Source organism: Streptomyces sp. NPDC026538 (genome assembly GCF_055567535.1).
The window spans coordinates 329558-386117 of sequence record NZ_JBVHQG010000008.1 but is presented as its reverse complement, the minus strand read 5'-3'; the positions used below and the strand labels follow the sequence as shown (position 1 = coordinate 386117).

45 protein-coding genes and 2 pseudogenes are annotated in these 56560 nt (G+C 69.8%); 14 read left to right on the top strand and 33 right to left on the bottom strand.

Going from position 1 to position 56560, the window contains the following annotated elements; translation table 11 throughout:
• Positions 1–7: 7 nt before the first annotated feature.
• Positions 8–460: a MarR family winged helix-turn-helix transcriptional regulator gene (locus ACZ4N4_RS31325; RefSeq protein ID WP_467595083.1), complete on the bottom strand. Its 453-nt coding sequence runs from the start codon at positions 458–460 to the stop codon at positions 8–10.
• Positions 461–685: 225 nt separating this feature from the next.
• On the opposite strand from ACZ4N4_RS31325, the gene ACZ4N4_RS31320 reads away from it, so the two are divergent.
• From ACZ4N4_RS31320 to ACZ4N4_RS31310, 3 genes are all read left to right on the top strand, one after another.
• Positions 686–1420: an acetoacetate decarboxylase gene (locus tag ACZ4N4_RS31320; protein ID WP_467595080.1), complete on the top strand. Its 735-nt coding sequence runs from the start codon at positions 686–688 to the stop codon at positions 1418–1420.
• Positions 1421–1545: 125 nt separating this feature from the next.
• Entirely contained in the window at positions 1546–2499 is a 954-nt protein-coding gene (locus ACZ4N4_RS31315; protein ID WP_467595076.1) for a 3-hydroxyacyl-CoA dehydrogenase NAD-binding domain-containing protein, read from the top strand.
• A 51-nt stretch (positions 2500–2550) separates the two neighbouring features.
• On the top strand, positions 2551–4080 hold the full coding sequence (locus tag ACZ4N4_RS31310; RefSeq protein ID WP_467595072.1) for a CoA transferase: 1530 nt from the start codon (positions 2551–2553) through the stop codon (positions 4078–4080).
• A 76-nt stretch (positions 4081–4156) separates the two neighbouring features.
• Here the strand turns inward: ACZ4N4_RS31310 and ACZ4N4_RS31305 are convergent, their stop codons facing one another.
• The 3 genes and pseudogenes from ACZ4N4_RS31305 to ACZ4N4_RS31295 form a co-directional block, all read right to left on the bottom strand.
• Positions 4157–4729, bottom strand: a complete 573-nt coding sequence (locus tag ACZ4N4_RS31305; protein ID WP_467595070.1) for a dihydrofolate reductase family protein — start codon at positions 4727–4729, stop codon at positions 4157–4159.
• Between the two features lie 160 nt (positions 4730–4889).
• A pseudogene (locus ACZ4N4_RS31300) lies at positions 4890–5301 on the bottom strand (hypothetical protein); the annotation flags it as partial.
• 5 nt (positions 5302–5306) lie between these two features.
• Positions 5307–6071, bottom strand: coding sequence for an SDR family oxidoreductase (locus tag ACZ4N4_RS31295; protein WP_467595068.1), 765 nt, complete (start codon positions 6069–6071; stop codon positions 5307–5309).
• Positions 6072–6682: 611 nt separating this feature from the next.
• On the opposite strand from ACZ4N4_RS31295, the gene ACZ4N4_RS31290 reads away from it, so the two are divergent.
• Positions 6683–7357 (top strand): hypothetical protein, encoded by a 675-nt coding sequence (locus ACZ4N4_RS31290; protein ID WP_467595065.1) that lies wholly within the window; start codon positions 6683–6685, stop codon positions 7355–7357.
• Between the two features lie 16 nt (positions 7358–7373).
• On the opposite strand, the gene ACZ4N4_RS31285 is transcribed toward ACZ4N4_RS31290, so the two are convergent.
• The 10 genes from ACZ4N4_RS31285 to ACZ4N4_RS31240 all read right to left on the bottom strand — a co-directional run bounded on the left by ACZ4N4_RS31285 (position 7374) and on the right by ACZ4N4_RS31240 (position 18277).
• Complete coding sequence (locus ACZ4N4_RS31285; RefSeq protein WP_467595062.1) at positions 7374–8291, bottom strand: hypothetical protein; 918 nt, start codon at positions 8289–8291, stop codon at positions 7374–7376.
• Positions 8292–8311: 20 nt separating this feature from the next.
• A complete protein-coding gene (locus ACZ4N4_RS31280) occupies positions 8312–8992 on the bottom strand; it encodes a GTP cyclohydrolase II (protein ID WP_467595059.1) in 681 nt (226 codons plus the stop codon).
• 95 nt (positions 8993–9087) lie between these two features.
• The gene (locus tag ACZ4N4_RS31275; protein ID WP_453575562.1) at positions 9088–10134 is read right to left on the bottom strand and encodes a zinc-binding dehydrogenase; all 1047 of its coding nucleotides are present in this window, start codon (positions 10132–10134) and stop codon (positions 9088–9090) included.
• A 214-nt stretch (positions 10135–10348) separates the two neighbouring features.
• Positions 10349–11422 carry a tetratricopeptide repeat protein gene (locus ACZ4N4_RS31270; protein ID WP_467595055.1) on the bottom strand — a complete coding sequence of 358 codons (1074 nt, stop codon included), beginning with the start codon at positions 11420–11422 and terminating at the stop codon, positions 10349–10351.
• Entirely contained in the window at positions 11419–12591 is a 1173-nt protein-coding gene (locus ACZ4N4_RS31265; RefSeq protein ID WP_467595052.1) for a DUF4331 family protein, read from the bottom strand. The genes ACZ4N4_RS31270 and ACZ4N4_RS31265 overlap by 4 nt, the downstream gene beginning before the upstream one ends.
• 36 nt (positions 12592–12627) lie before the next feature.
• The gene (locus ACZ4N4_RS31260) at positions 12628–13956 is read right to left on the bottom strand and encodes a Dyp-type peroxidase (protein WP_467595050.1); all 1329 of its coding nucleotides are present in this window, start codon (positions 13954–13956) and stop codon (positions 12628–12630) included.
• Between the two features lie 90 nt (positions 13957–14046).
• A complete protein-coding gene (locus ACZ4N4_RS31255; protein ID WP_467595041.1) occupies positions 14047–14676 on the bottom strand; it encodes a hypothetical protein in 630 nt (209 codons plus the stop codon).
• A gap of 310 nt (positions 14677–14986) precedes the next feature.
• Positions 14987–15574 (bottom strand): TetR/AcrR family transcriptional regulator, encoded by a 588-nt coding sequence (locus tag ACZ4N4_RS31250; protein WP_467595047.1) that lies wholly within the window; start codon positions 15572–15574, stop codon positions 14987–14989.
• Between the two features lie 221 nt (positions 15575–15795).
• Entirely contained in the window at positions 15796–17307 is a 1512-nt protein-coding gene (locus tag ACZ4N4_RS31245) for an MFS transporter (RefSeq protein WP_467595044.1), read from the bottom strand.
• Positions 17308–17647: 340 nt separating this feature from the next.
• The gene (locus ACZ4N4_RS31240) at positions 17648–18277 is read right to left on the bottom strand and encodes a hypothetical protein (protein WP_467595041.1); all 630 of its coding nucleotides are present in this window, start codon (positions 18275–18277) and stop codon (positions 17648–17650) included.
• 440 nt (positions 18278–18717) lie between these two features.
• On the opposite strand from ACZ4N4_RS31240, the gene ACZ4N4_RS31235 reads away from it, so the two are divergent.
• Entirely contained in the window at positions 18718–19245 is a 528-nt protein-coding gene (locus ACZ4N4_RS31235) for a hypothetical protein (RefSeq protein WP_467595038.1), read from the top strand.
• Positions 19246–19553: 308 nt separating this feature from the next.
• On the opposite strand, the gene ACZ4N4_RS31230 is transcribed toward ACZ4N4_RS31235, so the two are convergent.
• From ACZ4N4_RS31230 to ACZ4N4_RS31210, 5 genes are all read right to left on the bottom strand, one after another.
• Positions 19554–20171 carry a malonic semialdehyde reductase gene (locus ACZ4N4_RS31230; protein ID WP_453580262.1) on the bottom strand — a complete coding sequence of 206 codons (618 nt, stop codon included), beginning with the start codon at positions 20169–20171 and terminating at the stop codon, positions 19554–19556.
• A gap of 147 nt (positions 20172–20318) precedes the next feature.
• Positions 20319–22334, bottom strand: a complete 2016-nt coding sequence (locus tag ACZ4N4_RS31225; RefSeq protein ID WP_467595035.1) for an acetoacetate--CoA ligase — start codon at positions 22332–22334, stop codon at positions 20319–20321.
• Positions 22335–22350: 16 nt separating this feature from the next.
• Complete coding sequence (mhpA, locus tag ACZ4N4_RS31220; RefSeq protein WP_453580264.1) at positions 22351–23973, bottom strand: bifunctional 3-(3-hydroxy-phenyl)propionate/3-hydroxycinnamic acid hydroxylase MhpA; 1623 nt, start codon at positions 23971–23973, stop codon at positions 22351–22353.
• Positions 23970–24908 carry a fumarylacetoacetate hydrolase family protein gene (locus ACZ4N4_RS31215; protein WP_453580266.1) on the bottom strand — a complete coding sequence of 313 codons (939 nt, stop codon included), beginning with the start codon at positions 24906–24908 and terminating at the stop codon, positions 23970–23972. The genes mhpA and ACZ4N4_RS31215 overlap by 4 nt, the downstream gene beginning before the upstream one ends.
• Entirely contained in the window at positions 24905–26050 is a 1146-nt protein-coding gene (locus tag ACZ4N4_RS31210) for a VOC family protein (RefSeq protein ID WP_453580269.1), read from the bottom strand. Before ACZ4N4_RS31210 ends, ACZ4N4_RS31215 begins: the two co-directional genes overlap by 4 nt.
• A gap of 137 nt (positions 26051–26187) precedes the next feature.
• Between ACZ4N4_RS31210 and ACZ4N4_RS31205 the strand changes: the two genes are divergently transcribed.
• Entirely contained in the window at positions 26188–26823 is a 636-nt protein-coding gene (locus tag ACZ4N4_RS31205; RefSeq protein WP_467595032.1) for a TetR/AcrR family transcriptional regulator, read from the top strand.
• 274 nt (positions 26824–27097) lie between these two features.
• Positions 27098–27454, top strand: a pseudogene (locus ACZ4N4_RS31200) (ATP-binding protein); the annotation flags it as partial.
• Positions 27455–27558: 104 nt separating this feature from the next.
• On the opposite strand, the gene ACZ4N4_RS31195 reads toward ACZ4N4_RS31200, so the two are convergent.
• Positions 27559–28605, bottom strand: coding sequence for a zinc-binding dehydrogenase (locus ACZ4N4_RS31195; protein WP_351704445.1), 1047 nt, complete (start codon positions 28603–28605; stop codon positions 27559–27561).
• Between the two features lie 133 nt (positions 28606–28738).
• Positions 28739–31960 carry a bifunctional cytochrome P450/NADPH--P450 reductase gene (locus ACZ4N4_RS31190; RefSeq protein WP_467595030.1) on the bottom strand — a complete coding sequence of 1074 codons (3222 nt, stop codon included), beginning with the start codon at positions 31958–31960 and terminating at the stop codon, positions 28739–28741.
• A 416-nt stretch (positions 31961–32376) separates the two neighbouring features.
• Here ACZ4N4_RS31190 and ACZ4N4_RS31185 point away from each other — a divergent pair, with 416 nt between their 5' ends.
• Positions 32377–33033, top strand: a complete 657-nt coding sequence (locus ACZ4N4_RS31185) for a TetR/AcrR family transcriptional regulator (RefSeq protein WP_467595026.1) — start codon at positions 32377–32379, stop codon at positions 33031–33033.
• Positions 33034–33145: 112 nt separating this feature from the next.
• Here the strand turns inward: ACZ4N4_RS31185 and ACZ4N4_RS31180 are convergent, their stop codons facing one another.
• The 5 genes from ACZ4N4_RS31180 to ACZ4N4_RS31160 all read right to left on the bottom strand — a co-directional run bounded on the left by ACZ4N4_RS31180 (position 33146) and on the right by ACZ4N4_RS31160 (position 36391).
• Entirely contained in the window at positions 33146–33868 is a 723-nt protein-coding gene (locus tag ACZ4N4_RS31180; RefSeq protein WP_467595024.1) for an alpha/beta fold hydrolase, read from the bottom strand.
• 51 nt (positions 33869–33919) lie between these two features.
• Positions 33920–34717, bottom strand: a complete 798-nt coding sequence (locus ACZ4N4_RS31175) for a TetR/AcrR family transcriptional regulator (protein WP_467595021.1) — start codon at positions 34715–34717, stop codon at positions 33920–33922.
• Positions 34718–35289: 572 nt separating this feature from the next.
• Positions 35290–35619, bottom strand: coding sequence for an NIPSNAP family protein (locus ACZ4N4_RS31170; RefSeq protein ID WP_453580286.1), 330 nt, complete (start codon positions 35617–35619; stop codon positions 35290–35292).
• Positions 35620–35689: 70 nt separating this feature from the next.
• Positions 35690–36109 (bottom strand): SsgA family sporulation/cell division regulator, encoded by a 420-nt coding sequence (locus ACZ4N4_RS31165; RefSeq protein ID WP_467595018.1) that lies wholly within the window; start codon positions 36107–36109, stop codon positions 35690–35692.
• Positions 36110–36136: 27 nt separating this feature from the next.
• A complete protein-coding gene (locus ACZ4N4_RS31160; RefSeq protein WP_467595015.1) occupies positions 36137–36391 on the bottom strand; it encodes a hypothetical protein in 255 nt (84 codons plus the stop codon).
• 483 nt (positions 36392–36874) lie between these two features.
• Between ACZ4N4_RS31160 and ACZ4N4_RS31155 the strand changes: the two genes are divergently transcribed.
• Both ACZ4N4_RS31155 and ACZ4N4_RS31150 read left to right on the top strand, forming a co-directional pair.
• A complete protein-coding gene (locus ACZ4N4_RS31155; protein WP_467595013.1) occupies positions 36875–39337 on the top strand; it encodes a SpoIIE family protein phosphatase in 2463 nt (820 codons plus the stop codon).
• An 80-nt stretch (positions 39338–39417) separates the two neighbouring features.
• Positions 39418–41862 (top strand): SpoIIE family protein phosphatase, encoded by a 2445-nt coding sequence (locus tag ACZ4N4_RS31150; RefSeq protein ID WP_467595010.1) that lies wholly within the window; start codon positions 39418–39420, stop codon positions 41860–41862.
• An 87-nt stretch (positions 41863–41949) separates the two neighbouring features.
• On the opposite strand, the gene ACZ4N4_RS31145 is transcribed toward ACZ4N4_RS31150, so the two are convergent.
• Entirely contained in the window at positions 41950–42603 is a 654-nt protein-coding gene (locus ACZ4N4_RS31145; RefSeq protein ID WP_467595007.1) for a TetR/AcrR family transcriptional regulator, read from the bottom strand.
• 281 nt (positions 42604–42884) lie between these two features.
• Positions 42885–44660 carry a glycoside hydrolase family 6 protein gene (locus ACZ4N4_RS31140; RefSeq protein ID WP_467595004.1) on the bottom strand — a complete coding sequence of 592 codons (1776 nt, stop codon included), beginning with the start codon at positions 44658–44660 and terminating at the stop codon, positions 42885–42887.
• Positions 44661–45688: 1028 nt separating this feature from the next.
• Here ACZ4N4_RS31140 and ACZ4N4_RS31135 point away from each other — a divergent pair.
• Positions 45689–46711, top strand: coding sequence for a LacI family DNA-binding transcriptional regulator (locus ACZ4N4_RS31135; protein ID WP_467595002.1), 1023 nt, complete (start codon positions 45689–45691; stop codon positions 46709–46711).
• A 230-nt stretch (positions 46712–46941) separates the two neighbouring features.
• Complete coding sequence (locus tag ACZ4N4_RS31130) at positions 46942–48075, top strand: glycoside hydrolase family 12 protein (protein ID WP_453580308.1); 1134 nt, start codon at positions 46942–46944, stop codon at positions 48073–48075.
• Between the two features lie 369 nt (positions 48076–48444).
• Here the strand turns inward: ACZ4N4_RS31130 and ACZ4N4_RS31125 are convergent, their stop codons facing one another.
• The 5 genes from ACZ4N4_RS31125 to ACZ4N4_RS31105 form a co-directional block, all read right to left on the bottom strand.
• Positions 48445–49269: a SigB/SigF/SigG family RNA polymerase sigma factor gene (locus ACZ4N4_RS31125; protein ID WP_467595000.1), complete on the bottom strand. Its 825-nt coding sequence runs from the start codon at positions 49267–49269 to the stop codon at positions 48445–48447.
• Between the two features lie 305 nt (positions 49270–49574).
• Entirely contained in the window at positions 49575–50582 is a 1008-nt protein-coding gene (locus tag ACZ4N4_RS31120) for an SDR family oxidoreductase (protein WP_467594997.1), read from the bottom strand.
• Positions 50583–50858: 276 nt separating this feature from the next.
• On the bottom strand, positions 50859–53912 hold the full coding sequence (locus ACZ4N4_RS31115; protein WP_467594994.1) for an FAD-binding and (Fe-S)-binding domain-containing protein: 3054 nt from the start codon (positions 53910–53912) through the stop codon (positions 50859–50861).
• Between the two features lie 41 nt (positions 53913–53953).
• Positions 53954–54520, bottom strand: coding sequence for a cysteine hydrolase family protein (locus ACZ4N4_RS31110; protein WP_467594991.1), 567 nt, complete (start codon positions 54518–54520; stop codon positions 53954–53956).
• A 22-nt stretch (positions 54521–54542) separates the two neighbouring features.
• The gene (locus tag ACZ4N4_RS31105) at positions 54543–55499 is read right to left on the bottom strand and encodes an LLM class F420-dependent oxidoreductase (protein WP_467594989.1); all 957 of its coding nucleotides are present in this window, start codon (positions 55497–55499) and stop codon (positions 54543–54545) included.
• A 156-nt stretch (positions 55500–55655) separates the two neighbouring features.
• Here ACZ4N4_RS31105 and ACZ4N4_RS31100 point away from each other — a divergent pair, with 156 nt between their 5' ends.
• Both ACZ4N4_RS31100 and ACZ4N4_RS31095 read left to right on the top strand, forming a co-directional pair.
• Positions 55656–56318 carry a diguanylate cyclase gene (locus ACZ4N4_RS31100; protein WP_467594986.1) on the top strand — a complete coding sequence of 221 codons (663 nt, stop codon included), beginning with the start codon at positions 55656–55658 and terminating at the stop codon, positions 56316–56318.
• Entirely contained in the window at positions 56315–56458 is a 144-nt protein-coding gene (locus tag ACZ4N4_RS31095; RefSeq protein ID WP_453564464.1) for a hypothetical protein, read from the top strand. The genes ACZ4N4_RS31100 and ACZ4N4_RS31095 overlap by 4 nt, the downstream gene beginning before the upstream one ends.
• Positions 56459–56560: the final 102 nt, after the last annotated feature.

Sequence of the window (56560 nt, the reverse complement as noted above, 5' to 3'; positions counted from 1 at the left end):
GATCGGGTCAGCCGTTCGGTGCGTCGGCGGCGAGGGCGGAGGCTGCGGCGTTGTAGCGGGCGAGGAGGCCGCGCAGGGCCTGGACCTCCTCCGCGGCCCAGCCCTCGGTGCGGGCGTCCACCTCCCGGTACATCAGGGCGTCGGCGCGGGCGAGGAGTTCCCGGCCGCGCTCGCTTGGGCGGAGCAGCTGGGCTCGGTGGTTGCGCGCGTCGACCTCCCGTACCACCAGGCCGGCGCGTTCCAGGGCGGCGACCTGGCGGCTGATCGTGGACTTGTTGAGGCCGTAGAGGCCGACCAGGTCTGTCGCGCGAGCCCCACCGCGTGCGGCCATCTCGGAGAGCAGGGAGTAGTCGACGAAGCTCAGGTCCGGATGGAGCCGTTCGGCGTTGCCCCGGAAGCGCCGGGAGAGAGTCACCAGCTCGCGGACGAGCCCCCGGAGCTCTGTGTCGTCATCGGCCACGTGCGTGTCCCTTCCATGCGGCCCGGGCTCCTGCCGCGGAGTTTCATTTTGCAACAGATGGCGGACGGATTTACAGTGGGCGTGTTGCATTATGCAACCGACCATGAAGACCGCGCAGGTCCCGCCGAGCGTCCTGGAGACACTCGACCGAGGACAGGTGCACAGCGTTTCGTCCCCTTAGTGTCGTTATGTCAATCATGGGGACGTGAGAGGCAGGCGAGAGCCATGCGAGTCGAGGACGTCGTCCACGCACCCAGCACACCGCTGGACGCCCCGGCCTTTCCGGCAGGCCCGTACCGGTTCACCGACCGCGAGTACCTGAACATCACGTACCGGACGGATCCCGGGGCCCTGGAGCGGGTCGTGCCGGAGCCGCTGCGGGTGGCGGAGCCGCTGGTCCGCTTCGAGGTCATGCGGATGCCGGACGTCACCGGGCTGGGCGACTACACGGAGTCGGGCCAGCTCGCCGTCGTCGAGTACGAGGGCGAGACGGGTGAGTACAGCTTGTCGATGTACGTGGACAACTTTCCCGCGATCGCCAGCGGGCGGGAGATCGGCGCCTTCCCGAAGAAGCTCGGCCGGCCCCGGCTCTACGTCGACCAGGACACCCTCGTCGGCACCCTGGACTACGGCTCGCTGCCCGTCGCCCGCGCGACGATGGGCTACAAGCACCGGCCGCTGGCCACCGAGAAGGCCCGGGAGGAGCTGACGCTGCCGACGTTCATGCTCAAGAAGCTTCCGCACTACGACGGCACGCCGCGCATCTGCGAACTCGTCCGGACCCAGATCGACGACCTCACGGTCAAGGGCGCCTGGAGCGGGCCCGCCCGGCTGCAACTGCTGGCCCACGCGCTGGCCCCGCTCGCCGACCTGCCGGTCCTGGAGGTCGTCTCCGCCTCGCACATCCTCACCGACCTCACTCTCGGCCGCGCCCGGGTCGTCCACGACTACCTGACCTGACCGCTCCCCGCATCCCCCAGCTCCCGCATCCCCCCACATCCCCGACGTCCGCCCTGTCCCCCGCATCCCCCACGCCCCACACCCACGCGCCCGCGCGCCGAGAAGAAGAAGAGCAGGTGTCCCGTATGTCCGAGTACGACAGCATCGCCGGAATCCGCAAGGTCACCGTGGTCGGGGGAGGCGTCATCGGTGCCTCCTGGGCAGCGCTGTTCCTGGCCCGCGGCCTGTCCGTCACCGTCAGCGACCCGCAGCCCGGAGTCGACGAGGCCGTGCGCACGTATGTCGCGCAGGCCGCGCCCGCGTTGCAGGCGCTCGGCCTGGACACCTCGTCGCTCACCGCACGGCTGTCCTTCGAACCGGACCTTGCCACCGCGGTCCGTGAGGCGGATCTGGTGCAGGAGAACGGCCCGGAACGGCTGGAGGTCAAGCACGAGATCTGGCAGACCATCGAGAGCAGCGCCCCGGCCGGTGCCCTGTTCGCCACCTCCACCTCGGGCATCCCCGCCACCGAGATCGCCACCGCCCTCAGGGACCCGGCCCGGCTCGTCGTCGGGCACCCCTTCAACCCGCCGCATCTGGTGCCGCTGGTGGAGGTCGTTCCGGGCGAGCGGACCTCGGAGGAGACGGTCGAACGCGCCCGCGCCTTCTACCACGACCTCGGCAAGCGGCCGCAGGTGCTGCGCAAGGAGGTACCCGGCTTCGTCGCCAACCGGCTGCAGTCGGCGATCTTCCGCGAGTGCGTGCATCTGGTGAGCGAGGGCGTCGTCACCATGCAGGAGCTGGACGACATCGTCACCTCGTCCATCGGCCAGCGCTGGGCCGTCGCCGGGCCCTTCCGCTCCTTCCACCTCGGCGGCGGCGAGGGCGGACTGGCCCACTTCATGAGCCACCTCGGCGTCGGCATGGAGCGACGCTGGGCCGACATGGCCCACGAGAAGGTGGCCTTCGACGAGCCCACCAGGCGGCTGCTGACCGACCAGATCAAGGACTTCGGGGGCACCGTCGACGAACTCGCCGCGGAACGCGACCGCAAGCAGCTCGCCCTGATGCGCGCGCTCGGCGAGACCTTCGACGCCTGACCCGCCCTCGCCGCCCGGCCATCACCCGCCAGCACGGAGATCGCAGAACCCATGAGCGCAGAAGAACTCACCGAACGCATCCAGAAGACCCTCGCCGATCCGTCCACCACGGACGACGGCTTCGACATCCACCAGGCCCTGCGCGAGGTCCTCTCCTCGGTCGGCCTGCACCCCGAGGACAGCGGCGGGGAGATCACCTTCATCGGTGCCGACCCCGTCGTCCCCAGCATCATGCGCCTGGGTGCCGTGCCCGCCCTGGGCATGACCGCCAAGTCCGTCGCCCTGGCCGCCCTCTGGCAGCGGCGCACCGGCGAGGGCCAGGACATCACCATGGACCTGCGCAAGGCCCCGCACCGGCTGTGCCCGTTCTACGACAAGAAGTGGGAACTGCTCAACGGCTACCCCGGCGGCACGCCCTCGGACCCGGCCAACCCGCTCGGCTTCGACTTCTACCAGACCCGCGACGGCCGCTGGGTCATGCCGCTCAACCCCTACCCGAAGATCAAGAACGCCGTCTACAAGCTGCTTCGCACCTGGCCCGAGAAGCAGGCCGTCGCGGACGCCGTCTCCAAGTGGAACGCCGCCGACCTGGAGCAGGCGGGCGACGAGATCGGCGTGGTGATGCCCATGCTGCGCACCACCGAGGAGTACCTCCGCGAGCCCGCCTACGGGTACATCGCACGACAACCGCTGATCAAGATCGAGAAGATCGGCGACAGCGAGCCCGAGCCCCTCTCCGCCGCGGCCGCCCAGCCGCTCTCCGGAGTGCGCGCCCTGGGCATGGGCCACATCATCGCCGGCGCCGGAGTCGGCCGGGACCTCGCCCAGCACGGCGCGGACGTGCTGAACATCTGGCGGCCGAACGAGCTGGAGCACGACTCCACCTACAACACCGCCAACGTCGGCGTCCGCTCGACCACCATCGACCCCTACGGTGCCGAGGGGCAGGCCAAAATCCGCGAACTCCTGCGGGAGGCCGACATCTTCTATGCCAACCGCCGCCCCGGCTACCTGGAGAAGATCGGCCTCAGCGCCGAGGAGGCGGCGGCCGTCCGGCCCGGCATCATCCACATCAGCATCTACCTCGCCGGCCAGACCGGCCCCTGGGCCCACCGCGTCGGCTTCGACCAGACCGCCGGCGCACTCACCGGCATCATGCTCATGGAGGGCGAGGACGGCGTCGCGGCCGGCCCGACCAGCACCCCGGCCCTGCCGTACATCAGCGTCGTCAACGACTACGTACTCTCCTGGCTGGCCACCACCGGCGCGCTCGCCGCGCTGATGCGCCGCGCCACCGACGGCGGCAGCTACCGCGTCACCCTCAACCTCACCCGCATCGCCACCTGGATCCTCAGCCTCGGCGTCTTCGACCGCGGCTACGCCCACTCGACCGCCCTCGACCCCGACCCCGGCTCTCCGCACGCCTACCTGGACCCCGACACCTTCACCGCCGACACCCCCTGCGGCCACTACCAGGGCGTCACCGACCAGATCATCATGTCCCGCACCCCCGGCCACTTCCGCGACATCCTCCTCCCCCGCGGCAGCAGCGCCCCCCTGTGGCTCCCCCAGCACAGCTGAACACTCAGCGCCCGCGCCCACGAGCAGGGAAAACCGTCGGAGGGCCGAAGGCACACGGACCCCGGCATCGTCAGGTTCAGCGGACGATGTCGAAGACCTGCTTCTGCAGGCCGTTGCCGTAGACCTCGTGCTCGATGAGCTTCAGCTTCTGGGTGTCCTTGTCGGTTGCGCTGAAGAGCCGCTTGCCGGCGCCGAGCAGCAGCGGGAAGACGAGCAGGTGGTAGCGGTCGATCAGGCCCGCGTCGGACAGGGCCTGGTTCAGCTTCGCGCTGCCGTGGACGATGATCGGGCCGCCGGAGGTCTCCTTGAGGGCTGCGACCTCTTCGAGCGTGCGCAGGATGGTTGTCTCGCCCCAGTCGGAGACGAGTTCGTCGTCGGTGAGGGTGGTGGAGACGACGTACTTCGGCAGCGTCTTGTAGTGGGCGAACTCCGCCATGTCGGGCCACACGGGGCTGAACGCCTCGTAGCTGACCCGGCCCATGAGGACCGCGGTCGACTCCTGCTGCTCCCGCCCCTTGATCTCGAACGCCTCGGCGACGAACTCGATGTCCTTGAAGGTCCAGCCGGAGTTCCGGTAGCCGGGCTCGCCGCCCGGGCCCTCCACGACGCCGTCTAGGGAGATGAAGGCGGTGCTGATCAGAGTACGCATGTCGGGTTCCTCGCGGTTGGAGACGTGTGGGGTGACTGCTCGGCGCCGGCTGCGGCCGTGAGCCACGTCTCCAGTGTTCGACCGACAAAGAAAATTGTCAAGGAAAGGAAAGTCGTCGGAAGACTTCGTCATAGGGGCACGGCTCCGTAGAGAGGGCCTAGCAGGCCGCCACCCTGGTGGCCGAGGTGGGCGCGTACACCCAGGTGGGACGGGCCAGTTGGGTTCCGTCGACAGTGACCGTCTCGGAGTCCATGGACGTCGTGGAGTCGGTCTGGCCGTCGTTCCTGCTGCCGGACACCTGCCAGGTGCTCGCCCCGGACGGCTTGGTGAAGACCGTCACCCCACCGTCGTCTCCAGCGAGCGTGAACGTGCCCGAGGTGGAGCCGGTCAGCGTGAGGTACTCGGCACCCGGCTCGGGCGTCCAGCCGCTGCGGGAGCCCCGCCGGCACCGCTCGCGGGGTGCGGGAGGACGCGGTGCGCTCCACCGCCAGCCCGAAGGCCGGCGCGTCGGTGGCTCCGAGCGTGTAGTCGCCGGTGAGCAGGTTGACCGTGCCGGGGCCCAGCTCCTCGGTGGTGGTCAGCGAGTGGTGTAGCCGCCGTTGAGGAAGATCGTCTGCCCGTTGGCCCACCAGCCGTCGGTCAGCAGGTGCCGCACCCACGGCACGATGTCCTCGATCTTGGTGAGCTCGCCGTTCATCGCGGACGACTTGTGGTAGGCGACGGAGTCGTCGTCCTCGGCGGGGTAGAAGAACGAGGTGTCCATCGGGCCAGGAGCGATGTTGTTGACCGAGATGTTCCGGCCGAACAGCTCCTTCGACAGGGCGCGGGTGAAGTGCTCGACCGGCGCCTTGCTGCCCGCGTACGTGGAGTACAGGCCGGTGTACGCGGCGAGCAGCGAGGTGACGACCGTGATGATCTTCCCGCCGTCCTCGATCCTGCGGGCGGCCTCGCGCATGACGAAGAACGCGGCCTTGGAGTTGACCGCGAACATCCGGTCGTACTCCTCTTCCGTGATCTCGCTGAGCGGCTTCTTCAGCACCATGCCGGCGGTGTTGATGCTGTAGTCGAGCCTGCCGAACCGGTTCACGACCTCGTCGAAGACCCGCTCCACCTCGTCGACCTTCGTCAGGTCGGCCTGGACCGCGAACGCCTCGCCCGGCCCCTTGCTGATCCGCTCGACGACGTCCTCGGCCTTGGCCCGGGAGGAGTCGCTGTTGTAGTGCACCCCGACCAGGGCGCCCTCCGCGCCGAGAGTGGTACTGATCAGACCGCCGAGGTTGCGGGATGCGCCGCCGACGAAGGCGACCTTGCCATTGAGTGCCCTGTCCGGGGTAGCGACCATGACAGCCCTCCTGCGATGTTGCGAACGGGTACGGCACGGCTCCGACGGACCGTGGAGGTCATGCCGTACCCCATTGAGTTCACCGCAGCAGGGACCGCGCATCTCGAACGATCCGGCCGGCGGTGGCACGAACCGCTCATGACGTCAGACGCGGCCGGTGGCCGGTCAGAGTCAAGCGAGCAGGGCGATGACCCGGCAGCACCTCGGATGCGTCAGCGATCCATCGAAGATCACTGACATGAGGATGGTGCACCAGTGAGCACGCTGCCCGCCTGGAGTCAGACGGACTGGCCGATCGGACGGATCGTCACCGTGTTGAGGTCGACGCCTGCCGGCTGGTCGAGCGCGAAGCCGATCGCCTCGGCCACCAGGGGAGACACCGCCGGTCGGCACTGCTGCGGCCTTGGCGCCCAAGGGCTCGCGGCGCGAGTGGGAACGGCTGTCACAGCCGGCCGATACGCTGCGAGCGATCTACGACCGTCCGACCGGAAACCATGATGACCCACAGCCCCAGACCTACGCTCGAAGCGATACTCACCGCGCTTCCCGAACTTGCTCCCCACGCGCGCGACGCAGTCATACTCCATCCCGAGCGCGCAGAACCGGACTGCATGAACAGTTCGATCGGCGGGCCGCTGCTGTGGCCGAGTGACGAACCGTGGCCCGAGTGCTCCCTGCCCGACGGGAACGACCCCGTCGGCGTGCCTGCCACGGCCATGGTGCCGGTCGCACAGGTCTTCCGGCGCGACGCGCCAGGACCCTGGTGGCCCGCCGGCGCCGACCTCTTGCAGATCCTCTGGTGTCCCAACGAACACTGGGATCCCCCGGTCCAGCAGGCCGACGTCAGCCCCGTGCTTGAGGTGCGATGGCGTCGGGCCGCTGAGGTGACCAGCCCGATGACGACTCCGCCGTCGCCCTCGCGGTACGACGAGGACGGCTACCTGCCCCGGGCGTGTGCCGTCACCGCCGAGCCCGTGACCGACTTCCCCTTCCGTGAGGAGCTACCCGCGGAACTCCGCCCGCGGCTTGAGGAACTGGTCCGCGAGACGGGCGACGGCGGTGATGTCATCACCCGCCTCGCCGGCTGGAAGCTCGGCGGCTGGCCGACCTGGCACCTGACGCAGCCCACAGTCTTTCCCTGCGGTGACTGCGGCACGGCCATGACGCTCCTGTTCACGGTGGCCAGCGACGACGAGACAGGGGTCGTCGTCGGCCGCCACGGAGACCTGCGCGTCTTCACCTGCCCCGCCGACCACCGTCACGCGTTCCAGGTGGACCTGCACTGACCTGGGGCTTCCCGCTCTAGAGGTTCGTGCCGGTGTCGCCCTCGTCATGCGAGGAGTCCCGTCGCTTCCTGTCTCCCGGAGCAGCGAGGTCCTCCCGCTCGTCCAGCAGCTCCAGGAGCGCGGCGTCCGCCTTCTGCCTGTCCTCTTTCGTCAGTTCAAGAGGTGCGTTGCTGTAGACCGTGTACCGGTCGGGATCAACGATGTTGGCGGCCCTCAAGGAGAACGTCAGAAGGGGGCGCCATCCCTTGCGGTGGCCGACCCTCACCTGAAGCTGGACCTTGTAATCACGGGGCTCCGCAACGAATCCGGAAAAGGGTGCCTCGAACTCGATGAAGAGCTGCTCCGCCTGTCTGCCGGCCACGGCGAATCCGGCCGGCAACTTCGGCTCGTCCTCCGGCCCGGGTTGAAGACGGGACGGTGAGGACATCCACAGGAGCGGCAGATGGGAGGCGGGCTCATCGGGAAAGGTCAACCTGAGATCCTGCACGATTATCGGCTTGGCACCGGTGTTGTGGAGGACGAGCGGAAGCCGCAGGCGAGCCATGGAGCAGTGGACAATCGCAGCAAAGGAATGAGGCTCCCAGGACTTCAGGTGCCCTTGCCGGGCGTTGATCCACCAGAAGGACGCGACGGTAAAGATCAATGCGCAAACCGACACCACGCCGGCACCGGGAATCGATGGAAACGCCTCCTGAACTGCAGCGGCCATCAGCGGAAACACAAATTCAGTCTGCCAGCCCCAGGGTGCGCACGCGAACAGAACGTGGTGGAGCGAGGCGAGGCCCTTGGGAGCGGCCAGCCTCTCGGTGCGGAGCAGCTGGTTGCCGTCACCCTTCGGCGATGAGGTGTGCCGACAGGGCGTCTCACTGGATGCGCCCGAACTCGGCTCCACCTGGTCAAGCCCCGCATCGCGGTGACGACAGGGTTGGGCCATGGCCCGATGGAGGTCGGCCGTCAGCCCGACGCCAGTTCCGTCAGCGGCAGCGTGTGCTGGGTGCGGACCACCTTGGTCCGGAGGTAACGGACGTTGTGGTCCGTGGTGAAGACGCCCGTGGGAATGTGGTGGGCCACCGTGAGGCCCAGGGTGCGCAGCTGGGCCGCCTTGTCCGGGTTGTTGGACAGCAGGTCCAGCTCAAAGATGCCGAGGGCGGCGAGCATCTGGGCGGCGGCGGTGTAGTCGCGGCTGTCCTCGGGGAGGCCGAGGGCGGCGTTCGCCTGGTACGTGTCGAGGCCCTGGTCCTGGAGGGCGTAGGCGTCGAGCTTGTTGTAGAGGCCGATGCCGCGTCCCTCCTGGCGCAGGTACAGCAGCACGCCGCCGCGCTCCGCGATGCGCTCGACGGCCTCGCGCAGCTGGGGTCCGCAGTCGCAGCGGGCCGAGCCGAAGACGTCGCCGGTCAGGCACTCGGAGTGCAGCCGGACCAGCGGGAGCGTGCCGGGCGCGGGATCGCCGAGCACGACGGCCACATGTTCCTGCCCGTCGGCGAGGTGGTGGAAGGTTGCGAGGTCGGCGCTCACCGTACAGCCGTCGCCGAAGCGGAGCGGGACCGTCACGCGGGTGCGCAGCGTGGCTGCCGACAGGCTCGTCGGATTGCTGCTGCTGTCGCTGGATGCGGTGGCGTTGCCTGAGTCGCGCATGTCGGTCTGCTTCTCCTGGGCGGCGGTGCGGAGGGTCGGTCGCTCGATGGGCCGGCTCCATCGCCGGGGGCGGCCCATCGCCGTCGGTCGACTCCTCAGGGAACGAGGATGAGGCGGATCGGATCGCCGATCTTGTTCTCCAGGCGGTGGATCGCCTCGGGGGCGTCGGCCAGGGAGATGTGGTCGGTGATGGACGGAGCCAGGTCGAGACGGCCGCTGCCGGCCAACCGGATCAGCTCGTAGACGTGATCGAACGAGGATCCGTAGTGTCCGAACACCTTCTTGTTCTTCAGGTTGAAGGTCATCTTCTCCGAGATCTTCAGCGGCTCGGTCGTGATACCCACCAGGACGAGCGCACCGTGGTTGCCGAGGAGAGGCGACGCCTGCTCCCGGACCCGGGGAACGCCCGCGAAGTCGAAGGCGTGGTCCAGGCCCAGGCCGTCGGTGGCCCGCAGCACGGATTCCTCGAAACCGGGGTCGGCCGGGTCGAGGGCGATATCGGCGCCGAACGCGAGGGCTCGCGCACGCGCGTTGGGCAGCGGGTCGACGGCGATGATCGGCGTGGCACCCATCATGCGGGCCAGCCGGACAGCATGGGCCCCCACCCCGCCCACTCCCCAGATGCCCACGGCCTGCGCGGAACGCACCTGCACGGTGTCGACCAGGGCCGCGTACGAGGTGGAAACGGCGTCGGGGATGATCGCCGCCTGGTCGAAGGGAAGGGTGTCGGGGATGGGGACGACGGTGTCCTCACGGGCGACCGTGTACTGGGACCAGCCACCGTCGTAGTCGACGCCGCGGCCGCGGAACGACACGCACGTGCCGCCGCTGACACAGCGGGCGCACTCGCCGCAGGGCTGACCCGCCTGCAGGGCGACCCGGGTGCCGACGGCCAGGTCGCGCTTGAGGCCGGGGCCCAGGGAATGGACGACGCCGGAGATCTCGTGCCCGAGGGTGAGCACGTCGGAGTTCAAGTGCAGCGGCGTGATGCTGCCGTCGATGAGGTGGAGGTCGGAGAGGCACACGCCCGCCGCCTTCACTTCGATCAGTACTTCGCCCGGTCCGGGCACGGGGACCGGGATCTCCTCCATGACGAACTTCTTCGTGTCCAGGTGGACGCGTCCTGCCAGCATGGTGTCCATCGTTGTGGGCCTTCCCGGGTAGTGGTTGCTGATGTGGAGTACTGCACGGTCCGTGGGACCAAAGAGGGGTGAGGGGCGCTGCCAGGGGGCCCAGTCGGTAAGAGGCCGGGTCGCATGTGCCCCGGCGGGCTGGTGCGGGGCCGGCCGAACGGCAGGCCGGTCCGTCCGGCCGACCCCGTCGGTGCTCCGTAGCGCCGGCATCGCCGCCCGGCGGCTACGGGGCAGCCTGTGACATTCGGTTCTGCGCCAGGACAGCGCGCTGGAACAGGGCGTGGGCTCGGGCTGTCTGGCGGAACGCGAGGTTCTGCAGCGCCAGTTCGAGCCCCCGCTCGACATCGGCCCCCACCGTGAGCCAGAAGTCGGCCGCGTGGTCGGCGTAGGCCTCCGGGTGACGCAGCACCAGTTCCTCGTAACCCGCCGCCGCGCGCTCGCGCCACTGGTTCGCCTCGTGGAACCTGTCGCACGCGTCCAACGCGGCTGCGAGGTGGCCGCTGTACTCGGGGTCGTCGCTGGCCCAGGTGAGGGGACGCAGGAGGGCGACGGCGGCCTGAGGGTCTCCACGCAGCAGCTCGATCTCGGCCAGGTGGCCCTGCGCCGGCGCGTAGTCGGGCACCCGGCGCCGGGCGGCCTCGTAGCACGAGCGCGCCGCATCGAGATCGCCCTCGCGGTGCCACATCACACCGCGCCGGAAGTCCAACTGGGCGAGCGGAAACGGCGAGGTCCCCCGATAGTGACGCCGTGCCTCGCCGAACAGCCGGTCCGCCTCGGTGACCTCCCTGCGCTCCGCCTGGAGCACGGCGAGCGCGCCGAGCGTCGTGAAGTCGCTCTGCCGATCCGCCGATTCGCGGATCAGAGCCATGGCATCCGCGTAGCAGCCGAGGGCCTGCAGGACGACCGCTCGTTCCGCGTCCAGCGTGGCCTCGTCCACGCCCCTCCGGCCGGCTTCGCCGAGGTCGGCAACGGCCTCGGCGAAGCGGTGCAGGGTCGCCCGCGTCCTGGCGCGGGCGAGCAGGGCGGTGCCGTCCTCGGGTGCGCCGCGTACGAGCCCCTCAGCGAGTTCCGCAGCCCGTTCGTAGTCGGCGACGCGGGCCAGGATGTGGCCTCGGAGGTTGAGCAGGTCGATCAGGGCCGCCCCTTGCGCCACCGCCGACGAAGCCCCCGGCTTCTCCCCGGCACCCGCACGGCTGAGCTGTACGGCCAGGCCGTCGATCTGTCCGTGCAGATTCGTTACGGCGATGGTGCCGTTCGTGGTGAGCGGCTCGCACTCCTGGGGAGACGCCCCGGTCATGCCGCTTCCCCGGGGGGCGGCGCCAGCGCGGCCAGACGGGCGCCCAGGTCCGGCGGGGTCCCGTTGGGAGCGTTGAGGTAGGGGAAGGTCTGCGTGGCCGGCTTGGTCGGCTGGTCGACGCCGTCACTGATGCGTTCGCCGCCGATGCCGCCCACCACCAGCGTGTAGAGAGTGTCCACGATGTCGTCGTTGAGCCACCGGCCGCCGCAGGTCGTGTGCGGGCGGCCGGCGAGCAGGGCGGTCTCGATCTCGAAACAGCCGTCCTCGGAGAAGGGTTTGGACAGGTCGACGACGAGGAAGTCCGCCAGCAGCAGTTCGGTCAACGGGTGAGCACCCTGCTCGTCCAGCGGCCAGGCGGTCTTGCCGTCCAGGCCGTCGTAGAAGGCCAGGTTGGCATTGAGCCGCGATCGGTAGGCGCCCGCGTAGTCGGGCCGCATGCTGAAGGCGTCCTCCTCGTTGAAGAGGTCGCGGATCTCCAGATCGCTGTTGACGGTGTCGAACTTCTTGGGCGACATGATCACGTTCTTGATCTCCGGCCGGCCCATGCGCTCCAGCCGGACCGGGCGTCCACCACCGGAAGTCAGTGTCTCGCCGACGACCGCCACCAGCGGGCCTGCGGCCGGGCCGAGCACCGCGGTGTCGATCTCGAGCACGATGCTCAGCGTGTTCAGGCCCTCCAGAACGTTGCCGGCGTCAGACGTGAAGGCGAGCTTCCCCGTCGCCTCGGTGGCGATCACACCCACGAAGTCGATGAAGAACGGGTCGAGCCGCGAACCGGCGAAGATCTTCAGTCCCTCCGCCTCGGTGGGCACCTCGTTGCCGACCTGGAAGGAGACCTTCCGGCCGCCGGGTGCCTGGCACGTGCCCGCCTGGACCAGGGTGTCCGTGCCGCCGACCTGCTGGGGGGCGTCGAAGGTGAAGTCGAAGACGTACTCGTCCTCGCCGACATGGAACGTCGCGGCGGCTCCCTCGCTCACGGACGCGACCGGCCGGACGCGGAAACGGTGCGTGATCACGTCGGAGAACAGGGCCGTAGGGGCCGAGGCCGGGAGCACGTTGAGGACGAGCACCAGGTTTCCCGGCCGCTCCGGGCTCGGGAAGGCGTACACGTCGCAGATGTCGGACGCGGGGTCCGCGATGGCACGCGGTCCGGAGAAGTGGTCAGCCATGAGAAACGCTCCTTGTCGTGTTGCTTGTGAGAGAGGTCATGTGTCGAGGTCGGCGATCCAGCGCAGCGCCGACAGTCCGGGCATGAAGCAGTACTCGCCACCCCGGTTGACGACGAACGGCGGTAGCCCTTTGAAGCGGCGGCGGATCGGTTTGCGTGGGACGGTGAACCCGCCGTCGTCGTTCGTGCCGATCAGCGGGTCCTTTTCCGCAGGCGCCCCGATGAACTTGCCGTCGTTCACCCACTGCCGCTGGACGAACTCGAACTGCCGGTCCAGGTGCGCTCCGACAAAGGCGAACATGATGCCGCGGTCGGCGCCGTCGTCCTCCAGCACGCCCTTGGGAAGCGGCGGACCATAGGTGGTACCGCGCCGGATCATGCGGTGCAGGCGCACCTCACCGGTGACGACGGCGTCCCGCGGGTTCATGCGCCGGGCGTGGGCGCCCACGGGGCACTTGAGCCCCTCCGGGTCGTCGCCGTACAGGTACGCGTTGTTGCGCTCGGGATCGGCACCGAGTTCCGGATCGTCCTTGTCCGGCGTCAGTGCGAGCGGGGCGCCACTGGGCCATCGGCCGATGAACTTGGCCGCCAGCAACTCCTCGTCGGCGGGGTCGGCGGCGCGCTCGTGGAGGTACGTACGGAAGTCGGCCACTCGCGTGTGCAGCTTGCGGAAGGCCACGTACGTTCCGTTGCGTCCGAGCACCTCGGGCTGCGGAACGGGTGTGATGCCGTGGGTCTCGTTCTTGTATCCGGTGATGAACTCGCCTGCCCTGAGCGGCTCTTCGTACGGATTGGTGCCGAGGATGCCCGTACCCTCGATCGCCGGCTGACCGATGCCGTCCCGGAACCCGAACGGTTCCTTCTCGTCCGGTCCGATGTGTACGTCCTGCTGCCAGACGGCGACGACGCCGGGCAGATCGCGCAGGGCGTCGCGGATCAGGAGGACCACCGTCTCCAGGCGGGCGGTGTCCGGGGCGAGTCCGGTCAGGACGATGTGCACGTCCTTCGAACCGAGCGGGCCTTCCCAGTTCTCCGGCGCGTTTTCGCCGACGTCCCCGATGTACTCCGCACGCGCGGCCATGCCCTCCCGGAACTCCTCCGGGAAGCCGGCCAGCGACTCCTCGGGCACCCCCAAGGACTTCAGGCCCTGGAAGCTGAGCGCCACCGCCAGTGAGACCTGACGCCTGGGGTCGAACGAAGCGACCGAGTCGAGGGCCGGGGTGAGCCGCCGCAGTAGTTCGCGCCCCTGCCGCCGGTCGTCGACGCGCAGCGCGAGATAGGCGCCCGCGTAGGGCGTCGGCCGCGGCTCCAGAGCGGCGGCCTGGATGTCGTCGAGCTCCAGGGCGTTGCCCTTCTCGATGCTCATGATGCCTTCCAACTGTCTTGCGCGGACGGAGTCGTCACGCGGGTCGCGGAGGGGGCGGGGGTGTTGCCCCCTCCGGGGGTGTGGGGTGGGTCAGCTGGCGGCTTGGGCGAGGAGGGGCTGCAGGGCCGGGTGCTGGAGGGCTTCCTCGGCGGCGGGGTCGTCCAGGACCTGCTGGAAGGCGGTGTTGATGCGGTGGGCCTTGGTGATCTCGGACATCGTCAGGGAGCTGACCGGGTTCCAGTAGGCGGCGGCCTTGTGCTGCCCGTCCTGCAGGATCTGCCTCATGCCGGCCATGTTCGCGATGATGTGCTCCTCGAAGCCCTCGCGGGTCTTGTCGCCGGTGAGCGACTCAAGTCCGCCGGACCTCTCGATCCACGGGGCGATCTTGGTGTCCCACTCGACGGTGTGCTGCATCCAGTCCACGAAGTGCTCGAAGCCGACGGTCAGGAACGCGTCGTCGATGTAGGGCTCCCACTCGGTCTCGAAGGTGGTGGCCCACAGCAGCTCCGTGCCGTTGTTGAAGAGCACGTGGCGGGTGTCACGCAGACCGGTCTTGATGGTGGCGGCCATGGGGCCCTGCGCCAGGGCGTCACACATCCGCCGGCAGGCCGCCGCCACCTCCGCCTCGTGCCCCGGCTTGACGTGGAAGTACGTGGCCATCTCGGAAACGACGCCGTCGGTGGCGCCCTTGCCCGCCTTCTTCGTGGTCGTAGCGGTCATGGTTTCCTCCATTGGGGACCTTGCGCGCGAATGCGAGGGCATCCGCGGCAGCTGCGGACAGTCAGGGGATCCGTGTTCTCACGACCCCTCATGTGAGACAGATTGACTCACAGAGCATCTATGAGTCAACTTGTCTCAAAGTGGCCTGCGTCACACCGGTTCAGTTCACAGGTGCACGGTGATCGGATCGGATCGGCGGCACCACAACGGTTACAGGGCCTCGCAACTGTTCACCGGAGCGAAGGACTGCCGCCTCGATCAGCCCCGGCCCAGCGGCGGACGTTCGGCCGCGCCGGGGACTCGACGAATGCTAGGACCAGCCCCGCATGGCGGCATCGACGACGACGTTCACGGTGTCACGCCCCAGGCGGTTCCCGGCGAGAAAGCGCTCGAAGAACAGGGGGCCCGCGGTGGCCATGGCGAAGGTTTCGGGGGTGACGTCGGGCCGGAGTTGGCCGCGTTCCACGGCCGCGGCGACAGCGGGACGCAGAGCGTCGGCGATCTGGTTCAGCAGCGACTCCCGGAGGCGGCGCATGCCTTCGTCGTGCCGCGAACCGCCGAGGATCGCAGCAAGGACGGCGCCGGCCTGCTCGTCGTCCCACCGCTCGGCAAGCACACTCAGACGGTGAACGAGCTCCGCTCGCGGATCATTGCCCGACGCGGCCCGAAGTTCCTCAGGCATCGGAGGCAGAGGCGGCATGCCGGCTTCCAGTGCGGCGAGGCGGAGGTCGAGAAGACCGGGCCAGTGCCGATAGACGGTGGCTCTCCCGACGCCGGCACGGGTGGCCACCGCCTGATGCGTCACGGCCTCCAGCCCGCCCTCCGTGAGCAATGCCGTGGCCGCCGCGACCATGGCCTCACGGCTGCGCAACAGGCGCGGATCGGTTCTGTCTTCCACCTCGTCGACCCCTTCCGTGAGACAGTGCGGTGCACAGCCTACTATGGGACATTCTGTCTCAAAAAGGGGCGGCGCTCCTCAGAGAATCCGCACGACTCCCCCGGCGCCGCCCGTCAAAGGTACCCGGACACTTCCCCCTCTGGATTATTCGTGCACGGCAGCTGTCGGAGCAGGTGACTGCAGCCCGGGCCGCGCCTCTCCCGGACCGCCCAGTTCGTCGGTCACATGTGAAGGACGGGCGCGGCGTTCTCGTCCTGCCGCGGCACGCCGCGGCGGTAGAGCAGGGCGGTCACGCCCAGGCCGATGACGAAGATGGCCGCCGACCACCAGTAGGCGGTGGAGTAGCCCTCGAGGCCGGCCTGGGCCAGGACGCCGGGGTCCTTGGGGTTGCGGCCGGAGAGGTAATCGGTGACGGCTTCGGAGGCCATCGTGCTGAGCAGGGCGACACCGATGGACCCGCCGACCTGCTGGACGGTGTTGACGGCGGCGGACGCGGCGCCGGCGTCAGCCTCGGCCACGCCGGAGGTGGCCAGGCTCATCGCGGGCGCGATGACCGCGCCCAGCCCGATGCCGACGAGCACCAGCTGCGGCACCACCTGCGTCAGGTATCCGCTGTTCGAGTCCAGCACGGTCATCCAGACCAGTCCGGCGGCCGCTGTGGCCATGCCCACCGGTACCACCGGCTTGGGGCCTACGCGCGGCACCAGGACGTTGGCGGCGACGGCGGAGGCGGACGACGATGCCACGATCATGGGCAGGAAGGCGAAGCCGGTCTTCAGTGCGCTGTAACCGAGGCTCTGCTGCAGGTAGTAGGTCAGGAACAGGAACACGCCGAACAGGCCCGCGCCGCTGACGAAGAGGGCGGCGAAGGAGGCGCCGCGGTTACGGTCCAGCAGGACCCGCAGGGGCAGCAGCGGATACGCCGCCCTGCTCTGTCGCCAGACGAAGAGTGCAACCAGCACGGCACCGGCCACCAGCACGCCCCAGGTCGTCACCGAACCCCAGCCGTGCGTCTCGGCGTTCGAGAAACCGTAGACCAGGCAGAACAGGCCGGCGGAGACCAGCAGGGTGCCGGGGACGTCGAGCTTCGAGGACGTGTCTCGCGGGGTGCGGCGCAGCAGGACTGCACCACCGACGAACGCCACCACCGCGAAGACCACGTTGACGTACATGGTCCAGCGCCAGTCCAGGTACTCGGTCAGCAACCCGCCGAGGATCAGGCCGATGGCTCCACCCGCTCCGGCGACGGAGCCTGCCACGGTGAAGGCCTTCGCACGCTCGCGCGGTTCGGTGAAGGTGGTCATCAGGAGCGACAGCGCGGACGGGGCCAGTAGCGCGGCGAACAGCCCCTGGACCGCGCGCGCGGTGACGAGCATGCCGAAACCGTTCGCCGCGCCTCCCCACATGGACGCGGCCGCGAAGCCGGTCAGGCCCACCAAGAAGGTCACCTTCCGCCCGACCAGGTCTGCGACCCGGCCGCCGAGCAGCAGCAGGCTGCCGAAGGCCAGGGCGTAGGCGGTGACCACCCACTGCCGGTCGGCGTCCGAGAAGCCCAGGTCGCGCTGGGCGGACGGCAGCGCGATGTTCACGATGGTGCCGTCGAGGACTCCCATCAGTTGGGCAAGGGAAATGACCATCAGAATCCACCGGCGGCGCCGGCGTGACGGGTCGACAGACGAATTCTCAGGTGCGGTCTCGGCGCCGCGAGCGGCGGCGATGGCGTTCTGTGTCATGAGGACAGCGCTCCAGGCGGCGGACGGGGGTATGGCGGAAAGAGGCAGGGACAGCAACGGCCGGAGAGATCAGGTACGGCTGCGGGACGGCGTGGCCGCCCCGGTGAAGGGGACCGCGACGGGGCAGGCGGGAGGGTGCCGTCGGGCCCCTCCCACCTGCCACGCGGGCGCGGTCAGGAGTCGCTGATTCCCAGATCAGTGGCCGCCTGGTCTCACCCAGTCGTCGTGGCCTCGGTCGTCGGTGGACCGGATGGAGGCGTGGTCGTACCGCTTCGAGTCGTGTCATACCGAGGTCGCGGAGGGGGCGGGGGTGTTGCCCCTTCCGAGGGTGTGGGGTGGGTCAGCTGGCGGCTTGGGCGAGGAGGGGCTGCAGGGCCGGGTGCTGGAGGGCTTCCTCGGCGGCGGGGTCGTCCAGGACCTGCTGGAAGGCGGTGTTGATGCGGTGGGCCTTGGTGATCTCGGACATCGTCAGGGAGCTGACCGGGTTCCAGTAGGCGGCGGCCTTGTGCTGCCCGTCCTGCAGGATCTGCCTCATGCCGGCCATGTTCGCGATGATGTGCTCCTCGAAGCCCTCGCGGGTCTTGTCGCCGGTGAGCGACTCAAGTCCGCCGGACCTCTCGATCCACGGGGCGATCTTGGTGTCCCACTCGACGGTGTGCTGCATCCAGTCCACGAAGTGCTCGAAGCCGACGGTCAGGAACGCGTCGTCGATGTAGGGCTCCCACTCGGTCTCGAAGGTGGTGGCCCACAGCAGCTCCGTGCCGTTGTTGAAGAGCACGTGGCGGGTGTCACGCAGACCGGTCTTGATGGTGGCGGCCATGGGGCCCTGCGCCAGGGCGTCACACATCCGCCGGCAGGCCGCCGCCACCTCCGCCTCGTGCCCCGGCTTGACGTGGAAGTACGTGGCCATCTCGGAAACGACGCCGTCGGTGGCGCCCTTGCCCGCCTTCTTCGTGGTCGTAGCGGTCATGGTTTCCTCCATTGGGGACCTTGCGCGCGAATGCGAGGGCATCCGCGGCAGCTGCGGACAGTCAGGGGATCCGTGTTCTCACGACCCCTCATGTGAGACAGATTGACTCACAGAGCATCTATGAGTCAACCTGTCCCAAAGTGGCCTGCGCCACCAGACTCTCGATCAGGGAACCGGATCCGGCGAGTTACTCCTCGGCGCCATGGGCACCGCATTGGGCATTTCTGGACATTCTCTGATATCACTGTACTTCCATACATCGTATGGAACGTAGCGGTGGGCCTCGCCGGAACGGCGGCCTCCGTTTCGACTGATGGCCGCCGGCCACGCCCTCACGAGGGGTGAACTCGCCGATACGGCTTCGACATAGACGGGCGCACCGCATCACCGGCACAGAAGTCGCCGGGTTTGCGGACGACGCCCATACGAAGGAGATAACCATGAGGAAGCTCACGAAGCGCATTTCTCTCGCTGCCGCCTCCGCCGCGGTCGCGGGTGGCGCCGTTCTCGGCGCCGGGGGCACCGCCTCAGCCGCGGTCTCTGAGTCTGCGCACGTGCAGCGCCCGGCCGTCGGCGTCGAGGCCGACGACCACCGCGGAGACCGCGGTGTCGCCTACCGGCACACCACCGCAGAGGACTACCGCCAGGACGGACACCGCGCCCGACAGCACAGCGACCGCTTCGCCGACTCGGACCGGTACGACCGCCGCGGTCACTTCTACTACTGGGACGACGAGGACCGTTGCTGGAAGCACGACAGGAACCACCGCGACTACTGGGACCGGTACGACCGCGACTCGAACCGGTACGACCGCGACGGGGACCGGCACGACGACAACTCGAGTAGGTCCGACGACTACTGGAACCGGTACGACCACGACTCGAACCGGTACGACCGCGACGGGGACCGGCACGACGACAACTCGACTAGGTCCGACGACTACTGGAACCGGTCCTACAACGACTGAGCCCGCGACAACTGGCGAACCCGGCGCCGTCGGCACGGGTGGGCTCAGACCGTGCACGTCGCCGTGACAACCGCCGACGGTAGGGAGGCGGTCGCTGATCTCCGGATCGGTGACTTCTGACCGCACCCGGGAGGCAGGCAGGAGGAGCCCGACGGCACCCTCCTGCCTGCCCCTGTCGGCATTCCGGCCGGCGCCGGGCAACAGGCCTACGGACAGCGGGCGATGCGTGAGAAATGGGCGCCGGTGCTCAGCGGAGCACCGGCGCCCATGGCATGGCGCCTCTCCCCCACCAGGCGGCCGCAGTGCCGTCAGGCCCAGGCGACGGCGTCCTCGACGGGCACGCGGGGCAGCCGCGGGAACCACGGGTCGGCACCGGGGTGACCGATGTTGACCACCAGTTGCGAGCGCCAGCTGGTACCGGCGAAGAACTCCTCGTCCACGCCGGCCTTGTCGAAGCCCGCCATGGGACCGGCCGCGAAGCCCGACGCGCGGACCGCGAGCAGGAAGACTCCGGTCTGCAGTGCCGAGTTGTAGGCCGCCATGCTCGCGCGCGCGTCGGTCTGGTCGGCGAACGCCGCTCGCAGCATGTCGCCGCGGGCCGGGAAGACCGTCGGCATCTGCTCGTGGAAGTCGAGGTCGTACGCCAGGATCGCGACGGCCGGCGCGCTGAGCGTCTTGGCCCTGTTGCCCTCGTCGAGATGCCGGACGAGTCGCTCCTTGCCCTCGCGGGTGCGTACGAAGAGCGCGCGCAGCGGCTGGCCGTTGGCGGCGCTCGGCGACCAGCGGGCGAGTTCCCAGATCATGGCCAGTTCGTCGTCGGCGACGGCCACCTCGGCGAAGGTGTTCGCGGTGCGGGCCTCGGTGAACAACACCTTTCGTCCGGCGTCGTCGAGGACGTCGAGGGCCAGCGGTTCACGGTCGGTCATGCTCATCATTTCTCTCTTGCTTCGGTTGTGTGTGGTGCCGGGGCGGGCTGACCGCCCCGGCACCACCCCCTGGGGACGGGGTCTGCGGAGCCGGGCAGGGCACATGGACCCGGTGCTGTCACGTGGGCCTGGGTCCCCCGGCCGACGTCATGTGTGCGCTGACCGCTTGTTCCGCTCCGCGCCCAGGCGGGCGAAGTAGGCGATCAGGTCGGGATCGTCGACGGCCTCGGGGTTCAGGACCTGCTCGGCGGGGGCGCCCTGGAGGAGGCGCTTGACGGGAACCTCGAGCTTCTTGCCGGTCTTCGTGTGCGGGAGGGCCGGTACGGCGAGGATCTCGTCGGGGACGTGGCGGGGTGAGGCGCCGGTGCGGATGGCGTCGCGGATCTTCTCGCGCAGGGAGTCGTCCAGGTCGGCCCCGTCGGCGAGGACCACGAAGAGCGGCATCCAGTAGCCGCCGTCGGCTTGCTCCGCGCCGATGACGAGAGCCTCGGTGATCTCCGGGAGGCGTTCGACGACGTCGTGGATGTCGGCACTGCCCAGGCGTACGCCGTTGCGGTTGAGGGTGGCGTCGGAGCGGCCGTGGACGATCACCGAGCCGTGCGAGGTGAGGGTGATCCAGTCGCCGTGCCGCCAGGCGCCGGGGTAGGCGCAGAAGTAGGCGTCTCGGTAGCGGCTGCCGTCGGGGTCGTTCCAGAAGTACAGCGGCATGGACGGCATGGGCCGGGTGACGACCAGTTCACCGACCTGGTCGAGGACAGGGGTGCCCGTCGCGTCGTAGGCGGCCAGGGCCACGCCGAGGCTGGGGGCGGACAGCTCCCCCGCCCAGACGGGGGTCGTGGAGGCGCTGCCGGCGAAGCCGGAGACGATGTCCGTGCCGCCGCTGGTGGAGGCCAACTGGACGCCGGCGCCCACGTGGTCGCGGACCCAGGGGTAGGCGGAGGCGGGCAGAGCGGAGCCGGTGCAGCCGACGACGCGGATGGCCGACAGGTCGTGCACGGAAGGTTCGATGCCCAGCTTGGCCATGGCCAGCAGGTACTGGGGACTGGTGCCGAAGACGGTGACCTTGTGACGGGCCGCCAGCTCCCACAGGACGTCCGGACGCGCCTGCGGTACCGGGCTGCCGTCGTAGGTGCAGGTGGTGGCTCCGGTCAGCAGGGTGGAGACGACCAGGTTCCACATCATCCAGTGGGTGGTGGTGTACCACAGCAGGCGGTCCCCGGTGCCCAGATCGGTGTGCAGGCCGAGCATCTTGAGGTGTTCGAGCAGGACCCCGCCGTGCCCGTGGACGATGCCCTTGGGCAGGCCGGTGGTGCCGGAGGAGAAGACGACCCACAGGGGGTGGTCGAACGGCACCGGGGCGATGGTGAGGTACTCGACACGGCTGACCGCGTCCTCCCAGAGAACCCTCAGCCCCGAGTCCCCGCCCTCGGGCCACTCAAGGCCCAGGTGGTCCACGAGCACCGTGGCCTTCAGCGTCGGCAGGGCGGCGGCGAGTTCGAGCGAGGCGGCGCGGCGGTCGTGGGCCGTGCCGTTGAAGAGGTAGCCGTCAGCGGTGATGAGCACCGTGGGTTCGAGCTGGGCGAAGCGGTCGGCGGCGGCCCTGGGCGCGTAGTCCTGGCCGCACACCGACCACACCGCGCCCAGGCTCGCGGTGGCGAGGAAGGCGATGACGGCGTGGGGGGTGTTGGGCAGATAGCCCACCACCCGGTCGCCCTGTCCGACGCCCAGGTCGCGCAGGCCGGCGGCGACGGAGGCGACCCGGGCGCGCAGTTCCCGGCCCGTGATCTCGTAGCCGGCCCCGGTCTCGTCCAGGGCGGTGATCGCGGGAGCGTCCGGCCGCAGGTTGCGCAGCGCGTGATGGACGTAGTTGAGGGTGGCGCCGGGGAACCAGCGGGCGCCGGGCATGGTCTCCTCGTCCAGCACCCGCTCGTACTCGGTCGTCGCGTCGACGTCGAAGTACTCCCACACCGCGGCCCAGAATCCTTCGAGGTCGGTGACGGACCACTGGTGCAGGGCTCGGTAGGCCGTGGGGTCCTGGAGCCCTTCGGCGCCCCGGTGCCGGGCCGCCCATCGGGCGAAGTCCGCGATGCGGCTACGGGCGGCCGACTTCGGGTCGGGAGTGAAGAAGGGTTCCGTATACGGCTCGGGGTGCGGGGTGGTCATGGTGTGGTGCTCCTCGTCAGGCGGGCCGGGCATCGGCGGTTCGGCGGGCCGTGTGCAGCAGGGGGGCCCAGGCGACGGTGTCCGTGAAGTCGCCGGCGCCGGCCGGGACGGTGTCCATCACGACGCGGTCGGGGCGCAGCAGGACGGCGTCGGCACGGCCGCGGGCCAGCCAGCCGGCCAGGGTGCCGTCGTCGCCCAGGTCGTCGACGCGAATCGTCGGGGCGCCCAGCGCCGTGGCCACGACCGTCATCTGCGCTGTGGGTGGCACAGCGGTGAGGACGGCGAAGGAGTCTCCGAGGACGTCGTCGAGACGCACTCGCCGGCCGTCGTACCGCACCCAGGGCTGCGGGCAGAAGGTGCCGGCCAGCACGCGGCCGGTCAGTCTGGGCCGGCGCCGTACGAGTGGACCGGCTGTCAGTGCGGGACTGAGGTCACGGCTCACCGCCGCGGTCACACCGGGGATCCGGCAGGCCGTGCCCACGACCGCCCGGCGGAACGCCGCGCCGCGGTCCTGTCCGCCGGTCATGGCCCAGCCGACGGCGACCGCCACCCGGATCACATGGCGGGCGTGCGGCTTGCGTTCACGTTCGTAGGTGTCCAGCAGCCCCTCGTTTGCACCCCGTTGGAGCACCCGGGCGAGCTTCCAGGTGAGGTTCTGGGCGTCGCGCAGGCCCGCGCACAGACCCTGCCCCACGAAGGGAGGGGTGAGATGGGCGGCGTCGCCCAGCAGGAAGACCCGCCCCCTGCGCCACCGGTCGGCAAGACGGGCCCGGAACGTGTACTGCGCCTGCCGTATCACCTCGAAGTCACCGCCCCGCGAGGCGTCGGACGGCAGGTCCACCCAGGGGGCGACCAGTTCGCGAAGGCGCTCCCATCCGTCCGGCCCGTCCAGGTTCTGGTCGTCGGCCAGCCGGAACTCCCAGCGGTAACGGTCCTCGCCAACGCGCATGAAGGTGGCCGGCCGGGTGGGCGAGCAGATCTGCTCGGCGCCTTCCCAGGTGCGCACAGGGCGGCTGGTGCGCACGTCGATGACCCGCCAGCTCTCCTCGAAGTGCAGGTCCTCCCACACGGCGCCGATGGCGTCACGGGTGAGACTGCCCGCACCGTCGCAGCCGAGTACGGCATCGGCCCACAGGTGCTCCTCCTCGTCGCTGCCGTCGCGACGGAAAGTGACCCGGACGGAACCCGTCGGATCGTTCGGTCCATCGGTGTCACGTGCGACGGACTGGGTGAGGGACACGACCTCCACCCCACTCCACAGCTCGCACTCAGGGCGACGCGCCAAGGCGTCACGCAGCAGGCGTTCCAGCTCGGGCTGGTCGAACATGCTGGTCTGGGGGAAGCCGTGGTGGCCGTGCGTGGACCGCGGGAATTCGGCGATCACCCGGCGCCCGTCGTCCAGCAGCCGCAGTCCGGGCGCCGGTCGCGCGAGGGCGGCGAACTCCTCGTGTACCCCGGCGCTCTGCAGGATCCGGCGGATCTCGTCGTCCACGACGACGGCGCGCGGCAACGGGTAGATGTCCCGGTGCCGTTCCAGTACGACGCTGGGCACTCCGTGCCGGGCGAGCAGCAGGGCGGCCGTGACCCCGACGGGTCCCGCACCGATGATCACCACCGGTTTCCGGGATGCAGCCTTCATGGCGCGTCCGTAACGGGGGTCCGCTGCTCGCCGAGGTCGATCCGTCCGTCCGCGGTGGCGATCGTTGCGGTGATGAGGTCACCGTTGCGCAGGTACTTGGGGTTCTTGGCCTGGCCCTTGAAGAACGCCTTCCACTTCAGTGCGGGCGGCAGCAACGCGGCGATCTTCTCGGCGGCCTTGGGCGGGGCCTTCAGGGCCGTGCCGCCGGGAGTGCCGGTCAGCAGCAGGTCGCCCGGGTCGAGGGTCTGGAAGCGGGCGAGCAGGGTGAGTGCCTGTGCGGGCCGCACGATCATGTCGGCCAGCGTGCGGTCCTGGCGTGACACGCCGTTGACCGACAGCCGCAGCCGCAGGTTCAGCAGATGGGTGAAGTCCTCGGGCTCCAGCAGAGCCAGGTACGGACCCGTCGGTGTGAAGGTCGGATAGGACTTGCTCTCGTAGAACTGGGTCTTGGTCAGCTGCACATCGCGGGCGCTGACGTCGTTGGTCAGGACAAGGCCGGCGACGTAGCGCGGCAGGTCCTGCTCCTCGACGACGGTGCCCACGGGCAGGGCCGCGCCCATGACGAGGCCGAGTTCCACCTCGTAGTCGAGGAACTTCACGTGCGCGGGACGGATGATCGCGTCGTGGGGGCCGCCGACCGAGCCGGACGCCTTGCGGAAGAAGGTGGGCGGGATGTCGCCGGTGAAGCCCGAATCCTTGGCGTGGCTGCGGTAGTTGACCATCTGGGCGACCACCCGGCACGGGGTGGTGACCGGCGGCAGCACCACCAGGTCGGCGACGGGCGTGCCACTCTCGGTGGAGGCGGCGGCCGCGTGGACCGCGTCCCGGTCGGCGAGCAGTTCGGCGGTGGTGACCGCCTTGGTCTCGACGCGAACGGCGCGTTCGTCCCGGACGACCCACCAGCCGTCGGCGGTCCGCAGAACGTTGGTGCTCATGAGCTCATCGCTTTCATCAGGCCCAGCAGGCGTGCCGGGTCGAGTTCGTTGTCGCCACGCAGGGCCGTCATGACCTCGCGCAGCTTGGCGGGGGAAGGGGTGGCGCCCAGGAAGTCGCGGGTGACCGGCGGACCCCACTGGGCCAGGCCGCTCGCCGACATCGGTGCCCAGCCGGGCTCCAGGTCGCAGGAGAAGAGGTCGCCGTCGGCGAAGTGCTCCAGCATGAAGTGGTCGGGGTCGCGCCAGTAGTCGAACAGCTGGCTGCCCTGGATGTGCCGGCCGATGCCCCAGCTGCGCTGGTAGCCGCGCTCGGCCAGGTATTCCCCGCCGGCGGCGATCGCGTCGAGGTCGGTGACCTGGTAGGCCGAGTGGACGTAGCCGCTTCCGGGTCCGAGGTGCAGGGCCAGCGTGTGATGATCGACGGCCACGCTCCCCTGGTCGCACCGGATGAACGTCATCGTCGGCCCGCGCCCGCGCTGCCCGTCCAGGAACAGGAAGTCGGACACGATCATCCCGAGGGTGTCCAGGTACCAGTCCAGGGTGCGGGCGAACACCCGCGTTTCCAGCACCACATGGCCCAGCCGCTGGATACGGGACGGCTCGCGGGGCGGGCGCTGGGTGGCGTTCGTACGACGGTGATCGGTACCGAAGTTGAGGATCAGCGGCTCCTGCTCGGGCAGCGCGGGCAGCTGCTCGGCGCAGTGCACCACCCGGACCGGCAGGCCCGAGGGATCGAGCAGGGCGACCGACTGCCCACCGCCCGGTACGCCGATGTCCCGGACCGTACTGCCGGTGGCCCGGGCCAGCCGGTCCAGGTCGGCCCGCTCGGCCGCGCGGAACGCCGGTCCGATGAACCGGGACGCCCGCCCCCGCCGGATGACCATGCACGGTGAGCCCGCGAAAGTGCCGCGCAGCCACAGCTCCCCCTCGGTGCGGGCGGCGATCGCGAACCCGAAGTCACGGGCGAAGACCTCGGCCCGGTCCAGATCCGGCTTCTCGAACTCGAGCCAGGCCAGATCCGCAACCTTGATCAAGGGATTCCGGGAGCGTCCGGGGTGCTCGCCGCGCAGGGCGCCCTGCTCACTGTGGAGGTCCTGGTGGGGCGTCTGGGGAACGCCCTTGTTAACGGGGGTGTGGGACATGGTGTCCTCCAAGCAACACTGCTGTAATGAGGAAATCATCAACTTTGCCGTTCCTCACCGTCAATAGGCTGGACCCAAATAATTGATAACCTCATCAGTAATGGCAGACTCATCGCGGCGGTTGTTACACTCGCGGTATGCCGACGTCAGCCCCGCCCAAGAACCGCTTCGAGCGACGCCGAGCCGAGACCCGTCAGGCGCTCGTCCGCGCGGCCCGGCAGATCCTCGCCGAGACCGGCGACACCAGCGCGAGCATCCAGGCCATCGCCGAGCGCGCGGACGTCGGATTCGGCTCCTTCTACAACCACTTCGAGTCGAAGACCGAGCTGTTCGACGCCGCGGTGACAGACGCCCTGGACGAGTTCGGGCAGGTCATAGACGAGCGCGTAGAAGGGATCGACGACCCGGCCGAACTCGTCGCCGCGGGCTTCCGGCTCACAGCCCGCATGGCCGACTCCCACCCCGAACTCATGCGGATCCTGCGTGACCGCGGCCTGGCCTACATCCACTCCGACCGCGGACTCGCCCCGCGAGCCCTGCGCGACCTGGAGAACGGCATCGCCTCGGGCCGCTTCACCTGCCGCAACGCGACGACCGCCCTGTCCGCCTTGGGCGGCACCCTGATGTCCCTGGTGGCACTGCGGCTGGCCCGCCCCGAGCTCGACGGGGACGAGGCCGCCTCCGACCTGGCCGAGATGGTCCTGCGCATGCTCGGCGTCCCTCCGGACGACGCCCATCAGGTGACCCGGCGGCCGCTGCCCGGACACCGCTGAGCCGGAGGCGGCCGGCTGAGGCCTCGCCGCCCACCAGGGCGGCGTGACGTCGTGGGTCTGGACTTCACCGCGGACAGTCTCCTGTCCCGCGCCGCGCATGAACTCAGCCCGCGAGCGGACGAGCTGATCCACGACGTGAAGCAGTGTCTCGACGCGAGGTCCCCGACCTGTGGGACGAACCGGACATCGCACCGATGACGGCGGAGAACGTCGCCGAGCACGTCGTCGCCCTGCTCTTCGGCATCGAGCACCACACCGAGCCAAGGCGGATCGATCCGCCGGCTGGGACGTGGAGGCCGATCCCGCCGTCGTCTCGCGAGCCAGGGCGAACGCCTCCCGGCAGCTGACCACCTGGGGGCTGGACGGACTCGGCTTCACCACCGAACTGGTCGTCAGCGAACTCGTCACCAACGCCATCCGCTACGGCCGGTCCCCCATCCAGCTGCGTCTCATCCACGCCCGCACCCTCCTCTGCGAGGTCTCCGACGGCAGCAGCACCGCCCCGCACCAGCGCCGCGCCCGGGGCTACGACGAGGGCGGCCGCGGCCTGCTTCTGGTCTCCCAAGTCACCGAGCACGGGGGCACACGTCACGCCCGGCACGGCAAGACGGTCTGGGCGGACTGCGCCCTGGGCGCGCCGGAACACCGGGAAACCGCGGGCGCCGGTGCTCCCTCTAGCACCGGCGCCCGCTCACCCCTGCCCGGGGTGGTCTTGATCCGCTTTCTCTTCAGTTGTCAGGGGACGAGGATGAGGCGGATCGGGTCGCCGATCTTGTTCTCCAGCCGGTTGACCGCGTCGGCGGCTTCGGCGAGCGGGATGTGGTCGGTGATGGACGGGGCCAGGTCGAGACGACCGACCTCGGCCAGCCGGACCAGCTCGGTGACGGACTCGGGGGTGCCGCCGTAGTGGCCGCGCACCTGCTTGCCCAGATAGTTGAAGGTCAGGCCCTCGCTGATGGTGATCGGCCTGGGGCTGATACCGACCAGGATGAGCACGCCGTTCAGGCCGAGCACGGTGGCGGCCTGCTCACGGACCGCCGGCACGCCGGCGCAGTCGAAGGCGAAGTCCAGACCCCGCCCGCCGGTGGCCGCGCGGACCTGGTCGGCGAAGTCGGAGGCGGCCGGGTCCAGGGCGAAATCCGCACCGAAGGCCAGGGCACGCTCCCGAGCTCCGGGCAGCGGGTCGACGGCGATGATCGGCGCTGCGCCCGCCAGGCGGGCGACGCGGACGTTGTGGGCGCCGACACCGCCCACACCCCAGATTCCGACGGACTGTGCGGGGCGCACCCCCGCGGTGGCGACGACGGCGGCGTAGGGGGTGGAGACCGCGTCGGGGATGATCGCGGCCTGGTCGAAGGGAAGGTTGTCGGGGATGGGGATGAGGGTGTCCTCGCGGGCGACGGTGTACTGGGCCCAGCCGCCGTCGTAATCGATACCGGCGGTGAGCATCTGGGTGCAGGGGCGGCGGCGTACGCAGCCGGCGCACTGGCCGCAGGTCTTGCCGGCCTCCAGGGTGACGCGGGTACCGACGGTCAGGCCGCGCTTGAGGTCGGGGCCGAGAGTGTGGATCACACCGGCCATCTCGTGGCCCACGGTGACCGTGTCGGAGGTGGCGAACAACGGGACGAGGGAGCCGTCCAGGAGGTGGACGTCCGAGAGACAGACGCCTGCGGCCTTGACCTCGATGAGGACCTCGCCCGGGCCAGGCACGGGGACGGGGACCTCTTCCACGGCGAACTTCTTGCTGTCCAGGTGGAAGCGTCCGGCGAGCATGGTGTCCATGGTGCTCTGCTTTCTGTGAGCGGCACTCCCGGCGGTTCGGGCCGACGGGGGCCGTGGGGTGCATCGCGGGTGAGTGGTGGCCGGGGGCGTGCGGGGCGGCAGATGCGCCGCGCGCCCCCGGCGTCTGGAGGGGTCAGGCGAAGACGTCCTGCTGGTAGCGTTCGTCCGCTTCCAGTTGGGCGAGCCACTGCTGGGCGGCTTCGTCGTCGCTGCCGGTGTTCCTGCGGTAGATGGCGGCGAGCGCCTCACGCACGGCGGGTGCCATGCGACGACCGTCGCCGCAGACGTAGATGTACGCGCCGTCCTGGATGGCCTGCCACACGGTGTCGGCGGCGCCTGCGATGGCGTCCTGGACGAACCGGGCCGGGTGTCCGGTCACCGCGGAGAAAGCGGTGTGCACCTGGGCGATCCCGGTCTGCTCCCAGTCCTGCATCTCCTGCCGGTAGAAGTAGTCGTGCTCCGGGTGACGGCAGCCGACGAAGACCTGGGACAGACCTACCTGGGTGCCGTTCGCATACTGGTGGGCACGCTCCTCCAGGAAGCCGCGGAGCGGCGCGATGCCGGTGCCGGGGCCGATGAGGATCAGCGGCGTGGCGGGATCGATCGGCGGGGCGAAGGTCGGGGAGGGCACGCGCACGTAGCCGTAGAAGACGTCCCCGGGATTGAGGCCCGCGATGTAGGAGGAGCAGGTGCCGCGGTACCGGCCGTCGCCGGACAGGGCCGGCCCTTCCAGCAGACCGACGGTCAGCCGCACGTGCCGGGGATTGGCCAGCGGGGCGGAGGAGATGGAGTAGAACCGCGGGCGGATCGGGCCCGTCATCTCCAGGAAGACCCCCAGCGGCAGTTCGACCGCCGGGAAGCGCTCCAGGAGGTTGAGCACGGAGACGCGCTTGCCCAGGACCTCGCTCTGGTAGCGCTCCTCGGCCTCGGCGGTGTCGGCGGTGTAGGCCTCCAGCTGCGGCCGGGTCCACGGGCAGTCGGTGTGCTGGGCCAGCGTCTGTATCTGCGAGCGGGTGGCCACGTCCTGCAGCTCCACGAACTCGGTGAACAGCAGGCCCGCTGTGACGGGTGTGCCCACCGGGAGGTGCGTGCGGCCGCCCGCGGGCTGGTCCAGGCGCAGGACCTGGTCGCGGTCGACGCCGAGCCGCGCGAGGACCCGGGCGACCAGCTGCGGCTCGTTCTTGGCGAACACGGCCAGGTGGTTGCCGGTGTCGTAGGTGACACCGTCGGGGAGTTCGATGGTGATGGACTTCGCGGCCGGGCGCGGCGGCTCGATGCTGAAGTCCCACAGCCCGGTCGCGTCGCTGACCAGTTCCTCGTTGGCCACGACCGTGAGGGGGTAGGCCTGCTCGGAGACGATCGCGGGGCGCACCTCGGCTTCGGTGAGCAGCTGGACCTCGAAGCGCGGGCCGGTGGTTTCGGAGGTGTCGGCGGCGTACTCCTCGGCCAGGGTGGTCCACAGGGTGTCCATCCAGCGGGTGGCCATGCCGTCGAAGTCACCGGCGGCGTCCGCGATGCCGCGCTCGATGACGCGGGTGGCGCCGGCGGCCAGCAGGCCTGCCTCGATCCGCTTGGGGAAGCCCTGGTAAGTCGCCACCCACTGGGTGTTGCCGGCCCCCAGCAGCGCGAACCGCACGTTGGACAGCGAGCCCTCCGGGAGTCCGGCGGCGAGCAGGTCGTCGAAGCGCTGCGCGTTGTCCGGGGCCTTGCCGTTGTAGCTGGAGGCCACGACGACGAGCAGGCCCTCGGTGGGCAGGTTGTCACCCAGCTCGTCCAGACCGACCAGAGTGGTGCCGAATCCGGAGCGCTCACCGCGGTCGGCGATGGTGCGCGCCAGGTCCTCGCACGAACCCAGGCTGGAGCCGTAGGCGACGGTCAGGTTCACCCCGACACCGCTGACCGCGGCCTGCGCCCCCGTGTCGTCGGCCTGCGGGTCCACCGCGCCGAACACGGCCCGCTCGTGCTCCTGACGGGCCCGCACGGTCAGTTCGAAGCCGCCGGGCTTGCGCGTCAGCGCCTCCTTGACGTCCATCTTGTAGTCGTCGGGGTCGGCGAACTTGAACTTCTGCAGCACCAGCGCGAGGGCAAGACGGGCCTCCGTGAGCGCGAACTGCCGGCCGATGCAGGCACGCACGCCGTTACCGAACGGCTTGTAGGCGTGCGGGTGGTGGTTGACCCGGTTCTCCGGCAGCCACCGGTTGATGTCGAACTCCTCCGGCCGCTCCCACGCCTTGGGGTGGGTGTGCAGCGGACCTTCGAGGATGTTGACCCGCGCTCCCTTCTTCAGCCCGTAGCAGCCGCCGATGACGGTGTCCTCCAGCGGGGACTTGCCGATCATCGGGATGGGAGCCCACAGGCGCAGGGTCTCCTCCAGGATCCGCGGGATCACGTCCATCTGCATGATCGTGTCGTAGTCCGGGACCGTGTCGCCCGGCAGCAGCCGGTCCACCTCGGCGTAGGCCTGGGCCAGGATGTGCGGGTTGCGCATCAGCGAGTACGTGGCGAACGACAGCAGACCGCTGGTGGTCTCGTGACCGGCGATCAGGAACGTCAGCACCTGGTCACGGACGTTGTCGTCCTCCAGCCCCTTGCCGGTCTCCGGGTCCGTGGCCTCCAGCATCAGGCCCAGCAGGTCGTCCTCACCGGTGCCCTTCCCGTCATGGCGCTCCTTGATCACGTTCTCGACCAGGTCCCGCATCAGCCGGATGTTCTCGCGGTACTTCCTGTCATCGGCCTTGCGCATCTTGGTCATCATCGGCAGCTCCTGCGAGCGCCGCAGCGACTCGACCAGCGCCTGCAGCAGCGCGTTGAGGAAGGGGTGCAGATCCTCCTTGGCGAAGGAGTCGAACCGGTAACCGAACCCCGTCAGGGCGATGGTGTCCAGGGTCAGCCGGGTGTAGTCGTCGGTGATGTTGACCGGCCGGCCCTCCTTGCGCTCCCACTTGCCCACCAGGTTCTGGGCGATCTCCAGCATCTGCCCGAAGTAGCCCTTCATCGCCCGCTGGCTGAAGGCCGGGAGGAGGACTCGGTGCGCCATGCCCCATTCCTCTTCGTGCTGGTGGGCCGTGAACAGGGCGGCTCCCGCGTAGTCCCGGACGTGCGCCAGCGGCGTCTTGTCGATCTGCTTGAAGAACCGCGTCTCGTCGCAGACCTCGGCCACCAGGTCCGGGTCCCAGACGAAGACCTGCTCGATGCCGGCGATCTCCATGCCGTAGAGCCCCTCGGGGAACTGCTTGGACAGCCTGCCGAAGTACTCCACCGGGTTGGTGCTGGGGATCTGCGGCGTGTGGCCGAAGAGCGGGACCCCCCGCGGAGACCGGATGGGCCGCAGGTCGGTCTCGGGCTGTGTGGTCATGGCTGGCTCCTTCAAGGGGAAAGGCGGGCAGGGCGCCACTCGGTGTCGCGGGGCGCCGGTACGGCGGCACCCGATTTCCATACGCCGTATGGCTTCAGTAGTACCATACGACGTATGGAACTGCAATCGCCGGTCCGGGGTCGGGAATCAGGAATGTCCGGCCCTCCAGGGGCGGGGTCGCTCGCGCAGTGCGGTGGGCATCAGGTTCGGGCGCTTCCTCGCGGCGGCACCTCCGTGCCGCGCTCGCTCACCCGTCGTCAGTCCGCGAGATCGGGCAAGGCGGGTGCGCCGGGGGCGGGGCGACCTCGTCGCCCGCCAGGGCCACCCAGTCCGGGACTGTCGGCGAAGCCGGAGGGACGGGGGCTGAAAGCGGTGACATTGCCCCCACATCGGCAAAGCCTGGTACCGTACACCGTATGGCGACTGAACGGAAGCCCCCTCGGGGCACGAGAAAGAGGGACGTACCACTCACCAAGGACGGCATCCACGCCATGGCGTTGCAGCTCATCGATGCCGACGGGGTCGAGGCGCTCACCATGCGCAAACTCGCGACCGCGCTCGATGCGAACCCCATGTCGCTGTACCACCACGTGCCGAACAAGGACGCCGTGCTGCGCGGCGTGGCCCACCGGGTCGGTTCACAGTTCAGCGCGGAGGACCGGGGAGACATCCCCTGGCAGGACCGACTGCGTGAACTGGCCCGGGACTTCCGCGAACTGTCGCACCGTCACCCGAAACTGATGGGGTATTCCTTCACGCGCCCCGACTACGTGCAGCCCGAGGACCCCTTCTGGCGGGCGCTGGTCGACATCCTGGCCACCGCGAAACTGCCCGAAGAGGAGATTCCGCGTGTCGCCGCGACCCTGGTCGGCGTGTTCACGGGTTTGCTGCTCAGCGAACTGAACGGGGCACTGCAGCGGTGGGCCACTCTGCCACCGGCACCGTCGGGCCCCGACGAGGAAGAAGCGCCCCCGCCCTCCCAGGACGTGATCGACACCATGTTCGACTCCACGCTGGACGCGGCGGTCGCCGGAGTGGAGAACCATGTCGCACGAGCCCGCCAGAGGGTGTGACGGAAGCAAGACGGCTCCGGTGCGGCGGCGAGCGGTCCGGCGGCGGCTCGCCCCTCGGTGTCAGCGGCGCCGAGGGGCGGCCCGGTAGGCGAACCCGAGGGCTGCCACCTCGCTATGCAGTCCAGTGCGCCTCCAAGGCCGCAGCGACCTCGGCCGGCTTCTGGACTACCGTCCAGTGGTTGCAGTCCAGCTCGACGACCCGCGACGCCCGCACGGCTCCGCCGAGCTTTCCGGCGAACTCGACCGGACAGGCGGGGTCGAGCGTGCCCCAGAAGACCAGGCACGGCGCAGAAAGGTTCGCCAGTTCCGGCTCCCACTGCGCACCCACCGTCTCGGCGGAACGGTACAGCTTGAGGATGCTGTCCCTCATGGTCCCGTCCACGCGCAGAACCATGTCCCCGGCCACCTCAGCCGGGACATCGAAGTGCTCCATCAGATCCTTGGCGAAGGACGCCGGGTGGAGTTCGTCCATGAACCGGTTGCCCTCGACCGGATCCTGCCAGATCTTGGCCAGCGGGTGCCAGACGTAGTCGGCACTGACCGGAGCGCTGCTGCCGGCCCACGTACGAACCAGGTCGGGCCGCAGGGAAGCGACGCGCGCGGTGAGGATGCAGCCCCAGTCATGGCCGACCAGGTCCACCGGCTCGCCCACCCGCTCCAGCCGTTCGATGAGCCAATCGACGTACTCCTCCTTGGTGGAGCCGAAGCCGGGCGGCCGGGGCGTGCCGAAGCCGGGCAGATCCCAGGCCTCGACGTCGCTCCGGATCAGATGTCGGCGCACGCCGTCCCACACACGGTGGGTGTCGGGGACGCCGTGGATCAGAATGGCAGGCATGGCTGAACTCCCTTGTCACTGAACAAAAACAGCATGTCCTGGCTTTGGTCCTCACTCCTCTTTCAGGTCGAAACCGGCCGCCATGTCCGAGACGGGATTCCCCGGGGACTCACCTTCGCAGCGTGCGGCCGGTGGTCGGAGTTGACGGGGGACACGTCCGGAGGCACGCGGGGAGCTCTGCGGGGGCCGGACGTCGCGCCCAGCGGCGGGATCGGCCGCGAGTCGGCTTTCCATGCCGCTGATGATCGTGTCCAGCACCAGGCGGAACATCCGGTCCTCGCCAAGGCCCTCGTTCGTCGGCCCGCCCTCGCCGGAGGCGGGCGTGGTGGGCTGGAGGTTCGACCACCGGTGGAGCGCGCCGTTGAGCTCGGCGATCATCACGCCGATGACGACGGCGCACACGAGGGCGGCGAGCTGCGGGATATCCGACTGCGGAACCCCGGCGGCGTCCAGCACGGCGGTGAGTGCGACCCAGAAGGGATCTTCGGGCTGGATGAAGTCCGGCTGACTGAACGAGTAGGCCATGAGGTTGGGATGGCGGTGTGCCAGCGCCCGGAAATCCGTGGCAAGCAGGCGCATGCGCTCCTGCCAGGGGGCGTCCTCCAGTGTCACGGTGCGGAACCGGGCGCCGACCATTCTCGCCACGCCATGCACCAATGCCTCCTTGTTCGGGACGTGGTGATACAGCGACATCGGGTTCGCGTCCAGCGCGGCGGCGAGTTTGCGCATCGTGAGCGCCTCGACCCCGTCCGCGTCGATGAGCCGCAGTGCGGAGGCGCAGATCCCTGCCTCGGTGAGAGGCACATCCCTCTTCCGAGTACCTCTGGGGGTACGCTTCGCTCTTTCCATACAACGTATGTTATCAAGCCGCGGGCCGGCGAAAAGACTCGCCACCCGTGGTGGCCGTCACCCCTGCGGCCCTGTGAACGGGCACCCGAACGGGAGGGACGGGCCGCGATTCCTCGTCCCCTGAGGTCACCTGCGGCCCGCGGTCGGGCGGGCCGAGGCCGCGACGCACGAGGAGGCACCCATCCCGTCCGGGAAGGCCCTCACCATGCGGCCCGCCGCTGATGCGCGAACCGCTGCGGCTGGTCCGGGCGACCGATCCGTGGCCGACCTGATGACGCACGCCGTCCGGGCGACCGAACCGTGCGGCCGACCTGAGGACGCACACCGTCCGGGCGACCGAACCGTGCGGCCGACCTGAGGACGCACACCGTCCGGGCGACCGAACCGTGCGGCCGACCTGAGGACGCACACCGTCGGCGGATCCCCGTGCGCGCTCTGCGCGCGACAGGCCGCCCCGAGCACCCCGCCCTCACCCTTGCCGCTGGTTCGCTCGCCTGGACGGTGCACATCGACTGCGGCCTCGTACGGCCCCGGGACACGAGAGCCGCGGACTTCGGCGGGCTCGGTACCCCTCACCGCAAAGGCGAGTCGGCGGTGGGCGTCAGCAGGGACTCGGCGACACCGACGATCTGACTGATGTCGAAGCCCTCCATGTCCGCACGGAATTCGGGGCTGGAGAGGTACGCCTCCAGCCTCTCCTGAACGTCGTCGGCGTCCCGGTAGGAAACGAGGGCGTACAGCTGGGGCGCCTCACTCCCGGCGGCCGCGGACACCGTCCAGACGCCATGTGTGGCGATCCTGTGCTTGGCCATACCGGGAATGTGCTTGGCCCAGATGTTCTCGTAGGCGACGAGCGCCTCAGGGCCGCGCAGTGTGTAGACACGAAGCTGGTACTGGGACATGAATACTTTTTCCTTCTCTTCCGTCGCCGGGACAAAGATCCCCAGCGGCACGATGGTTGGGAGGCTTCTCTCAGCCCTTCGCGAACAGGTTCGCCAGTTCGAGCTCCCAGTTGATGCGCCCGGACTCGGTACCCCGCGGCACCAGCGCCTCCGTGTCCTCCAGGAAGGTCCTGACGTCCCGCACGGGAACCTCGAGCAGGGCGGTGCCCGCCGGAGACCCGAGGACGATGTACATCACCTGGTCGCCGCGGCCGACACCCGGCCAGACCCGGATGTCCCCACACCCTGCGGAGCCGGTCAGGCCATCGGCCAGAAGATCACGCCCCAGCACCCATTCGGTCGGCTCGTCAGTGCCGGTGAAGAAGACGGCACGGACGACATAGGGATCACTGGACTCGTACCGCAGGCTCATGCGCATGGACAGCGAGCAGGTACGCGAGATGACGAGTTCTACGGCCACCCCCTGTATGACGGTCTTCAAGGACTCCATCGATTTCCACTCCCGACCGGGCGGTGTTCAGCGACTGCTGATCTCGTCGGGGCCGGCGTAGCGCCAGCCATGGATCTCGTCCCAGGAGTAACCCAGTTCGAGCAGGTAGCCGACACCGTGGTCCCAGCGGTAGTCGCCGACGTTGACACTGACGGCCGGACGCTGGACGTGCGCGGATGCGGAAGTCGCGGCCGAAGCCGCACCCCCGGCACCAAGCACAGCGGCACTCGCGACCGCCACGGAGGAAGCGGTGACGGCAACGCGCCTCGTGAGCTTCTTCATGATCTTCCTTTCCCGATGGGGTGCGATCCGCACCAGGCGGCTGCATCAGGCGATATGCGACACCTGGCACGGTCGGGCAACTTTTCCATACGACGTACGGAACTACCTTCTCAGGTTTACCATACGTCGTACGGAAATGTCGAGGCGCCAAGAAAGGCCCGCACGACCTGCCCCGTCAGCAAGATCGGCGGCTCACCTCGCGATCACATCGGTGGGCTTGATCAGTTTCGGGGGCTTGACGATAAAGCCGTCGTATCTGACTATTCCATCAGAAGTGGACAAAACCGTCCAAGGTCGGCGGGCAGCGTGCCGATAGATCGCTGAACCCTCGGCGAGGTCCGCGCCATGTCGCCCGCTCAGCGCGGCAGGTCCTCCCGGGGCGATCCTCAGCCCCCGGCCAGCGCCGTTCCACCCCGGCCACGGATCGGGCCGACGCTGCACAGGCCGACGCTGTCTCACCCCCACCCCGATGGAAAGAACCGGATGACGAACACCGACCACACGCCCCTCACCGAACCGGTGAGTCCCCGAGAGACACCCGATGCGGCAATAGCGATGCTCGATGCGGAAGGGACCGTGGTGGGGTGGACGCACGCCGCCGAGCAGCTCGTCGGGTACTCGGCCAGGGAAGTGGTGGGCCGGTCCGCCGCACACGTGCTGCTGCCCGCCGAGAATGCCCCGAGTGCTTCGGCGTTCGCCGAGCAGTGCCGTGCCCAGGGTGGCTGGTCCGGCACCGTGACGGTCCGCCACCGCGACGGCCACGCCATCAGAATGACGCTGCGGATCTCGCTGCTGTGGGGTCAGGACGCCGACACCCGGTGGCTGGTCTCCGTGACGGACATAGGCACCCTGTCCTCGGGGGCATCCAACGGAGCTGTGCGCGAGTCGCTGCTGGCCCACGCACCGATCGGCATCGCCGTCTATGACCCGCAGCTGCGCTGTACCTGGGTCAACGACGCCATGGAGCGCCACGACGGCACTCCCCGCGAGCGACGGTTCGGACGCCGCCTGCGGGACTCACTGCCCGCGGTCGAGGCCGAGGCGCTCGAGGTGGTGATGCGGCAGGTGCTGGAGAGCGGCACCACCATGGTCCACGAGTACCGGGCGTGGTCGTCGACGGACCGGCGCCGGGAGCACGCGTTCTCGGCCTCGTTCTTCTGCCTCCAGGACGCGGACGGCACGGCGCTGGCAGTGTGCTCCATGAGCGTGGACGTCACCGGCAACCGGCGGGCGCGCGAGCGCCTCGCCATCCTCAGCGAAGCCGGCACGCGCATCGGCAGCACCCTCGAGGTCATGCGGACCGGGCAGGAACTGGCCGACCTCGTCGTACCCCTGCTGGCCGACCACGCACTCGTCGACCTGATGGAGTCGGTTCCGTTCGGCGTGGATCCCTCGGCGGGGACCGGCAACGCCCACGGCCGCCCACCTGTGCTGCGCCGTGCCGGTGTGGCCTCCGTCGACCCGAGCATTCTCAAGTTGCCCTGGGTGCGCGAAGAGGTGATCCGCCCCTTCCCGACCTCGCTGTTCGCCACCGCCCTGCGCACGGGCAGGTCCTACCTGGAATCGGTGCTGGACACCTATTCGGGCCCCTGGGTCGGTCACGACCCTGTGCGGACGCAGAAGTTTCGTGACACCGGCGTCCACTCTCTGATGGTCGTACCCATCCGGGCGCGGCGCTGTGTGCTGGGACTGGCCGTGTTCGGCCGCTCCGGGGAATCGACGCCCTTCCAGGAGGACGACCTCCTCCTCGCCGAGGAGCTCGTCACCCGGGCCGCGCTCAGCCTGGACAACGCTCTCCAGTACGCCCGTCAACGCACCGCGGCCCTGACGCTCCAACGCGACCTGCTCCCTCACCATGTGGGCGGCGGCGCCGCCCTCGATGTGGCCTCGCGCTATGTGCCGGCCGACCTGAACCACGGTGTGGGGGGTGACTGGTTCGACGTGATCAAGTTGTCCGGCGCCCGGGTGGCCCTCGTCGTCGGAGATGTGGTCGGACACGGCATCAACGCCGCGGCGACGATGGGCCGACTGCGCACCGCCGTCCGCACGCTCGCGGACATGGAACTGCCTCCCCACGAACTGCTGGCGCACCTCGACGACACGGTCAGGCGGCTGAGCGAGGAAGACACCGACGGTTCGGACCAGCTCCCCGCGGCGGTGGGCGCCACCTGTCTGTATGCCGTCTACGACCCGGTCACCCGGCGGTGCACCATGGCGCGGGCCGGGCATCCCCCGCCCGCGGTCATCGACCCGCAGGGCCACATCACTTTCCCCGACATGCCCGCCGGGGCCCCGCTGGGCCTCGGCCTCGGTCTGGTCCCCTTCGAGTCCGTGGAACTGGAACTGCCCGAGGGAACGCTGCTCGCGCTCTACACCGACGGTCTGGTCGAGTCCCGCGACGACGACATCGACGTGGGTTTGGATCGCCTGGGCGCCGCCCTGGCAGGGGCCGGTCCGTCCCTGGAGGACCTGTGCTCTCACGTGATCGAGACCTTGCCGACTCAGGCCCCGGCCGACGATGTCACCTTGCTCCTTGCGCGGACTCGCGGACTCGAAGCGGCCCAGGTCGCCTCCTGGGAACTGCCGAACGACCCGGCCGCGGTCCCCATCGCCCGGCAGGCAGCCGCCCGTCAGCTCAGCGAATGGGGGCTTGATCATCTGGTGGCCACCGAGCAGCTGATCGTCAGTGAACTGGTCACCAACGCCGTCCGCTACGGCGGCGGGCCGATCCGCCTACGGCTCATCCAGCACCAGGTCTTGACTTGCGAAGTCTCCGACAGCAACCCCAGCCACCCACGCCCCCGTCATCCCCACACCATCGACGAGAACGGCCGCGGTCTTTCCCTCATCGCTCACTTGTCCCGCAGGTGGGGCTCCCGCTCCGCGACGGACGGCAAGGTCGTCTGGGCCGAACAAGACCTGCCCTCCAAAGCCCTTGCGGCGTGACGCGCTGCCGACCGGGCGGCCGACGGCCGCCACAGCATGCCGATCTCTCCAGCGGCAGGCTCTCCCGAAGGAAGCCACTCATGGACCTAGAGAATCTCAAGAATGCCTGCTCGGCAGGCGGCTCCCAAGAATCGACGGGCGTATCCGGCTCCGGTCCCGGCGGAGGGTCGTACGCCTTCGACGGGCCGGCAGCCGCCGTGCTCGACCATCGAGGCGCGGTGCTGCGGTGGACAGGGACAGCAGAGGACCTGACCGGGTTCCGCGCCGAAGAGGTCTGCGGCCGCCTCGTGCGGGAACTGGTGGCCGACCTCCCGGACGACCTGGGCGACGCGGAGGTGCCGGCGTCCGGCCGGGTACGGCTGTGGCATCGGTGCGGCGACACCATAGATGTCACCTTCCGCACCACCAGGGTGGGATGCTCCGGCTCGGCGGAGGTCCTCGTCGTGGCGGCCCCTACACACCACGTCGCCGGCCACGAGCACGGCGCGGCGCTCCTGCGTGCGCTGTCCGCACAGAACCGGATCACGATCGCTGTATATGACACGGATCTCGTCACTGTGCAGACGAACGCCACGCCGGGCGCTCCCGACGGCCGTCCGGTACAGCCCGGCACTCGGCTGAGCGACGTGCTGTGCGCCGAGGACTCCGCGGACGCCGAGGGCCTCGAGGCGGTACTGCGCCAGGTGCTCGAGACGGGTGTCCCGGTGGTCCGCAGAAACCAGCTGGTGAGCTGGCGGAACGACCCGGCGCGACAGCACGCGCTCTCGCTGTCCGCCTTCCGTCTGGAGGACGCGCGAGGACGCCCCACCGGGGTCGCGGCCCTGTACCTGGACAATGCCGACCAGATGCGCGCCCGACGGAATCTGGATCTCGCCCGCGCGGTCGCCGAGCGGGTAGGAGGATCCCTGGATGTCGTGCGTACTGCGCAGGACCTTGCGGACGTCCTCGCACCTGCGTTCGGGGACCTCGCCGCCGTCGACCTCGCGCACTCCGTTTTCGACGGGGACGAACCGTCGAAGCAGCTGGGCGGTGGAGACATGGGCAACGCGGCCCTCGCGCCGGCCGGCGCGGTGTGGCCGGCCGGCATCAAGCGCGGCGAGTCCATCCCGCCCCTTCCCGACCACCCCCTGCTGCGCAGCTTCCACCACGGCGAGCCAGTCGTCTTCGACCTTGACGACTTCGTCGCCATGGTCAGAGACCCGCAGCTGGTCGTGTATCTCGTCCCGAAGGACGCCCATTCGGTGATGGCGGCACCGTTGCATGCCCGCGGGCACACGCTCGGCGCCATATCGGCCTGGCGCTGCGGCCGCTCCGACCCCTTCACCGAGGACGAGACGGATCTCATGAAGCAGATCGCCTCACGGGGTGCGCTCGCCATCGACAACGCTCGCCGTTACACGCGCGAGCACCGGGCGGCCGTAGCGCTGCAACAGCGTCTCCTTCCCCCGGCCACGACCGACACTCCGGCAGCCGAGACCGCCGGCGTATACCTGCCCGCAGGCGGCGGAGCGGACATCGGCGGTGACTGGTACGACTGCATTGCCCTGCCCTCGCTCCGGGTTGCCCTCGTCGCCGGAGACGTGGTCGGCCACGGCATGCCCGCAAGCGCCACCATGGGCCGCCTGCGCGCCGCCATCCAGACGCTCGCGGACCTGGAACTCGAACCGGACGAACTGCTCGCCCGGCTCGCGGACCTGGTGCAGCGCCTCGCGGCCGAAGCCCCGTCCGGCGACCGGGACATCGTCGGCGGCACATGCCTGTACGCGGTCTACGACCCGGTCACCAGGCGCTGCGCCATGGCCAGTGCCGGGCACCCGCCCCCCGTCCTGGTCCGGCCGGACGGGACCGCCGAACCAGTCGGGATCTCCCCGGGGCCACCACTCGCCCTCAGCGGCATGCCGTATGAGACCACGGTGATCGACGTCGAGCCGGGCAGCGTGCTCGCCCTCTACACCGACGGCCTGGTCGAACGGGGCGATCGCGACATCGGCCAAGGCCTGCCACGCCTGACAAAGGGCCTCGCCGCGCACTGCCGTCCGGATCGTGCCCTGGACGAAACCGGCCGGGCTCTCCTCGCCGACCTGGCGGACCAGGCCCCGCGCGACGACGCGGCCCTGCTGCTGGCCCGCACCCGCGCCGTCCCAGCGGCGGACACCGCGCACTGGGAGATCCCGGCCGATCCGGCCGCTGTCTCCAAAGCCCGACGATGGATATCCCGCCAACTCGCCATATGGGGCCTGGACGACCTCCTCTTCGCCACCGAAGTCATCGTCAGCGAACTGGTGACCAACGCCATCCGCTACGGCCGTCCGCCGATGGACCTCCGTCTGATTCGCCACCACGTCCTGGTGTGTGAGGTCACCGACTCCAGCAGCACCCAACCCCGCCTCCGGCGTGCCCGCACGACGGACGAGGGAGGACGCGGCCTCTTCCTCGTCTCTCAACTCGGCGGACGGTGGGGCTGCCGCCATGGCCAGAACGGCAAGACGATCTGGTCCGAGCAATTCATCCAGGATTCCCCCTGAAGCCACGGCTCACCCCGGAGACTGCGAGCAGGAGCGGCCCCCTGCCTCGCGGCCGCGACGCGGTCGATGCAGGCGCAGCGACCGGGATCAGCCGCCATCAGCGAAGCCCGGCTCGGCATTGATCACGGAAGAGACGTCCTCGACCACGTCACTCGCACGCTTCTCCGGCACCCCGGCAGCGATCAGGGTGGAGATGACGAGTGGGACGACATCATCGTCCAGTACCCCGTCATTGACGCTCTCCAGCAAGGCGACCGTCAGCGCTTCCAGTCCGGCGCTGAGCACCACGGGCGGCAGGTGGGAATGGAAAACTCCCTCCCGCTGTCCCCTCTCCAGAATGTCCGTCGCCGCATCTCGGATCGGAGCCAGGATTCCCGTGACACGTTCGGCTCCCAAGTGCCTGCGAGCCAGCGCCAGGAGCATCCGGTACCTGTCTCCGACGGGCCACATCCCAAGAAACAGCCGGGCCAGGGCCCGCTCAGCCGGGTCGTCCAGCCCCACCGCGTCCTCCGCCGCCTCCCGCAGCGCTGCGGACGCCTCGTCGGCGAGCGCACCCAGCAGGGCTTCACGTCCGGGGAAATGTCCAAAGAGCGTGCGCCGTACGACACCGGCGGCTTGTGCGAGCTCCTCCATCGTGATGTTCGGGTTCCGGCCGAACTCCTGGCGGGCGGTGTCCAGGATGCGCGCCCGGTTGGACCGTGCATCGCGGCGCTGAGGCGCGCGGGCCAGTGGCTTGGTCACGACAACCTCGGTAGATCTGTAGGGCAGGGTGCGGCGCAGGGGCCAGACGGGTACGTCCCATTTTGGCAGAAGCGCGAATCGCCTGCTCTGTCGGTCACCGCAGTACGCCACTCTCGCCAGTTCCCGGAGCTCCGCCTCTCCCGTGATCCACGGGAATCACCGGCCGCCCCGGGAAGAATCCCGCGGGGCGGCCGGCCGCACCTCCCTACCTGGACGCCGCCGGACCCCTCCCTCTCCCTGCCGAGCGGGACCGACCCCGGCGGACACAACGCGTCAGCAGGTCATGACAAGGGCGGGTACGCGTTCTGGACCAACTGCTGGAACTGGGCGGAGAACCAGTGTCCGGCCAGCGGCGAGTTCGGCAGCGCGCCCGTGGGGTTGTTGCCGTTGCGCGCGTTGCCACCGTAGGTCGGGTCGCACATCCGGTCGAAGCCCTTGCCCTCGTCGTTGGGGGCGGCCGCGCTGTTGCCGTCCGACTCCCCCGGCGGCTTGACCCATACGTAGGCGTCGATACCGGCGGCAGGAGCCGCGGTCGGCCGTTCCCCGATGCCTGCTCCGCTCTGGTTGCACCAGTTGCCGGCGTGGATCCGCCGGTCGATGCGGCTGCCGTCGACGTAGCCGTCCACGGAGGTCGGCGCTCCGGGACCGGTGGGCCGGGCGGAGCCGCCCCAACCGTTGCGTGAGGTGTCGATCAGCATGCCGAGTCCGGAATCGAATCCGGCCGCGACGAGCTTGTCGCGCAGCGCCTGTGCGAAGGACTGCTCGTCCACGTACTGGTTCCAGTCCACCCACTTCGACTGACGTACGGTCTGACCGTTCACCGTGTCGGTGACCTTGAGGTACGGCTCCTTGGTGGGGCTGTAGTTCGCGGTGTTGACGATGAAGCCGGCCACGTCGTTCACGCTCGCGCCGTTCGTCGTCGCGACCTTGTGGAACTCCTGCACCGCGGGACCGAGGTTGCTGTCCCAGCCGAGCCAGCCATGGTGGGCGGCGTCGATGTAGTTGTAGACGTTCGGGATGGCACCCAGCTTGTCCAGGGCGTAGCCCACGCCCTTTTCGTAGTTGCCGTTGGACTTCATGGTCACGCAGGCGTCGGTGGTCGTGGGCGTGCCGCCGGCGTTGGTGACCAGGTTGGGCAGGGAGTCGGGCTCGATGACGGTGGCGATCCGCAGGCCCGCGTACTTGGCGTCGGACAGGATCGACGCGATGGGGTCGATGTACTGGGACTTGTACTTGTCGAGGTCGTCGGGCCCCAGCTCGCCGTTGGAGGCGAGGGCGGCGCAGTCGCGGCCGGGCAGGTCGTAGATGACAAGCTGGACGACGAGATCGCCGGAGCCCTTCTGCTTCAAGGCCTCGTCGAGGTGGGCGCGCAGGCCCATGCCGCCGCCCACACCGTTGATGGCTGCGATGCGGTCCAGCCAGACGGCGGTGGGCTGGCCGGCGATGCGGCTGCCGCCCGGTTCCGCGGCGGCCTTGGCGGACCACTCGGGGTTCACGTACACCTTGGCGCCCGCGTAGGGATTGTCGGCGCGGCTGCCGGTGCCGCCACCGCCCGTACCACCGCCCGTACCGCCGCCGGTACCACCGCCCGTACCGCCGCCGGTGCCGCCGCCAGTACCGCCTCCGGTACCGCCGCCGTTGTCGACGTTGCAGGTGACGCCGTCGAGCGTGAACGTGGCGGGCACGCTGTTGGTGCCGCTGTAGGAGCCGTTGAAGCCGAAGCTGACCGAACCGCCGCTCGCGAGCGTGCCGTTGTAGGCCTCGTTGGCGGCGGTGACGTCGGCACCGTTCTGGCTGAGCTTCGTGTTCCAGGCGTTGGTGACCTTCTGGTTGCCGGCGTACGACCACTTCACCGACCAACTCGACTTGGCGGACGCGTTGTTGGTGATGGTCACGGCAGCGGTGAAGCCGGTGTCCCACTGGCTCTGCACCTGGTAGTCGACGGTGCAGGGAACGGCCGAGGTGGCGGCGCCGGCCTGGCCGACGACGAGCACTGTCCCCGTCGTCCCGGCGACCAGCGCCAGGGCGGCGAGCAGCGATGTCCTGGTGTGACTCATGAGTGCGGGTTTCCTTCTCTGGGTGGGGAGTTACGGACAGAGGCCGCACGGACGGTCGCGCGAGCCGACGTCTGGGCCACACCTCGGGCACACGTGGCGTTCCAGTGGTCGGTGCGCCGGTACGTCCGGCATCTGCTCGAAGGCGCGGCCGTGATGCCGGCTCTTCAAGGCCTTGGCTGTGCTGGGGGTCACCGGGTCAGGCGCAGGGCCGCCCGGCGGTGCCCGAAGGCGCCGACGCCGAAGCAGGACCCGTACGGGTCAGGCCGGCGTGTCGCGGGAGTGGCGCAAAGCGAGTGCGGTGCGGCTCGGCGCTCGTGCACCGGTCGACGGTGTTTGCCTCGGAGTTCCTGTCCACGGCGCACGCGGCCGTGGCTCCCCGGCCCGAGAACACCGGGCAGAGCGGTGTCGAGAGAGCGTCGCTGACTAAAAGTACTGAATGCGGGGGGTGTCGCATGAGCGAGTCCTCACAGCTTGGCGCGCCGCTACGGACGCGTCGCCTGATGGAACCGCTCCCACTGGTGGGGAGGAAGCTAGCGTCAACTGGCGAGGTTTCATAGGGCCCTTGCGAAACTTTTCGCCGGATCAGCCCAGTTCGAACTTTGAAGTCCCCAGCGTCTTGACCGCGCCCGCCTCCATCTCCACGATGGGAGCGCTCCCACTGGATTCAGGCTTTGGCACCTCTCCGTGAGTCACGCGACGCAAGGAGGAACAGCACATGGATCCCGGACGCGAACGCACATCCGGCCGGGCGGCCCACCCACACAGAGGGCCGCCCGGCCGACCCGCGACCGGCTCGGGACGCCCCGCCGAACAACCGATAGCCCCCTGTACAAACACAGATCACCAGTGCCATGGCAGCCCATGCCACTCATGACTACCAGCGGACAACGCCCAGACCTCCCCACTCGTAACGGGAGCGCTCCCAATCATGGGGAGCAGGGCAACCGCCGGTAACTATGCCACTGGTGAATTCGTGTGCTCACTCCCCTGCGGCCGGTAAGATCGGTGATCTCTTGGGGGAGGTGGTCATGGGCAGGCGACGCCCGGGGACACCGACGCTGGAAGAGGTGGCCGCCCACGCGCGGGTGGGACGGGGCACGGTCTCCCGCGTCATCAACAACGCGGCGGGCGTGAAGGATTCGACGCGCCGGGCCGTACAGCGGGCCATCGAGGAACTGGGTTACGTGCCCAATCTCGCGGCCCGTTCCCTGGCGGGACGGCGGGCCGACGCCGTCGCCCTGGTCATGACGGAACCGGACTGGCGGCAGTTCGCGGAGCCCTTCTTCTCCGAGATCGTCAGCTCACTCGGGAACGCGCTCACAGACACGGGGATGCAACTGCTGCTGACCCTGGTCCGCTCGGACACCGAGCGGCAGCGCTTCCTCGAGTACGCGCGCGGCGGCCGGGTCGACGGCGTCCTGCTGATGTCCGTGCACGCCGGCGATCCCCTGCCCGACATGCTCGCCGAAGCCCGGCTGCCGACCGTGCTGCTGGGGCGCCGCTCCGGGGAGGAGTACGTCAGCTACGTCGACGCGGACAACATCGGCGGCGCCCGCAGCGCCGTCTCCCACCTTGTCCAGCGGGGCCGCAGAGTCATAGCCACCATCACCGGACCACTCGACCTGTACGCCGCCCAGTGCCGGCTGCGCGGCTACGAGGAGGCCCTGAAACTCGCGGGCCTGAAGGGCGGCCCGACCCTTGTCGCCGAGAGCGACTTCACGACGGACAGCGGACGCCGCGCCATGGCCGAGCTCATCGAACGGCATCCGGACATCGACGGCGTCCTCGCCGCGTCGGACACCACGGCCGCGGGGGCTCTGGAGGCCCTGCGCGCGGCCGGGCGCCGGGTGCCCGAGGACGTCGCCGTGGTCGGCTTCGACGACTTTCCGCTGGCCCAGCAGACCGAACCCCGGCTGACCACGGTACGTCAGCCGATCGAGGAGATCGGGCGGGCCATGATCCGACTGCTCCTGGAGGAGATGGAGGAGGGCGCCGTGGCCTGGCGTCACGTCATCCTCCGTACGGAGCTGGTGGTCCGCGAGTCGACCTGACCCGCGCCGGCGAACCCGTCCGGAGAGCGATCGCGGAGTAGGCACGCCTCGTCTCGGCACCCGGTCCGACCTGCGGCTCCGAAATCGGTTCGACGGGTTCACCCCGACAGTCTTGTCATGGACCTGAACCAACCCTACAGTCCTGCCGAACCCAGGATTGGGAGCGCTCCCATTCACCAGGTTATGGGAGCACTTCCCCCATACCCCCCATCCCTCGGAAGAGGATCCGCATGCGTCCTTCACCGCACCATGCCCACAGCGCGCGTGGCCTGCTCGGCGCGCTGCTCACCTCGCTCGTCTCGCTCGCCGCGCTTCTGACCTCAGCGACGGCGGCACAGGCCGACACCTCGATCTGCCAACCCTTCGGTACGACGACCATCCAGGGCCGCTACGTGGTCCAGAACAACCGCTGGGGCACCAGTGCCTCCCAGTGCGTCACCGCGACGGAGTCCGGGTTCAGGATCACCCAGGCCGACGGATCCGTCCCCACCAACGGAGCTCCGAAGTCGTACCCGTCCGTCTACAACGGCTGCCACTACACCAACTGCTCGCCCGGCACCAACCTCCCCGCGCAGCTCAGCGCCGTCTCCGCCGCGCCCTCGAGCATCTCCTACGCCTATGTGAACGACGCGGTGTACGACGCCGCGTACGACATATGGCTCGACCCCACGCCGCGCACCGACGGCGTGAACCGGACCGAGATCATGATCTGGTTCAACAAGGTCGGGTCCATCCAGCCCATCGGCTCCCCGGTCGGCAACGCATCCGTGGGCGGGCGCGAGTGGCAGGTGTGGTCCGGCAACAACGGCTCGAACGACGTGCTGTCGTTCGTCGCACCGTCGGCGATCACCAGCTGGGCCTTCGACGTCATGGACTTCGCCCGGCAGGCCGTCTCTCGCGGACTCGCGCAGAACAGCTGGTATCTGACGAGTGTTCAGGCGGGGTTCGAGCCCTGGCAGAACGGCGCGGGTCTCGCCGTGACCTCGTTCTCCTCCGCCGTCAACACCGGGTCCTCCGGTGGTGGCCCGGGCAACCCGGGCGGCTCCACGTCCTGCAAGGTGGCGTACGCGACGAACGTCTGGCAGGGCGGCTTCACCGCCGACGTCACCGTCACCAACACCGGCTCCTCCCCCGTCAACGGCTGGCAACTCGCGTTCACCCTCCCCTCCGGGCAGCGGATCACCAATGCCTGGAACGCGAACCTGTCCTCGTCGTCGGGAGCTGTCACGGCGAGCAACGTAGCCCACAACGGCCAGATCGCGGCCGGCGGCCAGGTGGCCTTCGGGTTCCAGGGCAGCGCCGACGGAACCTTCGCCAAGCCGTCCGGCTTCAGCCTGAACGGAACCGCCTGCGCCGGCGTGTGACACGCATTCGAGATCCGGAGCCCGTCTGAGCGCGGTCCGGAGTTCAGCCGCGACTTCCGCACACCTCCGCGGGGCTCCACGACGTCCACGCGAACCTGAGCATCGGCAGCCTGGGCTTCGAGGAGGCCGCGGCATCGGCTCACGATGATCCCGAGGGGGATCTGCCGGTGGTCGGCGAACATGTGCGCGGCCGGTGCCGAGGGAGTGACCGGGCGGGGGGCATGAACGCGGGCACGCTCGGCCGGAAGTCGAGGCCCTCCGCGCGTTCGTCGCCCACCGTCGGTCACTCCGCGCCGAGGACAGGCCGGCCCGCATGCGGGTTGGGTACGGCCCGCATGCGGGCCGTGTACGTGCGGGAGGAGAGAGACGTCACCGGCGTAGAGCGTCCTCCCTGACCTGGGCGCAGCTGCGGCTGATGAGGCGGGAGACGTGCATCTGGGAGATGCCGAGGCTTTCGGCGATCCGGCTCTGCGTCATGTCCTCGAAGAAACGCATGTAGAGGATGGCCCGTTCGCGTTCGGGCAGCCGGCGCAGTCCCTCCTTGGCCGCCTCCCGGTCGACGACGGTGTCGAAGGAGCCGTCGGCCTCCCCGAGGGTGTCGGCCAGGCGGTGACCGTCCTCGCCGGCGGAGAGCTCGGCGTCCAGGGACAGGGTGCTGAAACTCTCCAGCGCCTCCATCCCCGCCTGGACCTCGTCCTCGCTCAGCCCGGTGTGGGCGGCGAGGTCGGCCACCGAGGGCTCCGGGCTGCCGGGGCGCTCGGTGAGTTCACGGCGCGCCACCCGCACCCGGTTCCGCAGCTCCTGCACCCGCCGGGGCACCCGCAGCGCCCACATCCGGTCACGGAAGTGCCGCTTGACCTCACCGGTGATGGTGGGCACCGCATAACTCTCGAAGGCACCGCGCGAGGGATCGTAGCGGTCCACGGCCTTGACCAGACCCAGCGCCGCGACCTGCCGCAGATCCTCCACGGACTCACCACGGTCACGGAAACGGCCGGCGATACGGTGCGCCATCGGCAGCCACGCGGCCACCAGTTCCTCACGCAGGGCGTCCCGCTCGGGACCGTCACCGAGCGCGGCGAGCCGGGCGAACAGGTCTGCTGTCACGGGAGCGTCGTCGTGGGTCCGCCGGGAGGTGGCCTGCGCGGTGCGGGCGGGCGTGGGGACGCGGCCGGACGAAATGGTGGAGACCATGCGGATATCACTCCTGGACTGTCTTTCCAGAAAGTCCGGAACTCAGGTTCCGGACACGTCCTGAAGGTTTGTCTGGGGGTGCCGCAACGGAAAGGCGTCCTGGCCCGGGAGGGTGCGGACAGCGTGAGGGGTATCCCGCTGGGCATGCGCCTCCGGTCCGAAGCACTGAACTCCGCCTGCCCCTGCGCGTGAGTGGTAAACGCAGCGTCCTTGGACGGATGAGAGGGCTTCACGCGGTGGGCGCCCGGTGCATCCGGCACGGCCGGCAAGGACCGCCCGGCATCGTGAAGCACGCGCCCGCGGATTCAGCGCTGGCCTCTGATGCGGTGCCGGATGCCGATCGCCGCCGCTCCCACCGCCGTCGCCGTGGCGGACGCGAGGGCGGGATGGCGGGCGAGGGCGGCCTGCCAGGAGCGGGGGTGGGCACGGTCGTCGAAGGACCCGTGTGCGCCGTGGTCGGTGGCCGGCTGGTTGTCGGCCGGGGTGAAGAGGTTGTCCGGGCCCGCCGGGCGGGGGCCGTCCGTCTGCTGGGAGTCGAAGCCGGTCCGGGCCAGGTAGCGGTCCAGGACGGCCGGGGCCAGTCGGTTGGCCAGGATGGTGGCGGCTGTGCTGGCACCGATGTAGCGCTGTTTGCGCCGGGGATGGTCGGCGGCGTGCAGTACGCCTCGGGCGGCGACCTCGGGCTGGTAGATGGGCGGGACGGGTTGTGGTTGGTGCGGGAGCCGAGAGCGCACCCAGGAGAACTGCGGGGTGTTCACGGCGGGCATCTGGGCGATGGTGATGCGTACGTTGCTGCCCCTGTGCAGGAGTTCGACGCGTACGGCGGAGGTGAAGCCGTTGATCGCGTGCTTGGCGCCGCAGTACGCGGACTGGAGCGGGATGGCCCGCTCGCCGAGCGCGGAGCCGACCTGCACGATGGTGCCCCGGTCGCGCGGCAGCATCCGGGCGAGTGCCGTCCTGGTGCCGTTGACGAACCCGAGGTAGGCGACGGCGGTGACCCGTTCGTACTCGTCCGGGGCGATCTCGGTGAAGGGCGCGAACACACTGGTGAAGGCGCAGTTGATCCACACGTCGATGGGCCCGAGTGCCTCCTCGACGGCGTCGGCGGCTGCTTCGACCTGGTGTGCGTCGGAGGTGTCGGCCTGGTGGACGGAGGGCAGCCCGCCGAGCTCCGCCACCTCCCGGGCCGTCGCCTCCAGTCCGTCGCGGCCACGGGCGATGAGGGCGATGCGTGCCCCGCGCCGGGCGTAGAGCCGGGCCGTGGCGCGGCCGATGCCGGCGCTGGCTCCGGTGATGACGACGACTTGCGTCATGGTCGGCTCCTTGTCGTGCGGTCAGCTGGTTCGGTAGCGCGCCGCCCGCTCGTCGGCGCGCCCAGGGTGGAGTCCGCCTCGCGGGTGTCGGTGGGCACGGTGTACACGGCGCTGTCCACCCGCTCCACCCTCCACACGTCGGTCACCTGCGGCCGCCGGGCAGGAACCGGGTGCGGGCGAAGACATGCTCCACGTCCCGGTCGCGCGGCCGCCGGAGGATGTGCTCGGAGACCTTCGTCGACATGGTGGAAAACCCTTCCTGGGCCGGGGTACGCGTCATGCGCGGCGCAGCCGTCGTGCGGCTGCCAGGGCGGCCGTGGCCGTGAGGGTGCCGGCGGTCGCGGTGGCGGCCCAGCGGGCCGAGCGGGAGGGGGCGGCGGGTCGCCGGGCCAGGCGTTCGGGACGGTCGCTCGGCAGCGGGCCGTCCAGTGCGAGGGCCAGCGCCTCCGCGAGATGCAGGGCTTGGCGTCCGGTGGCGCCCTGTTCGATCTGGGTTCTGCAGCTGAAGCCGTCGGCCAGCAGCAGACTGCTCGGAGCGGCCTCGCGGACCGCCGGCAGCACGCCCGACTCGCCGATCTTCATGGACATTTCGTGGTGGCCGCGTTCGAAGCCGAAGTTGCCGGCCAGGCCGCAGCAGCCCTCGTCGAGGACGTCGGCGTCGATGCGGGCGCGGTCCATGAGCGCGCGGTCGGCGTCGAACTTCATGATCGCGTGCTGGTGGCAGTGCGTCTGTACGGTCGCCTGCCGGGCCAGTGCGGGTGGCCGCCAGCCGTCCGGTGCGTGGTGGACGAGTTGTTCGGCGAAGGTCCGTGTCTGCCGCGCCAGCCGCCGTACGTCCTCGTCGTCGGGCAGCAGTTCGGGGGCGTCGGACCGGAAGACGGCGGTGCAGGACGGCTCCAGGCCGATGACGGGGGTGCCCGCGTCCAGGTACGGCCGCAGGACATCGAGGGTGCGGCGCAGCACGCGCTTGGCCGTGGCCAGTTGCCCGGTCGAGATCCAGGTCAGCCCGCAGCACACGGGCGCCTCGGGTACAGCGACCCGGAAGCCGGCGTCCTCCAGGACCCGGACGGCCGACTTCGCGACCGAGGGATGGAAGTGGTTGCTGAAGGTGTCCGGCCACAGAACCACCGTCGCCGGATGCGCCGGGTCCGGCTGTTCGATGCCGAGCGCGCGCCACCACCGTACGAAGGACCGCTCGGCGAAGAGGGTAGCCTGCCGGTCCGTGTCCACGCCGGCGAGCCTCCTGCCCAGCCGGCCGAGGACCGGCGCGTGCAACGCGCTGTTCGCCAACGCGGGCACACGTTCACCGAGTTGGGCCCACAGCGGCAGCCAGCCCATCGAGTAGTGGGCGGCTGGACGCGGGCGTCCCGCGTAGTGGTGGGCGAGGAACTCGGCCTTGTAGCTGGCCATGTCCACGCCGGTCGGGCAGTCCGACTTGCAGCCCTTGCAGGCCAGGCACAGGTCCAGGGCGTCCCGGACCTCGGCCGACCGCCAGCCGTCCTTGACCGCCGAGTCGGGATGACCGTCGAGCATCTCGAACAGCAGCCGGGCCCGGCCGCGCGTCGAGTGTTCCTCCTCTTTGGTGGCCCGGTACGAGGGGCACATCACGCCGCCCTGCTGGGAGCGGCAGTTGCCGATGCCGACGCAGCGCAGCACCGCCCGGGTGAAGGAGTGGTCGTCCTCGGGATAGCCGAAGTGCGTGTCGTGGGCGGCCGGCCGCCAGGAGGCGCCCAGCCGCAGCTGCCCGTCCACGGGGTGCGGGTTCACCACCTTGCCCGGGTTCATCCGGTTGCCCGGGTCGAACAGCGCCTTCAGCTCACCGAAGGCGCCCACCAGCCGTTCACCGAACATCCGGGTCAGCAGCTCGCCCCGGGCCTGGCCGTCGCCGTGCTCGCCGGACAGCGAGCCGCCGTAGGAGACGACGAGGTCGGCGGCCCGTTCCAGGAACCCGCGGAAGTCCGCGACGCCCTGCGCCGTCTTCATCCCGAACGGGATCCGGGTGTGCACGCACCCCTGACCGAAGTGCCCGTACAGGGACGGATGGTCGTAGCCGAACTCCTCGAACAGCCCCTTCAGGTCTCGGAGATAGTCGCCCAGCCGCTCGGGCGGTACGGCGGAGTCCTCCCAGCCCTCCCAGGTCTCCCGGTCGTCCGGCGGTCGCGCGGTCACGCCGAGCCCGGCCTCCCGGGCCCTGAGCATCTTCCGTTCGCGTGCCGGGTCGTCGGAGAAGGCCACACCGGCGTCCTTCTCCGCCCGCCCGATGTCCCTGAGCAGGGCGTGGGCCTGCTCGTCGACGTCCTCCTGGCTGTCCCCGGTGAACTGCACCAGCAGCCAGCTGTCCCCCTCCGGCAGGGTGCGCAGAGAATCGAGATAGGCGTGCTCCTCGCGCATCAGCTGCGCCATCCGCCCGTCCAGGGCCTCCAGTTGGCCGGGTGAGCAGCGCTCAAGCAGCCGGTGCACGTCGTCGGCGGCGCGGCAGATGTCGTCGTACCCGAGGACCAGCAGCGACTCGCACGGCAGTACGGGGACCAGGTCGAGCTCGGCGCGCAGGACGGTCACCAGGGTGCCCTCGCTGCCGACCAGGGCCTTGGCCACGTCGAAGCCGTTCTCCGGCAGCAGCGAGTCGAGGTTGTAGCCGGAGACCCGGCGCGGGATCTTCGGGTAGCCGCGCCTGATGTCCGCGAGGTATTCGGTGACCAGGCCTTCGAGCCCGTCGTAGAGCTCGGCGCGGCGGCCGCCCGCGGCGGCGATCCGGGTTCGCTCGGTCGGCGTGGTGGGCCCCACCCACATCCGCAGCCCGTCGTACGTCAGCACCTCGAGGCGGCGGACGTTGTCGACGGTCTTCCCGTACGCCTGCGCCGACGATCCGCACGAGTTGTTGCCGATCATCCCGCCGAGCGCGCAGTGGCTGTGCGTCGAGGGCTTCGGGCCGAACTGGATGCGGTGACCGGACAGCCGGCGGTTGAGTTCGTCCAGGACGATACCGGGCTCCACCACACAGGTGCGGGCCTCGGGGTCGACGGAGACCAGGGCGTCGCAGTACTTGCTCCAGTCGATGACGACGGCCGCGTTGGTCGTCTGCCCGGCCAGGCTGGTGCCTCCGCCGCGCGAGAGCACGGGCACGTCGAAGCGGGCGCAGACCTCCACCGCGTGCGCCCCGGCCTCGACGGTCCGGGGGACGACCACGCCGAGCGGGATCTGCCGGTAGTTGGAGCCGTCCGTGGAGTAGGCGCCCCGGCTGCCGGCATCGAAGCGGACCTCGGCGTCGGTCTCGGCACCCAGGGCCGCCACCAGGTCGCCGAGGGGCTCTCCGTGGACGCGTTCGCTCATTTACGGCCTCCGGGCTCGTGCGGAGTTCCCTCCGGGACGCGTCACCGGGTACCCCGGAAGTCCACTTCCTTCGCCCGGAGAATCGTGGCACCCATGTTGCGTTCCATCATTTCCAGGGCGGCGGCCTCCAGATGGGGGTGGATGGAGGCGACGGCGTCGGTCGGCACGGTGACGTCCAGATGGCGGATGTGCGCGTCCAGGGCGGAATACAGGACGCACTGCTCGGTGACCTGGCCGGTCAGCACGACTGTGCCGACGCCCAGTTCCCACAGCAGATACGCCATGGGCGTGTCGTGGAAGATGGAGTGGCGTGTCTTGACGACGAAGAGGGAGTCGTCGTCCGGGCGGACCGGCTCGACCAGGCCGGCGTGCGGGCGCGAGAGCGCGGTGTCGACGAGTTCACCGTGGTGGGAGCGCCACAGTCCGAAGTTGTCGTTCGCGTAGACGACCGGCACGTCCGCGGTCCGGGCTCGGCCGATCAGTTCCGCCAGGACCGGTACGGCCCGTTCGGCGGCGGGCACCAGCAGCTCCGCGTCCTCGTGGTCGTACGTGTTGATCATGTCGATCACGACGAGTGCGCTGCCGTCGCGCTGTCCGGGCCCGGGCACGGTGAACCATCGCCTCGTGCGGTCAGCCCCGCAGCGGGGGCAGAACCTTGGTGCGGTAGAAGTCGAAGAAGCCCTGCTGGTCCTTGCCGATCTGGTTGACGTACACCGTGTCGAACCCCGCCTCGACGAACTCCGACAGCGCCTTCACATGGGCGTCGGGATCGTCGCCGCACGGCACCGACTCGGCCACCTGCTCCTCGGTGACCAGCTGGGACGCCTGTTCGAAGTGGCGTGGGGTGGGCAGGACCTGCGGGAGTTCGCCGGGCAGCTGCTCGTTGGCCCACAGCCGGTGCGCGGTACGGACCGCCTCCCGCTCGTCGGTGCCCCAGCACACCTTGAGCCCGCCGTACACCGGGTTCGCACCGCCGCCACCGCGCCGGAACCGCTCCACCACGGACTCGTCCGGCATCATCGTGATGAGCCCGTCGCCGATCCGTGCGGCGACCTCGGCGGCCTGCGGGCCGAAGGCCGAGACGTCGATCGGCACCGGCTCGTCGGGCACCGTGTAGAGGCGGGCGTTCTCCACCGTGTAGTGCTTGCCGTGGTGGCTGATCTGCTCTCCGGTGAACAGCCGCCGGATGATCTGCAGCGCCTCTTCCAGCATCTCCAGACGCACCGGCGCCTCGGGCCAGACGGTACCGAGGATGTGCTCGTTCAGCGCCTCGCCCGTGCCTACGCCCAGCCGGAAGCGCCCCTCCAACTGGACCGCGCTCGTGGCGGCCGCCTGGGCGATCACCGCGGGGTGCATACGCACCAGCGGACAGGTCACGGCCGTCTCCACGGGCAGCGAGACCGCCTGCGAGAGAGCGCCGATCACCGACCACACGAAGGGGCTCTGGCCCTGGGCGTCGTGCCACGGATGGTAGTGATCGGAAATCCACAGCGAGTCGAATCCGGCCTGCTCCGCCATCCGCGCCTGCTCGACGAGTTCCGCCGGGCTGTGCTCCTCGCACGAGAGGAAGTATCCGAAGTCCGCCATCGTGCCTCCTGAACCGCGTCCGTCTGGGTGACCGTTGCCGAGTACCCCGTGGCGGCCGGGTTGTACACGGTGTCGCCGGCAGGAGAAGGGGTACCGGGGAGGAAGTGCCTTCGCGGGTACGAAAGCCCAGGCCACGGCGATGTTACGGAGGTGTCCATGGCACTGCGCGCACTGCCCCGGAAGACCGTGAGGAGCATGCGGACCTGGCGGAACTGGCGACGCGGCGACGATCTGCGGATCACGGCCGGCTCGACCGACGTCGAGGACGCGAGCCGCCGCTTCCTGCTCTTCGGCGCCCTCCCGCTGTGGGTGGTGCCGGGTCTGGCCGACTGGTGGATGCATCGGCGGACCCGGATCGAGCACACCAGCGGAACCAAGGAGTCCGCGGTCCACGCGCTGATGATGACGGAGGCCGGGATCCCGGTGGTCATGGGCCTGCTGGCCCGCGTCAACCCACTGGTGCTCAGCGTGATGGGCGGCGCCGCCGTCGCCCACGGCGCGACGGCCTTGTACGACGTGTCGCTGGCCGTCGGCGAGCGGGAGGTGCGCCCGATCGAGCAGCACATCCACAGCTTCCTGGAGGTGCTGCCGCTCACCGCGCTGGCCTTCACCGCCTGTCTGCACGCCGACCAGGTCCACAAGACCCTGCGGGGCGGCCCGGACCCGCAGGACTGGCGGCTGCTGCCCAAGGAGCATCCGCTGCCCGCCGCGTACCTCGCGGGGCTCGCCGCGATCATCGCGGGCGGTGTCGCCCTGCCGTACGCCGAGGAACTGCGGCGCTGTCTGCGCGCCGCGGTGGGCGACGGGAGCCGACGATGACAGCCGCCGGCGTCGGCGCGGAACGGGCCGACGATCCGCCGCCACTCCTGGACCGGCGGCAGCCGCCCCCGGACATGCCGCACCGCGACGCTGCCTACCGGCGCGAACTGGGCAGCTGCACCTCGACACGCGTGGGGTAACGCAGGGTAGCCGGCGAGCGTGCCGGCCTGCCGGGCCTGGGCCTCGGTCAGTGCCAGGCCGAGGGCGCCGCCGGAGGCGGGACGGGCGGCCAGGAGCCGACG

What these genes read in the sequence shown, in the direction of transcription:
- ACZ4N4_RS31320 (WP_467595080.1), top strand. Translation starts at nt 686, where the DNA reads ATGCGAGTCGAGGACGTCGTCCACGCACCCAGCACACCGCTGGACGCC.
- ACZ4N4_RS31315 (WP_467595076.1), top strand. Translation starts at nt 1,546, where the DNA reads ATGTCCGAGTACGACAGCATCGCCGGAATCCGCAAGGTCACCGTGGTC.
- ACZ4N4_RS31310 (WP_467595072.1), top strand. Translation starts at nt 2,551, where the DNA reads ATGAGCGCAGAAGAACTCACCGAACGCATCCAGAAGACCCTCGCCGAT.
- ACZ4N4_RS31305 (WP_467595070.1), bottom strand. Translation starts at nt 4,729, where the DNA reads ATGCGTACTCTGATCAGCACCGCCTTCATCTCCCTAGACGGCGTCGTG.
- ACZ4N4_RS31295 (WP_467595068.1), bottom strand. Translation starts at nt 6,071, where the DNA reads ATGGTCGCTACCCCGGACAGGGCACTCAATGGCAAGGTCGCCTTCGTC.
- ACZ4N4_RS31290 (WP_467595065.1), top strand. Translation starts at nt 6,683, where the DNA reads ATGAACAGTTCGATCGGCGGGCCGCTGCTGTGGCCGAGTGACGAACCG.
- ACZ4N4_RS31285 (WP_467595062.1), bottom strand. Translation starts at nt 8,291, where the DNA reads ATGGCCCAACCCTGTCGTCACCGCGATGCGGGGCTTGACCAGGTGGAG.
- ACZ4N4_RS31280 (WP_467595059.1), bottom strand. Translation starts at nt 8,992, where the DNA reads ATGCGCGACTCAGGCAACGCCACCGCATCCAGCGACAGCAGCAGCAAT.
- ACZ4N4_RS31275 (WP_453575562.1), bottom strand. Translation starts at nt 10,134, where the DNA reads ATGGACACCATGCTGGCAGGACGCGTCCACCTGGACACGAAGAAGTTC.
- ACZ4N4_RS31270 (WP_467595055.1), bottom strand. Translation starts at nt 11,422, where the DNA reads ATGACCGGGGCGTCTCCCCAGGAGTGCGAGCCGCTCACCACGAACGGC.
- ACZ4N4_RS31265 (WP_467595052.1), bottom strand. Translation starts at nt 12,591, where the DNA reads ATGGCTGACCACTTCTCCGGACCGCGTGCCATCGCGGACCCCGCGTCC.
- ACZ4N4_RS31260 (WP_467595050.1), bottom strand. Translation starts at nt 13,956, where the DNA reads ATGAGCATCGAGAAGGGCAACGCCCTGGAGCTCGACGACATCCAGGCC.
- ACZ4N4_RS31255 (WP_467595041.1), bottom strand. Translation starts at nt 14,676, where the DNA reads ATGACCGCTACGACCACGAAGAAGGCGGGCAAGGGCGCCACCGACGGC.
- ACZ4N4_RS31245 (WP_467595044.1), bottom strand. Translation starts at nt 17,307, where the DNA reads ATGACACAGAACGCCATCGCCGCCGCTCGCGGCGCCGAGACCGCACCT.
- ACZ4N4_RS31240 (WP_467595041.1), bottom strand. Translation starts at nt 18,277, where the DNA reads ATGACCGCTACGACCACGAAGAAGGCGGGCAAGGGCGCCACCGACGGC.
- ACZ4N4_RS31235 (WP_467595038.1), top strand. Translation starts at nt 18,718, where the DNA reads ATGAGGAAGCTCACGAAGCGCATTTCTCTCGCTGCCGCCTCCGCCGCG.
- ACZ4N4_RS31230 (WP_453580262.1), bottom strand. Translation starts at nt 20,171, where the DNA reads ATGACCGACCGTGAACCGCTGGCCCTCGACGTCCTCGACGACGCCGGA.
- ACZ4N4_RS31225 (WP_467595035.1), bottom strand. Translation starts at nt 22,334, where the DNA reads ATGACCACCCCGCACCCCGAGCCGTATACGGAACCCTTCTTCACTCCC.
- mhpA (WP_453580264.1), bottom strand. Translation starts at nt 23,973, where the DNA reads ATGAAGGCTGCATCCCGGAAACCGGTGGTGATCATCGGTGCGGGACCC.
- ACZ4N4_RS31215 (WP_453580266.1), bottom strand. Translation starts at nt 24,908, where the DNA reads ATGAGCACCAACGTTCTGCGGACCGCCGACGGCTGGTGGGTCGTCCGG.
- ACZ4N4_RS31210 (WP_453580269.1), bottom strand. Translation starts at nt 26,050, where the DNA reads ATGTCCCACACCCCCGTTAACAAGGGCGTTCCCCAGACGCCCCACCAG.
- ACZ4N4_RS31205 (WP_467595032.1), top strand. Translation starts at nt 26,188, where the DNA reads ATGCCGACGTCAGCCCCGCCCAAGAACCGCTTCGAGCGACGCCGAGCC.
- ACZ4N4_RS31195 (WP_351704445.1), bottom strand. Translation starts at nt 28,605, where the DNA reads ATGGACACCATGCTCGCCGGACGCTTCCACCTGGACAGCAAGAAGTTC.
- ACZ4N4_RS31190 (WP_467595030.1), bottom strand. Translation starts at nt 31,960, where the DNA reads ATGACCACACAGCCCGAGACCGACCTGCGGCCCATCCGGTCTCCGCGG.
- ACZ4N4_RS31185 (WP_467595026.1), top strand. Translation starts at nt 32,377, where the DNA reads ATGGCGACTGAACGGAAGCCCCCTCGGGGCACGAGAAAGAGGGACGTA.
- ACZ4N4_RS31180 (WP_467595024.1), bottom strand. Translation starts at nt 33,868, where the DNA reads ATGCCTGCCATTCTGATCCACGGCGTCCCCGACACCCACCGTGTGTGG.
- ACZ4N4_RS31175 (WP_467595021.1), bottom strand. Translation starts at nt 34,717, where the DNA reads ATGGAAAGAGCGAAGCGTACCCCCAGAGGTACTCGGAAGAGGGATGTG.
- ACZ4N4_RS31170 (WP_453580286.1), bottom strand. Translation starts at nt 35,619, where the DNA reads ATGTCCCAGTACCAGCTTCGTGTCTACACACTGCGCGGCCCTGAGGCG.
- ACZ4N4_RS31165 (WP_467595018.1), bottom strand. Translation starts at nt 36,109, where the DNA reads ATGGAGTCCTTGAAGACCGTCATACAGGGGGTGGCCGTAGAACTCGTC.
- ACZ4N4_RS31160 (WP_467595015.1), bottom strand. Translation starts at nt 36,391, where the DNA reads ATGAAGAAGCTCACGAGGCGCGTTGCCGTCACCGCTTCCTCCGTGGCG.
- ACZ4N4_RS31155 (WP_467595013.1), top strand. Translation starts at nt 36,875, where the DNA reads ATGACGAACACCGACCACACGCCCCTCACCGAACCGGTGAGTCCCCGA.
- ACZ4N4_RS31150 (WP_467595010.1), top strand. Translation starts at nt 39,418, where the DNA reads ATGGACCTAGAGAATCTCAAGAATGCCTGCTCGGCAGGCGGCTCCCAA.
- ACZ4N4_RS31140 (WP_467595004.1), bottom strand. Translation starts at nt 44,660, where the DNA reads ATGAGTCACACCAGGACATCGCTGCTCGCCGCCCTGGCGCTGGTCGCC.
- ACZ4N4_RS31135 (WP_467595002.1), top strand. Translation starts at nt 45,689, where the DNA reads ATGGGCAGGCGACGCCCGGGGACACCGACGCTGGAAGAGGTGGCCGCC.
- ACZ4N4_RS31130 (WP_453580308.1), top strand. Translation starts at nt 46,942, where the DNA reads ATGCGTCCTTCACCGCACCATGCCCACAGCGCGCGTGGCCTGCTCGGC.
- ACZ4N4_RS31125 (WP_467595000.1), bottom strand. Translation starts at nt 49,269, where the DNA reads ATGGTCTCCACCATTTCGTCCGGCCGCGTCCCCACGCCCGCCCGCACC.
- ACZ4N4_RS31120 (WP_467594997.1), bottom strand. Translation starts at nt 50,582, where the DNA reads ATGACGCAAGTCGTCGTCATCACCGGAGCCAGCGCCGGCATCGGCCGC.
- ACZ4N4_RS31115 (WP_467594994.1), bottom strand. Translation starts at nt 53,912, where the DNA reads ATGAGCGAACGCGTCCACGGAGAGCCCCTCGGCGACCTGGTGGCGGCC.
- ACZ4N4_RS31105 (WP_467594989.1), bottom strand. Translation starts at nt 55,499, where the DNA reads ATGGCGGACTTCGGATACTTCCTCTCGTGCGAGGAGCACAGCCCGGCG.
- ACZ4N4_RS31100 (WP_467594986.1), top strand. Translation starts at nt 55,656, where the DNA reads ATGGCACTGCGCGCACTGCCCCGGAAGACCGTGAGGAGCATGCGGACC.
- ACZ4N4_RS31095 (WP_453564464.1), top strand. Translation starts at nt 56,315, where the DNA reads ATGACAGCCGCCGGCGTCGGCGCGGAACGGGCCGACGATCCGCCGCCA.